Origin of the sequence: Paractinoplanes atraurantiacus (assembly GCF_900215205.1) — a bacterium.
Lineage (GTDB): Bacteria > Actinomycetota > Actinomycetes > Mycobacteriales > Micromonosporaceae > Actinoplanes > Actinoplanes atraurantiacus.
On the sequence record NZ_OBDY01000048.1, the window covers coordinates 1 to 46,611 of the forward strand.

Annotated in this window: 40 protein-coding genes and 1 pseudogene; 21 read left to right on the top strand and 20 right to left on the bottom strand. The window is 70.5% G+C overall.

The window, feature by feature from the left end:
* The 3 genes from CRP55_RS49160 to CRP55_RS49170 form a co-directional block, all read right to left on the bottom strand.
* A partial coding sequence (locus CRP55_RS49160) for a winged helix-turn-helix domain-containing protein (protein WP_245923973.1) occupies positions 1–426 on the bottom strand: 426 nt, incomplete at its 3' end.
* A 137-nt stretch (positions 427–563) separates the two neighbouring features.
* Positions 564–1,130 (bottom strand): hypothetical protein, encoded by a 567-nt coding sequence (locus CRP55_RS49165; RefSeq protein WP_143235504.1) that lies wholly within the window; start codon positions 1,128–1,130, stop codon positions 564–566.
* Between the two features lie 28 nt (positions 1,131–1,158).
* Positions 1,159–1,713, bottom strand: coding sequence for a TetR/AcrR family transcriptional regulator (locus tag CRP55_RS49170; protein ID WP_097329014.1), 555 nt, complete (start codon positions 1,711–1,713; stop codon positions 1,159–1,161).
* A 66-nt stretch (positions 1,714–1,779) separates the two neighbouring features.
* Here CRP55_RS49170 and CRP55_RS49175 point away from each other — a divergent pair, with 66 nt between their 5' ends.
* Positions 1,780–3,180: an MFS transporter gene (locus tag CRP55_RS49175; protein ID WP_097329015.1), complete on the top strand. Its 1,401-nt coding sequence runs from the start codon at positions 1,780–1,782 to the stop codon at positions 3,178–3,180.
* A 251-nt stretch (positions 3,181–3,431) separates the two neighbouring features.
* A complete protein-coding gene (locus CRP55_RS53735; protein WP_179855689.1) occupies positions 3,432–3,974 on the top strand; it encodes a hypothetical protein in 543 nt (180 codons plus the stop codon).
* Positions 3,975–4,053: 79 nt separating this feature from the next.
* Here CRP55_RS53735 and CRP55_RS56610 read toward each other — a convergent pair.
* Positions 4,054–4,233: pseudogene (locus tag CRP55_RS56610) on the bottom strand (transposase); the annotation flags it as partial.
* A gap of 436 nt (positions 4,234–4,669) precedes the next feature.
* Here CRP55_RS56610 and CRP55_RS52630 point away from each other — a divergent pair.
* From CRP55_RS52630 to CRP55_RS49190, 3 genes are read left to right on the top strand one after another with little or no spacing between them, the layout of a single operon-like run.
* Positions 4,670–4,987, top strand: coding sequence for a hypothetical protein (locus tag CRP55_RS52630; protein WP_143235506.1), 318 nt, complete (start codon positions 4,670–4,672; stop codon positions 4,985–4,987).
* Positions 4,984–7,179 carry a bifunctional polysaccharide deacetylase/glycosyltransferase family 2 protein gene (locus CRP55_RS49185; protein WP_218855180.1) on the top strand — a complete coding sequence of 732 codons (2,196 nt, stop codon included), beginning with the start codon at positions 4,984–4,986 and terminating at the stop codon, positions 7,177–7,179. Before CRP55_RS52630 ends, CRP55_RS49185 begins: the two co-directional genes overlap by 4 nt.
* A gap of 29 nt (positions 7,180–7,208) precedes the next feature.
* Entirely contained in the window at positions 7,209–8,519 is a 1,311-nt protein-coding gene (locus CRP55_RS49190; protein ID WP_097329016.1) for a serine/threonine-protein kinase, read from the top strand.
* Positions 8,520–8,553: 34 nt separating this feature from the next.
* Here the strand turns inward: CRP55_RS49190 and CRP55_RS49195 are convergent, their stop codons facing one another.
* Entirely contained in the window at positions 8,554–9,255 is a 702-nt protein-coding gene (locus CRP55_RS49195; RefSeq protein ID WP_097329017.1) for a hypothetical protein, read from the bottom strand.
* 167 nt (positions 9,256–9,422) lie between these two features.
* The gene (locus tag CRP55_RS49200) at positions 9,423–11,213 is read right to left on the bottom strand and encodes a LamG-like jellyroll fold domain-containing protein (protein ID WP_097329018.1); all 1,791 of its coding nucleotides are present in this window, start codon (positions 11,211–11,213) and stop codon (positions 9,423–9,425) included.
* A 108-nt stretch (positions 11,214–11,321) separates the two neighbouring features.
* Between CRP55_RS49200 and CRP55_RS49205 the strand changes: the two genes are divergently transcribed.
* Positions 11,322–11,753: a hypothetical protein gene (locus CRP55_RS49205; RefSeq protein ID WP_097329019.1), complete on the top strand. Its 432-nt coding sequence runs from the start codon at positions 11,322–11,324 to the stop codon at positions 11,751–11,753.
* A 5-nt stretch (positions 11,754–11,758) separates the two neighbouring features.
* Here the strand turns inward: CRP55_RS49205 and CRP55_RS49210 are convergent, their stop codons facing one another.
* A complete protein-coding gene (locus CRP55_RS49210) occupies positions 11,759–13,204 on the bottom strand; it encodes a GntP family permease (protein WP_097329020.1) in 1,446 nt (481 codons plus the stop codon).
* Between the two features lie 59 nt (positions 13,205–13,263).
* On the opposite strand from CRP55_RS49210, the gene CRP55_RS49215 reads away from it, so the two are divergent.
* On the top strand, positions 13,264–14,907 hold the full coding sequence (locus tag CRP55_RS49215; RefSeq protein WP_143235508.1) for an FUSC family protein: 1,644 nt from the start codon (positions 13,264–13,266) through the stop codon (positions 14,905–14,907).
* Here the strand turns inward: CRP55_RS49215 and CRP55_RS49220 are convergent.
* Both CRP55_RS49220 and CRP55_RS53740 read right to left on the bottom strand, forming a co-directional pair.
* Positions 14,904–15,251 carry an EVE domain-containing protein gene (locus tag CRP55_RS49220; RefSeq protein WP_097329022.1) on the bottom strand — a complete coding sequence of 116 codons (348 nt, stop codon included), beginning with the start codon at positions 15,249–15,251 and terminating at the stop codon, positions 14,904–14,906. The two genes, CRP55_RS49215 and CRP55_RS49220, sit on opposite strands and share 4 nt — an antisense overlap.
* Positions 15,251–15,406, bottom strand: a complete 156-nt coding sequence (locus CRP55_RS53740) for a hypothetical protein (RefSeq protein WP_179855690.1) — start codon at positions 15,404–15,406, stop codon at positions 15,251–15,253. The genes CRP55_RS49220 and CRP55_RS53740 overlap by 1 nt, the downstream gene beginning before the upstream one ends.
* Before the next feature lie 143 nt (positions 15,407–15,549).
* On the opposite strand from CRP55_RS53740, the gene CRP55_RS49225 reads away from it, so the two are divergent.
* Both CRP55_RS49225 and CRP55_RS49230 read left to right on the top strand, forming a co-directional pair.
* A complete protein-coding gene (locus CRP55_RS49225) occupies positions 15,550–17,034 on the top strand; it encodes an MFS transporter (RefSeq protein ID WP_097329023.1) in 1,485 nt (494 codons plus the stop codon).
* Entirely contained in the window at positions 17,031–17,630 is a 600-nt protein-coding gene (locus CRP55_RS49230) for a TetR family transcriptional regulator (RefSeq protein WP_097329024.1), read from the top strand. The genes CRP55_RS49225 and CRP55_RS49230 overlap by 4 nt, the downstream gene beginning before the upstream one ends.
* Here CRP55_RS49230 and htpG read toward each other — a convergent pair.
* Entirely contained in the window at positions 17,627–19,456 is a 1,830-nt protein-coding gene (htpG, locus tag CRP55_RS49235; protein WP_097329025.1) for a molecular chaperone HtpG, read from the bottom strand. The genes CRP55_RS49230 and htpG overlap by 4 nt on opposite strands.
* Positions 19,457–19,521: 65 nt before the next feature.
* Positions 19,522–20,805, bottom strand: coding sequence for a citrate synthase (locus CRP55_RS49240; RefSeq protein WP_097329026.1), 1,284 nt, complete (start codon positions 20,803–20,805; stop codon positions 19,522–19,524).
* 163 nt (positions 20,806–20,968) lie between these two features.
* Here CRP55_RS49240 and CRP55_RS49245 point away from each other — a divergent pair, with 163 nt between their 5' ends.
* The 6 genes from CRP55_RS49245 (at position 20,969) to CRP55_RS49270 (ending at position 28,515) form a co-directional block, all read left to right on the top strand.
* Entirely contained in the window at positions 20,969–21,790 is an 822-nt protein-coding gene (locus CRP55_RS49245; RefSeq protein ID WP_097329027.1) for a universal stress protein, read from the top strand.
* A 39-nt stretch (positions 21,791–21,829) separates the two neighbouring features.
* The gene (locus CRP55_RS49250) at positions 21,830–24,121 is read left to right on the top strand and encodes a putative bifunctional diguanylate cyclase/phosphodiesterase (RefSeq protein WP_097329028.1); all 2,292 of its coding nucleotides are present in this window, start codon (positions 21,830–21,832) and stop codon (positions 24,119–24,121) included.
* 209 nt (positions 24,122–24,330) lie between these two features.
* A complete protein-coding gene (locus CRP55_RS49255; protein WP_097329029.1) occupies positions 24,331–25,104 on the top strand; it encodes an exodeoxyribonuclease III in 774 nt (257 codons plus the stop codon).
* Between the two features lie 98 nt (positions 25,105–25,202).
* Positions 25,203–26,906 (top strand): PP2C family protein-serine/threonine phosphatase, encoded by a 1,704-nt coding sequence (locus tag CRP55_RS49260; protein WP_097329030.1) that lies wholly within the window; start codon positions 25,203–25,205, stop codon positions 26,904–26,906.
* Positions 26,903–27,925 carry a cobalamin B12-binding domain-containing protein gene (locus CRP55_RS49265; protein ID WP_097329031.1) on the top strand — a complete coding sequence of 341 codons (1,023 nt, stop codon included), beginning with the start codon at positions 26,903–26,905 and terminating at the stop codon, positions 27,923–27,925. The genes CRP55_RS49260 and CRP55_RS49265 overlap by 4 nt, the downstream gene beginning before the upstream one ends.
* A 347-nt stretch (positions 27,926–28,272) precedes the next feature.
* Positions 28,273–28,515 (top strand): hypothetical protein, encoded by a 243-nt coding sequence (locus tag CRP55_RS49270; protein ID WP_097329032.1) that lies wholly within the window; start codon positions 28,273–28,275, stop codon positions 28,513–28,515.
* Positions 28,516–28,863: 348 nt separating this feature from the next.
* Here the strand turns inward: CRP55_RS49270 and CRP55_RS49275 are convergent, their stop codons facing one another.
* The gene (locus tag CRP55_RS49275; protein WP_143235510.1) at positions 28,864–29,589 is read right to left on the bottom strand and encodes a hypothetical protein; all 726 of its coding nucleotides are present in this window, start codon (positions 29,587–29,589) and stop codon (positions 28,864–28,866) included.
* Positions 29,590–29,627: 38 nt separating this feature from the next.
* Between CRP55_RS49275 and CRP55_RS49280 the strand changes: the two genes are divergently transcribed.
* The 4 genes from CRP55_RS49280 to CRP55_RS49295 all read left to right on the top strand — a co-directional run bounded on the left by CRP55_RS49280 (position 29,628) and on the right by CRP55_RS49295 (position 31,993).
* Positions 29,628–30,422, top strand: a complete 795-nt coding sequence (locus CRP55_RS49280; protein WP_097329034.1) for a transglutaminase-like domain-containing protein — start codon at positions 29,628–29,630, stop codon at positions 30,420–30,422.
* A gap of 66 nt (positions 30,423–30,488) precedes the next feature.
* Positions 30,489–30,836: an ArsR/SmtB family transcription factor gene (locus CRP55_RS49285; RefSeq protein WP_097329035.1), complete on the top strand. Its 348-nt coding sequence runs from the start codon at positions 30,489–30,491 to the stop codon at positions 30,834–30,836.
* A gap of 1 nt (position 30,837) precedes the next feature.
* A complete protein-coding gene (locus CRP55_RS49290) occupies positions 30,838–31,311 on the top strand; it encodes an SRPBCC family protein (RefSeq protein ID WP_097329036.1) in 474 nt (157 codons plus the stop codon).
* A 199-nt stretch (positions 31,312–31,510) separates the two neighbouring features.
* On the top strand, positions 31,511–31,993 hold the full coding sequence (locus CRP55_RS49295; RefSeq protein ID WP_097329037.1) for a GNAT family N-acetyltransferase: 483 nt from the start codon (positions 31,511–31,513) through the stop codon (positions 31,991–31,993).
* 47 nt (positions 31,994–32,040) lie between these two features.
* Here the strand turns inward: CRP55_RS49295 and CRP55_RS55475 are convergent, their stop codons facing one another.
* From CRP55_RS55475 to gsmA, 7 genes are all read right to left on the bottom strand, one after another.
* Entirely contained in the window at positions 32,041–32,649 is a 609-nt protein-coding gene (locus CRP55_RS55475; protein WP_245923975.1) for a LamG-like jellyroll fold domain-containing protein, read from the bottom strand.
* Positions 32,646–32,852 (bottom strand): hypothetical protein, encoded by a 207-nt coding sequence (locus tag CRP55_RS55480; RefSeq protein WP_245923976.1) that lies wholly within the window; start codon positions 32,850–32,852, stop codon positions 32,646–32,648. The genes CRP55_RS55475 and CRP55_RS55480 overlap by 4 nt, the downstream gene beginning before the upstream one ends.
* Positions 32,853–33,448: 596 nt before the next feature.
* Complete coding sequence (locus CRP55_RS49305; protein WP_097329038.1) at positions 33,449–33,829, bottom strand: DUF6401 family natural product biosynthesis protein; 381 nt, start codon at positions 33,827–33,829, stop codon at positions 33,449–33,451.
* Between the two features lie 75 nt (positions 33,830–33,904).
* On the bottom strand, positions 33,905–37,822 hold the full coding sequence (gene hrpA, locus CRP55_RS49310; RefSeq protein WP_097329039.1) for an ATP-dependent RNA helicase HrpA: 3,918 nt from the start codon (positions 37,820–37,822) through the stop codon (positions 33,905–33,907).
* A gap of 43 nt (positions 37,823–37,865) precedes the next feature.
* On the bottom strand, positions 37,866–38,654 hold the full coding sequence (locus CRP55_RS49315) for an aldo/keto reductase (RefSeq protein WP_245923978.1): 789 nt from the start codon (positions 38,652–38,654) through the stop codon (positions 37,866–37,868).
* Positions 38,655–38,697: 43 nt separating this feature from the next.
* Positions 38,698–41,010, bottom strand: coding sequence for an ATP-binding protein (locus CRP55_RS49320; protein WP_245923980.1), 2,313 nt, complete (start codon positions 41,008–41,010; stop codon positions 38,698–38,700).
* Positions 41,011–41,077: 67 nt separating this feature from the next.
* Positions 41,078–42,205: a sporangiospore maturation cell wall hydrolase GsmA gene (gsmA, locus tag CRP55_RS49325; protein WP_097329040.1), complete on the bottom strand. Its 1,128-nt coding sequence runs from the start codon at positions 42,203–42,205 to the stop codon at positions 41,078–41,080.
* Positions 42,206–42,425: 220 nt separating this feature from the next.
* Between gsmA and CRP55_RS49330 the strand changes: the two genes are divergently transcribed.
* Together CRP55_RS49330 and CRP55_RS49335 are read left to right on the top strand one after the other, a co-directional pair.
* Positions 42,426–43,304 (top strand): phosphatase PAP2 family protein, encoded by an 879-nt coding sequence (locus tag CRP55_RS49330; RefSeq protein ID WP_097329041.1) that lies wholly within the window; start codon positions 42,426–42,428, stop codon positions 43,302–43,304.
* Entirely contained in the window at positions 43,301–43,849 is a 549-nt protein-coding gene (locus tag CRP55_RS49335; protein WP_097329042.1) for a YflT domain-containing protein, read from the top strand. Before CRP55_RS49330 ends, CRP55_RS49335 begins: the two co-directional genes overlap by 4 nt.
* Before the next feature lie 2,366 nt (positions 43,850–46,215).
* Here CRP55_RS49335 and CRP55_RS49345 read toward each other — a convergent pair.
* A partial coding sequence (locus CRP55_RS49345; protein WP_143235512.1) for a sigma-70 family RNA polymerase sigma factor occupies positions 46,216–46,611 on the bottom strand: 396 nt, incomplete at its 5' end.

A 46,611-nucleotide genomic window follows, 5' to 3' on the forward strand; every position in this document is an offset into this window, starting at 1 on the left:
CCAATGCGCGATCGCGGCTTCGTCCCGCTCGATCGCGCGGGGAATGGGCAACTGGGCGGTGTAACCGAGCCGGCGCATCGCCTGCCACGCGGTCGTGACCCCGACCTGGATATGGAACATCGCCGCGATCAACGCCACGACCCGCGCCCACGTCCAGCGCTGGTCCTCGCCGTAGCCGGCGGCAGCCGGTCCCAGCTCGAGCCGAGCCTTGAGCCGGGCCAACTGCTCGTCGGACAGCTTCGGGTCCGGCCCGGCCGGACCACGCGACGCCAACGCCTCGGCGCCACCAGCGACCCACGCCCGCCGCCATCGATACGCCGACTTCGCCGACACCTCCAACAGCCCAGCAACCTCGACCGCCGACCTACCCTCAGCGAACAACACCGCCACCCGCTGCCACACTCGTTCCCGCCGCTCTCGTTCCACCTGGTCAACGCCGCCACCGTCGCCGTATCGCAGGTGATCAGCAGACCCGACACCAGCCAACCTGACGATCACCCACAAGCCTCAGTGGATCAGACACAGACCCTCACCCCGAAAGGTGTCTAGCACCGGGGTTGTCTTCAGAGCAGGGCGGCTATCGTCCACTCGCCGGCTATTGCTGCTGAGGCCAGTAAGCCCACTGCCAGGCCGTGGCGCATGGTGGCGGTTGGGCCGGCTATGCGCTGGTAGGCGAGGACTGTCAGCGGGATCAGCGGTAGGCCGCCCAGGAGGCCGAAGAAGAGGGCGCCTGCTGTGCCTGCGGTCAGGCGCCACCACGAAGACTCGTAGGCGACGTCGTCCACCAGGCGGACGTCCACGCGGGTGCCTTTGGTCATCTCGTCGCGGACGAACGCGACCCTTACCTGGTCGGGGGACGCGGTGGTTTCGCCGTCGGGGGTGAAAGGGCCGGCGCAGTCGGTGATCCTGGTGTTGATCTCGGTGTCCAGGACCTCGGTGGCGCAGGCTGTGATGGTCACCGTGCCTTTGGTACCGATGAGGCCCGAGCGGGCCAGGGCTTCCTCGCCGAACTCTCGGACGCCTAGCGCGTTCAGCCACATCCAGCCGAGCGCGGCGGCGGCCAAGAGGGTCCAGAAGACCAATTTTGTACGAAGGTCCCGCGCATCTTTGCCGCCCCGCGTCACGCTCACGGGTCCATTCTGGACTTCGGGGGTGGTGCTAGTCGAACTTTTCGTCGGGGTAGGTGCCGGCCAGCTCGGCTGACCACGGTTGCAGGGGGACGGCGGCGGGGCCGATCACGCGCATGGAGGCGAGGCAGGTCAGGAGCATGCCCTCGCCGAAGAAGGCCCTCGCCTCTTCGGGGGTGCAGCCGGTCAGGGCGCGGATGGTGTCGTAGAGGCGGCCGAAGCCGGTGCGCACGTGGTCGCCGATGGCCGGGTCGTCGCTGGCGGCGAAGCCGTGCAGGAGCATGGCCATCAGCTCGCGGCGGCCCAAGAGCTCGAAGTAGGCGTGGCCGAGGCTGGGCAGGCTGGGGTCGCGGTCGGCGGCGGCGCGGAAGGTGGCGTCGATGAGGTCGACCGTGTGCTGCATGGCGGCCAGGAAGAGCTCCTGCTTCGTGCGGAACAGGCGGATCACGTACGGCTGGGAGACGCCGGCCAGGCGGGCCACCTGATCGGTGGTGGTGCCGGCGTAGCCGCCGCTGCTGAACGCGGTGACGGCGGCCGCGACGAGCTGCTCCTGGCGCTCCTCGGCGGTGAGACGGATGCGAGACATGTTGACAGATTATCAGTCGATAACTACGTTGGTTATCAGTCGATAACAACTTGGGGGACGACAGTCATGACCGCCGTACTGGAAGCACCGGCCGCGCCGCGGCGCGCCGCGAAACCGCTGGCCGCGGTGCTCGCCGCCGTCGGCATCCCGACCTTCATGGTCGCCCTGGACAACCTGGTCGTGAGCACGGCGCTGCCGGTGATCCGGGCCGACCTGGGCGCCTCACTGACCGACCTGCAATGGTTCGTGAACGCGTACACGCTGCCGTTCGCCGCCTTCTTGCTCACCGCGGCCGCCCTCGGCGACCGCATCGGCCGCCGCCGCATGTTCGTGGCCGGCCTGGTCGTCTTCACCCTGGCCTCGGCCGCCGCCGGCCTGGCCTCGTCGCCGTGGCAGCTGACCGCCGCCCGCGCCATCCAGGGCCTGGGCGGGGCCGCCGTCGCCCCACTCGCGCTGACCCTGCTGTCGGCGGCGGTGCCCGACAAGATGCGTACCGCCGCCATCGGCATCTGGGGCGGCATCAGCGGCCTGGGCGTGGCCGTCGGCCCGGTCGTCGGCGGCGCGGTCGTCGAGGGCCTCGACTGGCACTGGATCTTCTGGCTGAACGTCCCCGTGGGGGTGGTCGCCGTGGTCCTGGCCCGCACCGTCCTGAGCGAGTCCCGGGGCGGCGCCCGCCGCCTCGACCCGCTGGGCCTGGTCCTCTCCGCCGCCGGCATGCTGCTGGTCATCTGGGGTGTGGTCGACGGACCCGACCACGGCTGGACCTCCGCCCGCGTCCTGGGCATGCTCATCACCGGCGGCGCGCTGATCGCCGCGTTCCTGTTCTGGCAGACCCGCAACCCGTCACCCATGATGCCGCTGTCGCTGTTCCGCTCCCGCGGCTTCGGCCTGGTCAACCTGGTGACCCTGGCCTTCTCGGCCGGCGCCTTCGGCTCGGTCTTCCTGCTGGCCCAGTTCTTCCAGGTGGTGCAGGGCCTGAGCCCCTTGGACGCCGGCCTGCGCACCCTCCCCTGGACCGCCGCCCCGATGATCGTGGCCCCTCTGGCCGGCATCTTCGGCGACCGCATCGGCCAGCGAAACCTGATCCTGGCCGGGCAGACCTTCCTGGCCGCGGGCATCGGCTGGATGGGTCTGTCCATCGGCACCGACGTCACCTACTCGTCGCTGGTGGCCGCCTTCGCCCTGGCCGGCATCGGTATGGGCCTGACCTTCGCCCCGGTCAGCACGGTGGCCATGGCCAGCGTCACCGAGGACCAGCGAGGCGTCGCCTCAGGCGTCAACAACACCATCCGAGAACTGGGCGTAGCCATCGGCGTGGCCGCCTTGGCCTCGATCTTCAGCTCTTACGGAAGCTACGCCACCCACCAGTCCTTCGTAGACGGCATCAAGCCCGCCGTGATCGTAGGCGCCCTGATCGTCGCCGCCGGCGCCGTGATCGCCCTCTTCCTCCCCCAGCGCAAGCCCTGATCCGCACCCCTTTCGCGAGCCGGACCGCCACCGCGGCCCGGCTCGCCCGATGTACCGCTACTCTTCGAGGCGAGATCTGCGACGTCTTGCGGGAAGTCCATGTGCACGTGCTCGACGACCTGGACGGCCTATCACCGAGAGCGCGGGCTTTCCTGAGACGAAGCGGCGAACGGCACCAGAGGGACGCCGATCGGCTGCCCACCGACTACCTCCAGGTGCCGCACCGGTCGGGCCGCCCGGTCATCGCTCCGATGGAGCTGATCGTCCGCAGGGAGGGTTTCGCCCAGCGCTTCGGCGGTTTGACCTACTCGATACGACACCGCGTACGCTCGAATGCCGACTTGCTCGAAACAGTCCGCCGCTGGGATTTCCTCCTCGACGACTGGATCCGCCACGAGCCAAACGGTTGGTCGTTCGGCTGGGCCGGCCAACACGTGTCCTCCCCCGTGCGCCATCTGGTACACACCGACGGCCGGTTCGGAGTGACCTTCGGCGGCCCGTTCCTGGAGGTCAGCCCATCAATCAACCACATGATCGAGTCTCACGCCCTCCTGGACGAGATGGCCGACTGGCATCCCTTACCCGGCAACGCCTTGGAACCGTGGGCCGCCGGCCGCACCAACGGCAGCCCACTCGAGCGACGCGCCACCCTGCGCCCGATACCCGAGGCATCCGGACCGTGCGACCGTTGGTTCCATTCGGACACCCTGACAGTGCGCCAGTCCCTCCGCTGGACCGAGGACCACCCCCGCCCACCCACCATCGAGGCGTGGACCCGCAACGCCAAGGCATAAGGCCCGCCATAGCACCCAGCCAGCACCGCAAAAAGGGCGCGGTGTCTTGGCTGGCGGTCAGGGGCGTGAGGCGGGCTTCGCGGATGATCGCGGCGCGGTTCGGGAAGATCCCGACGACGCCGGCGCGGCGCCGGATTTCTTTGCCGAGGCGTTCCTGTGTGCCGTTCGAGCGGACCTGTTTCCCCAGTTCGGTGGGGAACGCGGTGAACGCGAGCAGGTCGTCGCGGGCGTCGGGAAAGTGTTCGGCGATCATGCCGAGGACCCAGGTGTATCGGGCGAGAGCTGCGACTTCGACAGCGACTTGATGGCGAACTGCTCGGCCAAGTTTCCACCCGCCGGGTCGAGACGCCCAGCTGAGTTCGCCGTTCTCGGCCCCGCAGACCCCCGTCGACCGCAGCCGGGGAGCCGGGGGTGACCACTCGAGGCATGAAGCGCTCCCCAGCCAGCACGAGTGGGCACCCCCGGCTCCCCGCCGTCCCACCGCAAGAAAGCCCCAAAGTAAGTCGGGTGGGTGACAGCGATCGAAAAACCGTTCACACCGAAACGATCTCCATCGAGAAACCTGGATGATCTAGCACCCCCTCCCCACCTGCACAGCTGCCTGGCCAGGACCACGAACTCCCTGGACAAAAGGGACGATTGCGGGCCTCGATTACAAGGTGCGGCGAATTGACGCGTCTCTTAGCGTCGGAGACGTGGGAGACGAACCCAACATCGGGCGGGCGCCAGTGCAACGGCCGCCTCGAGGGCAGGCCCGGGTCGGCAAGGCCGTGGGCAAGGCGCGCACGCCCGAGAACGCGCCCACCCATTACATTCCGATCGGCTCCCAGGAGCCGCCACCCGTCTTCGTCGACCCCACCGGTGGCCGCCGCCGGTGGATACGGCGTACCGCGTACGGCATCGGGCTTCTCCTGGTCCTTGCTCTGATCGTCGTCTGGCTGAGCCAGCTCGGCGGTTCCGCTCCGCCGCCCGGCCGGACGCCCGGCCCCAGCAGCGCGGCAGCCGCGCGGTGACCGTCTACCGGGCCACGCCCCCTCCGCACGACCCCGCCGAGTCCACCGGCCGGCTTCCTCCGATTCAGCGCAAGCGCCGGATCCGGCGGCGGCGCTTCTTCTCGGGCGGCCTCGGCCTCGTCGTGCTTCTTCTTCTCGCCACCGTCATCCTGGTGTCGGTCTACACCGACGCCGGTTTCAGCCCCGACGGCACCACCCAGAGCACCACCTCCTCCGACGACGTCCCCGACTCGATCAGCGAGGGCGGCCCCGTCATCGACGTGAACGCCGAGGGTGAGGTCCGCACCTACGGCATGCCCGCCAAGACGATCGCGCTGACCTTCGACGACGGGCCCGATCCGCTGTGGACTCCCAAGATCCTCGACGTGCTGAGCCGGCATCATGCCCCGGCCACCTTCTTCGTCGTCGGTTCCCAGGTCGCGCGCCATCCTGATGTCGCCGAGCGGATCACCGCCGAGGGGCATGAGATCGCCGGGCACAGCTTCACCCACCCCGACCTGGCCCGGCTGCCGAACTGGCGGCGGGAGATGGAGAATTCGCAGACGCAGCTGGCCATCGCCTACGCGACCGGGCGCTCCTCCTCCTTGATGCGGCCGCCCTACTCCTCGTTCGCTGACGCCATCTCCGACGAGGACTGGCAGACCGTGCAGGACGTCGGTGCTCAGGGCTATCTGACCGTGCTCGACACCATGGACAGTGAGGACTGGAAGCGGCCCGGCGTCGACGCCATCGTGCGCAACGGCACGCCGAAGGGCACCGGTGGCCAGATCCTGCTCATGCACGACGCCGGCGGGGACCGGTCGCAGACGGTGGCCGCGCTCGACCGGCTCATCCCGGAGATGCAGCGCAAGGGCTTCCGGTTCAGCACGGTCAGCGCCGCCCTGGGCGACGAGGTCAATCCGGCCGCCACCGACGAGGCCGTGTGGCGGGGACGGGCGCTGGTGTGGACGGTGCACTTCGCCGACTTCGTGCTCGACATCCTCTGGGTGCTGCTGATCGTGGCGGGCGGGCTCATCGTCGTACGCACACTGATCCTTTTTCTTTTCGCCTGGCGGCATTCGCGGCATCGGCGCAGCCCGGACTGGTCGTGGGGCCTGCCCGTGTCGGCGCCGGTGACGATCGTCGTGCCCGCCTACAACGAGGAGAAGACGATCGCGCCCGCCGTGCGGTCTCTCGCGGCGTCACGACATCCGAACCTCGAGGTCCTGGTCGTCGACGACGGGTCGACCGACGGGACAGTCGCGGCCGTCGAGGAGCTGGGCCTGCGGAATGTGAGGATTGTCAGAATCCCGAATGGAGGTAAGGCGAACGCGCTGAACGCCGGTGTGGCCCTGTCGCGCAGCGAGCTCGTCGTGATGGTGGACGCGGACACCGTCGTGGAGCCGGAGGCGGTGCACCGGCTCGTCCAGCCGTTCGGCGACCCGATGGTCGGCGCGGTGGCCGGCAACGTGAAGGTCGCCAACCGGGGCAGCCTGATCGGCAAGTGGCAGCACATCGAGTACGTGATCGGGTTCAACCTGGACCGCCGCCTCTACGACACCTTCGGCTGCATCCCGACCATCCCCGGCGCGCTGGGCGCGTTCCGCCGCCGGGCCCTGACCGAGGCCGGCGGCCTGAGCACCGACACGCTGGCCGAGGACACCGACCTGACCATGGCGATCCACCGGGCCGGCTGGCGCGTCGTCTACGAGGAGTCGGCGCGGGCCTACACCGAGGCCCCGGCCAGCATGAAGCAGCTCTGGAAGCAGCGCTACCGCTGGAGTTACGGCACCATGCAGGCGATGTGGAAGCACCGCCACGCGGTCGTCGAGTCCGGCCCGTCGGGACGGTTCGGCCGGCGCGGCCTGCCGTTCATCACCCTGTTCAGCGTGCTGCTGCCGCTGCTCGCCCCGCTGATCGACCTGATGGCGCTGTACGGGCTGCTCTTCCTCGACCGCAAGATCACCATCATCGGGTGGCTCGCGATGCTGGTGGTGCAGGTGCTGACCGCCATCCTGGCGTTCCGGCTCGACCGTGAGCCTCTGCGCCCGCTCTGGACACTGCCGCTGCAGCAGATCGTGTATCGCCAGCTCATGTATCTCGTTCTCCTGGTGTCAGCGCTCGCCGCGGTGACCGGCCGGAGGCTGCGCTGGCAGACGATCCACCGTACGGGCGATCTCAGCTCGGCCCCGAGCCCGGCCCGCGGCGTATAACGTGATCGCCGGTCGGGTAGAGGAGAGCTATGCCTTCCGCGGGAGAGATGTACGGCGGTCGTTATCGTCTCGACGAGAGGATCGCCGCCGGTGGCATGGGCGAGGTCTGGCGGGGCACTGACACGGTGCTCGGCCGGGACGTCGCCGTCAAGACGCTGCACGCGGACCGCGCCAGCGACCCCAACTTCCAGACGCGTTTCCGCAACGAGGCGCGGGCCATGGCCGCCCTGCACCATCCGGGCGTGGCCGACGTGTACGACTTCGGCGAGACCGAGGGCGGCACCGACGCGTTCATCGTGATGGCGCGGGTCGACGGGGAGCCGCTCAACCAGCGGATCGCCGCGCGCGGGCGGCTCAGCGTGGACGAGACTCTGTCGGTGGTGTCGCAGGCCGGCAAGGCGCTCGAGGCCGCGCACCGGGCCGGCATCGTGCACCGCGACGTCAAGCCGGGCAACCTGATCATCAAGCCGGACGGCACGGTCGTGCTGGTCGACTTCGGCGTGGCCCGCCAGGCCGACACGGCGACGATGACGGCGGCCGGCGAGGTCGTGGGCACGGCCATGTACATCGCGCCCGAGCAGGTGTCGAAGGAGCCGATCACCCCGGCCGTCGACGTCTACGCGCTGGGCGTCGTCGCCTATCACTGCCTGGCCGGTCAGCCGCCCTTCCTGGGCGACAACCCGGTCGCCATCGCGATGCAGCATCTCAGCGAGCCGCCACCGCCGTTGCCGGGCGACGTGCCCCCGGCCGTGCAGGCGCTGGTCATGCGGGCGATGGCCAAGCGGCCGCAGGACCGGTTCGCGTCGGCGGCCGCGATGGCCGGCGCCGCCGATCAGATTCTCGCCGGCGTCGACACGACGACGGTCCTGGCCGCGATCGCCACTCCCCCGGCGGCGACCACGGCCGCGCTTCCGGCACAACAAGACCCATCAAGGTCCCGCAGCCGTACGCCGTGGATCGCGGCCGCGGTCGCCGTCCTGGTCCTGGCGGCGGCCGGCGTGGCGCTGGCGCTGACCTGGCCGGACGACGACAAGGAGACCCCGTCGGGCACACAGCCGTCCGCCACTTCGCCGGCCTCCGCCGGCACGGGCAACGCGCCGGTCAAGACCACGACCAGCAAGCCGAGGCCGACCTCGAACCCGACCACCTCGCGTTCGCAGCAGCCGGTGCCCGCAACCACCAAGCCGTCGGCACCGGTGACCACCACGACATCGCCCAGCTCGGACGAGTCGGAACCCTCGGAGCCGGAGACATCGGCCCCGGAGGAGACCACCACCCCACCGGAGACCACCGAGGGCCCCGAGGAGAACGCCAGCACCCCGGCCGACGCCGGACCATGAGAAAAGGGGCCCGAGCGGGCCCCTTTTTCTCTTCTCAGTCCACCTGGACCATGGTCAGTGCCGCCACCTGCTTCTGCAGCTGGGCTACCTGCTCGCTCAGCTCGGCGATCTGCCGGGACAGGTCGTTGAGTGGCTGCTTGCTCGGTGCGTACCGCTGGAAGTCGCTCGCCGCCTGGTTGACGTTTGTGTACGGGTTGCGCATGCGGAAGCCCCAGACACGCTCTTCCACCTTGTTGATCTCGCCCGAGATCCAGGACTTGTCAGAGGAAGTGAGAGCCACGGGAATGTCCTCCAGATGCCAGGAGGCCGTCGAGGCCTCGAGGGATGTCGTGTAAGACGACGAGAAATGCGCGTGGTGGTCGTGCGGGTTGGAGCCGCTGTAGGTCTGCTGCTTCCAGCCGTTGCTCTGCTGCCAGATGCGGCGGTTGAAGATGATGTAGCGCAGCCTCTTCTCGGCGCCGGAGCGGCACCGTTTCAGCAGGAACTGCACCACGGTCTCCATGGTCAGGCCCGGCTCGCGCAGGTCGACGTCGACGTCGATCGCATGCACTTCGTGGATCTTGTCGGCGTCGTGGATCGGCACGTTGCCGACCTCGTCGTCGTTGTGGTCCGACTGCGACGCCTGGTGCGCGCTGTCACCGATCGAGCCGTCGCTTTCCTTGTCGCGGTTGGGCGCGATGGTGTTGAACTCGGACCGCAGCTTGACCAGGCACGGGACCAGAATCCAGTCGGCCATGCGTCAGCTCCTCACGCTGCGTGGATGACGGCGGGCAGAGTAGCAGTACCCGGCACGGAAGGTCATCATTCCGAATAGGGCGCATTGTCGACTGTGCTCGACCCCACAAATTCCGGCAACCGGCCGACCCCTTCGAGTGACCCCCGTGTCACCACCATGGTGCCCTTTCAGCCGATGTGGATCCAGACGTCGTCGAGGGAACCATGGAACTGGTCGTTATTCCGACCTACGCCCTTGCCGCCGACACTGAACGGCTGCGTGGTCACGATGGAGAGTCCCTCGGGCACGGCCGAGGTGGCCTGCACCTGGTCGTCGACGACGACGGCGAGCGTGGGGCCGGTGCGGCGGCACTCGATCGTGTGCCAGTCGTCGTCCATGATCGACTGCCGGCTGCGGGCGGTGTACGAGGCGCCGCCGTCCTTGCCGGTCAGCACGCAGCTGGGCTTGCCGGTCGCGCCGTCCAGCTGGAGCTTGTACTGCCCGCCGGCGCCGGCGATGCCCTTCTGCACCACGTTCTGGGCGGTCTTCGTCGTGCCCGGCCGCACCGTCGCCCCGTACCGGAAAGGCTTGTCCGAAGGGTTGAGATCGGGCGTGTCGGCGGCCTGGAGGACCAGCTTGGGGCAGGTCTCGTCCGCGCAGCCGGGCGGGAACGAGAGGGCCTGGCCCCAGGCGTGCGGGGTCAGGGCGACCTTGCCGCCGTCGCGCATCACGGCCCGCAGCAGGTGACCGTGCCCGGAGCCGTCGTCGAAGGTGCCGTCGGCGATCGTCGTGTCGAAGTTGTACGAGGCCACGGGCCCGGTCGCCGGGCCGCCCTCCTCGCGCGGCGGCGCGCCGGTGAAGGCGGCGTAGCGCTTGCGCGGGGCCGCGTTGACGGTGGTGAAGTCGCCGACCGCGCTGATCGAGCCGAGCGCCTGGCTGGTGGCGATCTGCCGGGTGCCGGCCACGCCGTTGGCCTGCGGCGCCCACTCGAGCAGGTTGCCCTGCGCATCCACCGCGGCCAGCTTGCCCCGGGTCACCGAGCCGTCGGTGCACACGCCGCGGACGCCGTTGTTGCCGGTCGTGCAGGCTTTGTCGAAATGGCCGCCGACGTAGGTGATGCCGTCGAGCACCGCGATGGCCTGGGCGTCACCGTCGAAGACGCGGGTCCAGCGGGTCGCGCCGGCCTTGGTGTAGGCGACGGCCCGGCCGCCCTGGCCGCCCAGTGCGGCGTAGACCCCGTTCGCGTCGGCGGCGAGAGCGAAGACCTGAGAGACCGGCTTGGGTACGAAGGAAGCGTCGGTCACGCCGGTCGCCGGGTCGACCGCGGAGAGCCGGATCGTCGAGCTCACGTTGTTGGTCCGGTGGAACCGGCCACCCACGTAGACGCGGTCGCTGGTGACGGCGAGCGCGTTGACGGTGTCGTCGGCCGCGGGCGCCCACGCGTCGAGCGCCCCGGTGCCGAGCGTGAAGGCGGCCAGGTTGGCGCGGGGCACACCGTCCACCGCGGAGAGCCGGCCGGCCAGGTAGAGGCGGCCGTTGCCGGTGGCCAGGGCGTTCGGCTGGCCGGTGACCGAGTGGCGCATCGTGGTGAGCATGCCGCTGGTGGCGCCGATGCCGGCCACCGCGTCGCGGGCCTCGCCGTTCACCGTGTCGAAGTCGCCGGCCGCGTAGACCACGTCGCCGGCCACGGCCAGCGCGCGGACGTTGGCGTCGGCGCTGGGCCGCCAGTCGAGCAGGGCGCCGGTGCGGGCGTTGAAGGCCGCGAGCCGGGTGCGCGCGACGTTGCGGCCGCCGACGATGGCGGTGGTGAAGTTGCCTCCCACGTAGACGGTGTCACCGCGGTAGACGACCGCGTAGACCGGGCCGTTGAACGAGGGGGCGGCGGAGGGCTCGGAGGTGACGACACCGGCGAGGGCGGCGCCGGCCGCGACTACGACGCCGGCGATCGCCAGGACGGCACTTTTTCGGATGTTGCGCACATTGGTCGTTAACTACGCTTTCCGTACGAGGTTGCGGCGCCGGCCGGGTGGCGCCCGTGACGGCGGCCACTATGCTTCCTGCGTACGGAATCGAAAAGGGAGAATGCCGTGCGTCGAAGCCTGCTGACCGCCGCTCTTGTCGTGACGGCGGCCCTGGCCGCCGGATGCGAGGTCGAGATCGCCCCCGATGCCGTGCGGGCGCCGGTCAGCATCAACCCGACGCCGTCGGAGTCGGCCGGCGTGCCCAAATACGTGTGCACGGCCGTCTACAAGACCCTGACCGACGGCGCGCTCGAGGTGGCGCCGTGGATCGGCAAGTCCAGCGACGAGGCCAAGGCGAAGATCAAGCAGGTCTTCACCGACATGGCGGCGGAGGTCGACGCCGAGGTCGCGCGGACGACGGAGCCCGGCCTCAAGAGCGCGCTGCGGGACATCTCGGGTGACCTGGCCGCCGGGGCGCAGCTGAGCGACCCGGCGGCGTACGTCAATGGCGATTTTCAGACCGTCGGCCAGAAGCTCGACGGGAAGTGCGGCGCCTAGCCTCGTCAAACGAAGATGCTGAGGATCATCACGCAGGCGAAGCCGACCACCGAGATGATCGTCTCCATCACCGACCAGGTCTTGATGGTCTGGCCCACGGTCATCCCGAAATATTCCTTGACCAGCCAGAAGCCGGCGTCGTTGACGTGCGAGAAGAAGAGCGAGCCGCTGCCGATGGCCAGCGCCAGCAGCGCCACCTCGGGCTTGTCGAGCGTCGTGGCCAGCGGGGCCACGATGCCGGCGGCGGTGATCGTCGCGACCGTGGCCGAGCCCGTCGCCACCCGGATGCCGACCGCGACCAGCCAGCCCAGCAGCAGCGCGTTGATGTTGGCGTCCTGAGCGGCGTCGGCCACCACGTTGCCGACGCCGGCGTCGACCAGCACCTGCTTGAAGCCGCCACCGGCGGCCACGATGAGCAGGATGCCGGCGACCGGCGGCAGGGCGCCGCCGACGACGGCCGAGGTCTGCTGCCGGTTGAAGCCGGCCCGCTTGCCCAGCGAGTACATGGCGATCAGGACGCCGACCAGAAGCGCCACGATCGGCTCGCCGATGGTCTCCAGGGCCGACCGCACGCCGTTGCCCTCGTCCAGGGTCAGCTCGGCGATGGCCCGGGCCAGCATGAGCACGATCGGCACCAGGACGGTGAGCACGGCGGGCCAGAAGCCCGGGTTGCGGGTCGGCCGGGGCCCGCCCTTCTCCTCCACGACGTCGCCCAGGTCGTCGCCGGTGGTCGTGGCGGTCGTGGTGCCGCCGGTTCCGCCCGCGGCCGGGGCCGCTCCCACCAGCGCCGGCACCTGCAACGGCACCCGCTTGGCGATGAAGTTGCCGAAGATCGGGCCGGCGACGATCACGGTGGGGATCGCGCAGATGATGCCGAACAGCAGCGTCAGGCCCAGGTCGGCGTTCAGGTTGGCGATGGCGACCAGCGGGCCCGGGTGCGGCGGCACCAGGCCGTGCAGCACCGAGAGGCCGGCCAGCGCCGGGATGCCGATGCGGAGAAGACCGATGTCCGTACGGCGGGCCACGAGCAGCACGATCGGGACCAGCAGCACGACGCCGACCTCGAAGAACAGGGGCAGGCCGATCAGCGCCGCGACCCCGGCCATGGCCCACGGCAGGGCCGAGCCGGAGACGCTGTTGACGATCCGGTTCACGATGCCGTCGGCGCCGCCGGACTCGGCCAGCAGCGCGCCGATCATCGCGCCGAGCGCGATCAGCACACCGACGCTGCCGGTGGTGTTACCGAGCCCGGTGGTGAACGACTTGATGGTGTCACCGGCCGACGCCCCGGCGACGATGCCGAGAACGGCCGAACCGATGATCAGCGCGAGGAACGGATGGAACTTCGCCCAGGCGATGAGCAGGACGACGGCGATGATCCCGAGCACGGCGGCGAGAACCAGCTGACTGGTTCCGGCGTCCGTGATGGCCTCAGCGGCGAGGGGTGTCATTTTCGGGCGGTTACCCAAGGCGAGTGATTTTCAATCTTGGCTGGGTAATGTCGGACCCGGTGAGTCCGGCCACTGTTCCCCATGACCTGCGCGCCGCCGTCCGGGTCCGCCCGGCCGACGCGGCGTGGGCCTTCGCGTTCCGGGCCGGGCTGGCCGTCGCGGTGCCCCTGGTGGTGCTGATCGCTTCCGGTCACACGGCGTGGGCCGGGGTGGCGACCTTCGGGGCTTTCACCGCGCTGTACGGTCGGGACGAACCCTACCGGCGGCGAGCCGTGATCGTCGCGTTCAGCGCGGCCGGGCTGGTCGCCTCCGTGGTGATGGGAACGCTGGCCGCCCTGGCCCCGCATCCCGAGATCGTCGGGGTGGCGGTGATCGCCCTGATCGGCGGGGCGGCGACCCTGCTGTGCAATCGCTACCGGGTCGGCCCGCCGGCCGGACTGATGTTCGCTTTCGCCGCCGCCGTGGCCAGTGCCCTGCCCGCGACGGCCTCGTCGGTGCCCCGCAACGCGGCTCTGACCGCCGCCGCGGCCGCCGTGGCCTGGCTGATCGTCATGTCCGGGGCCCTGGTCGCCCCCGACGCGCCCCGCCGCCTGGCCGTGGCCCGCGCCCTGCGGGCCGCCGCCGCCCTGCACACCGCCCCCGCCGGCCCACCCGGCCTCCAGGCCCGGCAGCAGGCGGCCCTCGCCGTCGACCGAGCCTGGCGCGCCGTCGCGGCCGGTCGCTGGGCCGCCGCCGGCGCCAGCGCCGGCCCGGGCGACGAGTTGCGGGCCGAGGAGATCCTCGTGGCGCACGCGGAGAACGAACTCAGCGGGGTGCACGGGCGCAGCGCAGAGGTGGCCGCCGAGCTGCGGGCGCTCGCCGCGCGGGTCGGGCCGCGCGGCCCCATCCCGCGTCTGCGGGCCACCCCGGCCGAGAACGCCCGGATCGCCGAACGCCGCCTGGGCGCCTCCCTGCTGCGCGACCTGCCCACCCCGGGTCCCGGCACGCCCCGGCGCCCGCTGTGGCCCGCGGCCGCCCGGGTGGCCTTCGGCGCTCTCATCGCGGGCGCCGCCGCCGGCGTGCTCGTGCACGTCACCGGTCTGAGCCATCCGTATTGGGCCGCCGTCTCCGCGGTCGCCGTCCTGCAGACCGCCTCGCTGCGTCTCTCCACGCAGAAGGCCATCCAGCGGGCCGGCGGCACGATAGTCGGCCTGCTCCTCGCCGGCCTGGTCGTCTCCATTCCCGGCGGGCCGTGGATGATGGTCGCCGGCATCGTGCTGCTCCAGGTCGTCGCCGAGTTGCTGGTGATCCGCAACTACGGCCTGGCCATGCTCGCCATCACCCCCCTGGCTCTGCTGGTCGGCGAGCTCGGACACCAGACCCCGCCCCTCGACCTGATCGGCGACCGTCTGGTGCAGACCGTCCTGGGCAGCCTGCTCGGCCTGGCCGCCGCGCTGCTGGTCCGCAACCGCGCGGCCAACCGCTACCTGGCCGAGGCCGTCACCGCGGTCGAGATCGGCACCGACGCCCTGCGCCGCGATCCGGCGGATCCCATGCTCGAGGCGAGGCGGCTCGCGCTGCTGGTCGCCACGCTCCGGGAGGCGTACGACGTGGCCGCCGGCGAGCCGGGTCTCCAGCCCGAGATCACGGCCCGCGTCCTGGAGGCCGAGAAGTCGGCCCGCGACTCCTTGGCCGTCCTGACCCACCCGAACAAAGCCGCTTAAAGGCGCTCGGCGAGGGCCCGCCAGTGGCCGGGTTCCAGCGGGAACGGGTTGCCTCCGGCGGGCATGCGCAGGATCAGGGCGTCGCGGAAGCGGGTGTCGAACCGCAGCTCCGCGCGGGAGATGCCGTGCCAGCGGTCGAAGCGGAGCCCTACGGCGGTTCCGCCCGGGATCTCGTGCGGGTCCGAGACGATCGCGCCCATCGCGACCACACCGCCGGCGGGGCCGCTGTGCCACAGGGCCACCTCGTCGCCGGCGGCGATCCGGTCCCGGTAGCGGCGGATCGTCCAGTCGCCGTCGCCGCAGTGGCCCCGGGCCGGGTTGTGCTGGAAGAGCCAGTGGGCCATCAGGTGAACAGCTCGCGGACGAACACGCCGACGTTGCGGAAGACCTCGGCCAGGCCGTCGCCGATGCCCTGGGCGATGTCCGCGGCGGGGCCCGGATTCGTCCCGATGTAGAAGATCACCAGGATGAGCACGATCCAGCCCAGGGCCTTCTTCATGAGCCCGGCTCCCTTCCCGCACGTCGCTTACATGATCGTGGCATGCCGGCGGGCCAACTTCCCGGAACTTCACCCGCGCGGCGAACAGATAAGGCGTGCCGAGAACTTGACAGTCACTATGAAGTGAGAGCTACTGTCAAAACATGGTTACTTCCACTTCGCGCTGGTACGCGCTGGCCGCGCTGGCGCTGAGCACCCTGGCCGTCGGTCTCGACACCACCGTGCTGAGCGTCGCCCTGCCCACCCTCGCCCGTGATCTGTCCGCCTCCACCGGCGACCTCCAGTGGTTCACCACGGCCTATCTGCTGGTCCTGGCGGCGGCCCTGCTGCCGGCCGGCCTGCTCGGCGACCGGGCCGGCCGCAAACGCATGCTGATCGGCGCGCTCGTGCTGTTCGGCGCCGCCTCCGTGGCCTGCGCCTACGCGCAGAACTCCGGGCAGCTGATCGCCGCCCGGGCCGTGCTCGGCCTCGGCGCGGCCGTCATCATGCCGCTCTCCGGCGCCGTGCTGACCACGCTCTTCGACCGGGAGTCGCGCCCGCGGGCCATGTCGATCTGGGTGACCGCCAGTGCCCTCGGCATCCCCCTCGGCCCGCTGCTCGGCGGCTGGCTGCTCGACAACTTCTGGTGGGGCTCGGTCTTCCTGATCAACGTGCCCGTGGTGGTCGTCGGCGTGGTCGCGCTCGCCCTGTGGATGCCGGAGTCGCGCGGCGAGGGCGGCCGGCTCGACGGGCTCGGCCTGGCGCTGTCCGCGGCCGGGCTGGTCGCGGTGACGTACGGCGTCATCTCGGTCGGCGACCGCGGCTGGTCCGACGGGCGCTCGCTGGGGACGATCGGCGCCGGCGTCGTGCTGCTGGCCAGTTTCGCGCTCTGGCAGCGGCGCGCCTCGAAGCCCCTGGTCGACCTCGGGCTGTTCCGGTCCCGCGCCTTCACCGGCGGCGGTTTGCTGGCCACGATCGCCAGCTTCGCGATGCTCGGGCTGCTGTTCACGCTGCCGCAGTTCTTCGCGGCGGTCGGCGGGCACGACGCGTTCGGCTCCGGCCTGCGCCTGCTCCCGGTGATCGGCGGCCTGATCATCGGCGCCCGGGCGGCCGACAAGCTCCGGTCGCGCCTGTCCGCCCGTACGGTGATCGCGGTCGGTCTCGTCCTGATCTCGGCGGCGTCGTTGCTGGGCGCGCGGACCGAGGTGTCCACCGGCTACGGCACGATCGCCGTCTGGATCACCCTGGCCGGACTCGGGCTCGGCCTGACCATGCCGCCGTCGCTGGACGCCGCTCTCGGCGCCCTCTCCCCCGAGCGCAGCGGCGTCGGCAACGCCGTGCTCCAGGCCATGCGCCAGGTCGGCGGCGCGATCGGGGTGGCCGTGCTGGGCACGGTCGTCAGCGCCGGCTACCGCAGTGGCGTTCCCGCCTCGGTGCGGGACGGGATCGCCACCGCCGTCCGGCTCGGCGACCCCGGCCTGCTCGCGCGGGCGCAGCGGGCCTTCACCCACGGCATGGACATGTCGCTGCTGGTGGCCGGCGCGGTCGCGGCGGCCGGCGTGGTGCTGGCGCTGGTCGTCATGCCGTCCCGCACCGCGGTGCCACCGGCCGAGGTGAGCGAGAAGGCTTTGGCAGAATCGGCCCTATGACCTCATCGCCACCCGGTGTGCCGCTCGGCCTGCGCGAACGGAAGAAAGCCAGGACCCGGGCGGCGATCCGGGAGGCCGCGATGCGCCTGTTCGAGGAGCAGGGCTACGCGGCCACCACGGTCGAGCAGATCGCCGAGGCGGCCGAGGTGTCGCCGAGCACCTTCTTTCGATATTTCCCGACAAAAGAGGACACGATCCTCAGCGACGACTACGACCCGATGGTCGTCGAGGCGATCCGGGCCCAGCCGCCCGACGTGCCAGTGATGCGGGCGATCCTACGGGGCATGCGCGGCGTCTTCGAGAAGCTCTCCGAGCAGGAGTGGGCAAGCGAACGCCGCCGCATGCGCCTGATCGAAACGGTCCCCGAGCTGCGCAATCGTCAGCAGCAACAGACCGTGGCCGCGGTCGGCCTGCTGGCCGACGTCATCGCCGAACGCGAGGGCCGGCCGGCCGACGAGAACGCCCGCGTGGTGGCGGGCGCCCTCGTCGGCATCGTCCTGGCGATCAGTCCTCCCGGAGCCGGCTTCGAGCCGCACGACTTCGACCGGATCGAGCTGGCGCTGACCGCGTTGAAAAACAGCCTGGAAGACTTCTAGACCGTACGGGCCAGACGGTCGGCCAGGAGCTTGGCGAACCGGGCCGGGTCGTCCAGGTCGCCGCCCTCGGCCAGCAGCGCCGTGCCGTAGAGCAGCTCGGCCGTCTCGGGCAGCGCCTCGTCCGACGCGTCTCGCTCGTGAGCCGCCCGCAGACCGCTGACCAGCGGGTGGTTCGGGTTCAGCTCGAGGATCCGCTTGACCCGCGGCCCCTCCTGGCCCATCGCCCGGTACATCTTCTCCAGCGTCGGGGTGATGTCGTCGGCGTCGCTCACCAGGCACGCGGCCGAGGTGGTGAGACGGTGCGACAGGCGTACATCCTTGATCTGCTCTTCCAGGCGCTCCTTGAGGAAGCCGAGCAGCGGCGCGAAGTCACCCTCGGGCTCCGGCGTGTCCTTCTCCGAAGGAAGGTCGACCGACCCGCGGGCGATCGACTGCAGCTTCTTGCCGTCGTAGTCGGGCACCGCCTCGACCCAGATCTCGTCGACCGGGTCGGTCAGGATGAGCACCTCGTAGCCCTGCGCCTGGAACGCCTCCATGTGCGGCGAGTTCTCCACCTGGGAGCGCGATTCGCCGGTCAGGAAGTAGATCTCCTCCTGGCCCTCCTTCATCCGCTCGACATACGCGGCCAGCGTCGTCGGCTCGCTGCCCGCGGTGGAGGAGAAGGTGGCCACGTCCAGAATCGCCTTCTGGTTGTCGTGGTCGTTGAGCAGGCCTTCCTTGACCGCCCGGCCGAACTCGCGCCAGAACGTCGCGTACTTCTCCGGGTTGTTGTTCAGCAGGTCCTTGATGGTCGACAGCACCTTCTTGACCAGCCGGCGGCGGATCATCTGGATGTGCCGGTCCTGCTGGAGGATCTCCCGGGAGATGTTCAGCGACAGGTCGGCCGCGTCGACCACGCCCTTGACGAAGCGCAGGTAGTCGGGGATCAGCTCACGGCTGTCGTCCATGATGAAGACGCGCTTGACGTAGAGCTGCAGGCCGCGGGCCGAGTCGCGCTGGAACAGGTCGTGCGGGGCGCGCGAGGGCAGGAACAGCAGCGCCTCGTACTCGAAGGTGCCCTCGGCCCTCATGTTGATGATCTCGAGCGGCTCGGACCAGTCGTGGCTGATGTGCCGGTAGAACTCGTGGTACTCCTCGTCGGACACCTCGGAGCGCGGCCGCGCCCACAGCGCCTTCATCGAGTTGAGCGTGTCGTCGCCCATCTTGATGGGGAACGAGATGAAGTCCGAGTACTTCTTGACGATCTCCTTGATCTTCCACTCGTCGGTGTAGTCGTAGAGAGCGTCCTCCTCGTCCTTCGGGCGCAGGTGCACGGTGACCGTGGTGCCGACCGGCGCGTCGGGCGCGTCGTCGATGGTGAAGGTGCCCTCGCCGGCCGACTCCCAACGGGTGCCGTGCCCCTCGGTGCCGGCCTTGCGGGTCACCAGGGTGACCTGGTCGGCCACCATGAAGGTCGAATAGAAACCGACGCCGAACTGGCCGATCAGTTCGGGGCTCTCCTTGGCCTCCTTGAGCTTGCGCAGCAACTCGGCCGTGCCCGACTTGGCGATCGTGCCGATCAGGTCGACGACCTCGTCGCGGGTCATGCCGATGCCGTTGTCGCGCACGGTCAGGGTGCGCGCCTCCTTGTCCGCGGCGATCTCGATGTGCAGGTCGGAGGCGTCCGCCTCGAGACCGTCCTGCAGCGTGGCCAGACGCAGCTTGTCCAGCGCGTCCGAGGCGTTCGAGATCAGCTCACGCAGGAAGATGTCCTTGTTCGAATAGATCGAGTGGACCATCAGCTGCAACAACTGCCGAGCTTCGGCTTGAAACTCCAACGTCTCCATGCCCTGATGTTACGAAAACGCCCCGCCGGAGATCCGGCGGGGCGTCGAAGGTTGTTGCGTACGCGTCAGCGCTTGTCGATCGCGACGAACTCGCGCTCGGGCGAGCCCGTGTAGAGCTGGCGCGGGCGGCCGATCTTGTTGGCCGGGTCGTTCATCATCTCGGTCCACTGGGCGATCCAGCCGGGCAGGCGGCCCAGCGCGAACAGCACGGTGAACATCTTCGTCGGGAAGCCCATGGCCTTGTAGATGAGGCCGGTGTAGAAGTCCACGTTCGGGTAGAGCTTGCGCGAGACGAAGTAGTCGTCGCGCAGCGCGATCTCCTCGAGCTGGAAGGCGATCTCCAGCAGCGGGTCGGGCTTGTCGAGCGTGGAGAGCATCTCCTGGGCGGCCTTCTTGACGATGGCGGCACGCGGGTCGTAGTTCTTGTAGACCCGGTGGCCGAAGCCCATGAGCTTGACGCCCTTTTCCTTGTTCTTCACCCGGGTGACGAACGAGTTGACGTCGCCGCCCTCCTTGCGGATCTGCTCGAGCATCTCGAGCACCGCCGCGTTGGCGCCGCCGTGCAGCGGGCCGGAGAGGGCGTTGATGCCGGCCGAGACCGACGCGAACAGGTTGGCCTGTGCCGAGCCGACCAGCCGCACGGTCGACGTGGAGCAGTTCTGCTCGTGGTCGGCGTGCAGGATGAACAGCATGTCCAGGATCTTGGCGATCTTGGGGTCGACGTCGTACTGGACCGTCGGCAGACCGAAGGTCATCCGGAGGAAGTTCTCGACGTAGTCGAGGGAGTTGTCCGGGTACGGCAGCGGGTGGCCGATGGACTTCTTGTACGCGTACGCGGCGATCGTCGGAAGCTTCGCCATCAGGCGGATGCCCGAGATCTCGACCTGCTCGGCGTCGAGCGGGTCGAGCGCGTCCTGGTAGAAGGTGGACAGCGCGGTGACGGCCGAGGAGAGCACGGCCATCGGGTGGGCGTCGCGCGGGAAGCCGGAGAAGAAGGCGCGCATCTCCTCCTGCAGGAGCGTGTGCACCCGGATCTTGTCGCCGAAGTCCTTGAGCTGCTGCGGCGTCGGCAGCTCGTCGTGCATCAGGAGGTACGAGACCTCGAGGAAAGTGGATTTCTCCGCCAGCTGCTCGATCGGGAAGCCGCGGTAGCGGAGGATGCCGGCGTCACCGTCGATGTAGGTGATCGCCGACGTGGTGGAGGCAGTGTTGACGAAACCCTGGTCGAGGGTCACATAGCCGGTCTCTTTGAGGAGAGCACTGACGTCGATGCCACCCGGGCCCTCGACAGCCTCACGTACCGACATCGACAGTTGCCCGCCGGGATGGTCGAGCTTGACATCCGTCATGTATTTCCCTCGCTTCACCGGCAGATGTCCTACGAATTTTGTCGTTTACCGTAAACCCTCAACCTGAATGGGTCATCAGGCGGCTCCCTGCTGAGGGATTGATCACGAAGAGTGGCGCTCCCGCATAGATAATGGTTGGTATCAGAACCCGGAGGTGCACCACATGCGTCGTCCGAGTCCCTCACCCGTCGTCGTAGGAGTCACCGGCACGCCGGCCGGTCTCGCCGCCGTGCGCCTGGCCGCGCGCGAAGCCCTCTCACGCGGCCGCCAACTACGCATCGTCCACGCGTTCACCTGGTCCGATCTCGATGACGACCGAGCCCGCCGAGCCGCTTCCCGGGTGGTCGACGAGGCCATGACCACCGCCCAGCGTTCCACACCCGGGGTGCGCGTGACGGGACAACTCGTCGACGGGCTGCCCGATCGCGTGCTGCTGCGCCTGGGCCGTACCGCCGAGTTGCTGGTCGTCGGCGACGACGACCTGGCCACGACCCCCTGGCTTCCGGAGATGTCGGTGCTGGTCCAGGCGGTCTCCCGGGCCTGGTGCCCGGTCATGGTGGCCCGCGGGCCACGGCCTCCGGCCGGCCCGGTGCTGGTCGCGGTCGACGGGTCCGCTCACTCTCTCGTCGCCCTCCAGCACGCGGCGAGAGAGGGTGTACGCCATCAGGTCGCCGTCCATGTCGCCCACGTCTGCCCCGATCCCGGTGAAGGCGAGCGGCTCGTCGCCAAGGCGGTGGGCTCCGTCCCCGAGCTCGACGACCACGAGGTGCACCTGCTCTCCGGGGCGCCCGGTCCCACTCTCGTGCGCCAGTCCGCACACGCCCGGATGCTCGTGCTCGGGCATCGCGGCTCCGACGGGGCCGGCCTGATCGGCTCGGTGGCCCGCGAGGTGCTGCACCACGCGGCCTGCCCGACCGTCTTCCCGCACGGCCGGCGGGTCCCTCCCCCGCGCAAGCCACTCAAGGGGAACGCTCTGGCGCGGTAACCGCTCAGCCCGGCCGCTTCCGGGCCGAACTGGTCAGTGATGACCGAGAAATGGCGGCTCTTCGGAGTGGCCGGATTGGCGGCGACGGCCGCGTACACGGCGAACCTGGGCTCCGTGGTCAATGCCCTGTGCCTGCTGACGATCGGTGCCGGCACCATCTGGGCGTGCTTCACCGGGCCGCGCCGCTTCGGGGCCGAACCCCGCGTGGCCTGGCGGCTGATGGCCTTCGCCGCCACCAGCTTCCTGCTCGGCGTGCTCATCCGGCCGGCCGTCAACGACCTGGCCCAGCCGCTGCCGCTGCTGGCCGACGCGGCCACCATCCCCGGCTACGTCATGCTGGCCGCCTTCCTGATCATCCTGCTGCGCTGGCGGGTCAGCATCGACCGGCACGCCGTCCTCGATGGTCTGATCTTCTGCCTGGCCGGCGGGCTGGCCGCGGCGCTGCTGCTCGCCGCGCCGGCGGCCGAGATCCAGGACCGCGACGAGATCCAGAACGTGCTGGCCGCGTTCTACCCGCTCTTCGACGTGCTCCTGCTGCTGCTCGTGGTCAACCTGACCTTCACCGCGCGGCAGTGGCCGCCGAGCCTGTTCACCCTGCTCGGCACGATGACCATGCTCTTCGTCGGCGACACCGCCTACGCGATCATCGGCACCACCGGCGAGACGTACGCGTCGCCGCTGCTCGACGTGCCCTTCCTGATCGCGTACGCCCTGCTCGGGGTGACCGCCCTGCATCCGTCGATGGTGCAGCTGAGCCGCCCGGCCCGGCCGCCCGTGCAGGCGTGGTCGGTGCGCCGGGTGGCGGTGCTCGCGCCCGCCTCGATCACGCCGTTCGTGCTGCTCGTGGTCATCACCGACCCGACCCGGGCCGAACGGGTGACGATCGCCCTGGCCGGGGTCCTGTCCACCACGCTGCTGCTGGTGAGGGCTGTCTTCGCCGTACGGGCCCAGGTCGTGGCCCAGCTGCACACCGAGCACCAGGCGCTGCACGACGCGCTCACCGGCCTGCCCAACCGGCTCATGCTCTCCGAGGAGATCGAGCGGCTGCTCGGCCGGGCCACACCGGGCGGCCTGAACCGGGTCTGGGTGTTCGTGCTCGACCTGGACGGCTTCAAATACGTCAACGAGAGCTGGGGCCACGACACCGGCGACCAGCTGGTCATCGAGCTGAGCCGCCGGCTGCGCGCGGCCGCGCCGGCCGCGGTGCCGGTGGCCGCGCTCGGCGGGGACGAGTTCGCGCTGGCCTACCTGGGCGAGCGGGAGGGCGCGCTGCGGCTCTCCGACGAGATCAGCCGCTGCTTCGCCCAGCCGTTCTCGATCCGGGGCATCGACGTCACCATCACCGCCTCGATCGGCGTGGCCTCGGCCGCGCCCGTCGAGTACGGCAGATATCCGCAGGTCACCGAGGCCCTGATGCGTGACGCGGACACCGCCATGTACCGCGCCAAGTCGGAAGGGCCGGGCCACACCACCATCTTCGACGCCGCCATGCACGAGGAGGTCCGCGAGCGCATCGAGATCGAGGTGGCCCTGCGCCGGGCCCTGGAGGTCGGCCAGCTGCACGTCGCGTACCAGCCACTCGTCCGCGTCAAGAACGGGGTGCCGGTCGGCGCCGAGGCGCTGACCCGCTGGGTGCACCCCGAGCGCGGGGCGATCTCCCCGGCCGTCTTCATCCCGATCGCCGAGGACGCCGGGCTGATCGGGACCCTGGGCGACTGGGTACGCCGTGAGGCGCTGCGCCAGCTCGGCCAGTGGCGCCGCGACGGCACCGTCGGCGACGACTTCTACCTGTCCATCAACGTGTCGGCCCGGCAGCTCACCGACCCCGAGCTGCCGCTGATCATCTCGGCCGAGCTGCTCGAGACCGGGGTGCCGGCCCGCTGCGTGGCCCTGGAGATGACCGAGTCGGTGCTGGTCGACCCGGACAGCACCTCGGGCCGGGTGCTGTTCGAGCTGCGCGAGCTCGGCGTCCAGCTGCTGATCGACGACTTCGGCACCGGCTTCTCGTCGCTGTCCTACCTGCGCCGTTTCCCGGTCACCGGAGTGAAGCTCGATCGTTCCTTCATCACTGGGCTCGGGCAGAGCACCGAGGACGACGAGATCGTGCGGGCGGTGACGGCGATGAGCTACGCGCTGGGGCTGACCGTGATCGCCGAGGGGGTGGAGACGCGGTTGCAGCGTGACGTACTGGACGCGATCGGTGTGACCCGCGGCCAGGGCTGGCTCTGGGGCCCGGCCGTGCCGGCCGCCGAGTTCGCCGCGCACTGGCACGTCTCGGGCGCCGCCTCTTTGCACAGTTCTCTCGATTCGCCCAAGACCTCTGGCGGTTGAGGGTTCGTTCGGGCATTATTCGCTGACGAGCGTGGTAACGGGGATCACACTCAGGTCAGGTTTAGCTACAGACTTGGTAACAAAGGAGCGACATGTCGGGCCTCGTGGTCGTGCTTCTCGTGCTCATGGGTGGCCTCGCCGCCGCTCTGATCCTCGCCACGGCCCGCCCCCGCCACACACGCCGGCCGAACATGTAGCACCCTGGGTTGATGCGCTTCGCCACCTGGAACGTCAACTCGGTCAAGGCCCGGCTGCCGCGGCTGCTGGAGTGGCTCGACACCACGAAACCCGACGTCCTGTGCCTGCAGGAGACCAAGGTCGCCGCCGACGGGTTCCCCAGTGACGAGGTCGGCGAGCTCGGGTACGGCGTGGCCGCGTACGGCCAAGGTCGTTGGAACGGTGTTGCGATCCTCTCCCGGGTCGGCCTCGACGACGTGCGCCGGGGATTCCCCGGTGAGCCCGGCTATCCGGACCCGGAGGCGCGGGCGATCGGCGCCGTCTGCGACGGCATCCGCTTCATCTCGGTGTACGTGCCGAACGGGCGCACCCCCGACGACCCGCACTACGAGTACAAGCTGCGGTGGCTGGCCGCGCTGCGTGACGCGCTCGTCCCCGAGGTCGCGGCCGGGCCGGTCGTCGTCACCGGCGACTACAACGTCGCGCCGACCGACGACGACGTGTGGGACCCGGCCGTCTTCATCGGCTCCACCCACGTCACGCCCCCGGAGCGTGCGGCCCTCGCGGCGATCCGTGACGTCGGGCTCACCGACGTGGTGGCCCGGCCGCTCAAGGGCGACCACCCGTTCACCTATTGGGATTACCGCGCCGGGATGTTCCATCAGAACAAGGGCATGCGGATCGACCTCGTCTACGCCTCCCCCGCGGTCGCCGGCCGGGTGACAGATGCGGTGGTGGACCGCGAGGCGCGCAAGGGCAAAGGCCCCTCCGACCACGCGCCGATCGTGGTCGACCTCGGCGACTGACACGGCCGGTCACCCCGGCCGCACCCGGCCGTCCCATCGGAAAGCACGTAGGCTCTGCTGATCAGAGAAACATCCGGCGGGGAGAGACGGGAGGGAACATGACAGCGCATTCGCCGGTCACCACCGGCGACGAGCTCGTCGCAACACCCGCACCGGCCCTGCTTCGCGCCGCGCTCGACGCGGCGAGCGAGGCCGTACTGCTGTGCGGTACCGTCGATGACAAGATCCTGCTGGTCAACACGGCCGCGGCGACCCTGGTGCCCGGCCTGGCCCCCGGCGGTCACGCCGCCTCCGGCCCGCTGCCCGGCCTGGCCCGCGCGGTCGCCTCCGGCGACGACGACTTCACCGACGAATACGCCGGGCGCCACCTCCACGGCCGGCGCCGCGCCCTCGGCGACGACCACTACGGATGGTATCTGCGCGATCGCACCGACGAGGTGGTTCGGGCCGACGCGCTCCAGGCCGAGCGGGCCCGCACGGCGTTCCTGGCCGAGGCCGGCCGGCGCCTGTCGGCCTCGCTCCACCAGGGCCGCTGCCTGCGGATCACCGCCGAGCTGGCGGTGGCCCACCTGGCCGACGCCGCGATCATCGTGCTGCCGGTCAACCGCCGGCACAGCCAGTGGGTGCGGCTCGTCGCCGGCGGCACCGTCCAGGAGGGCCGCCTGCGGGAGAACGTGCTGCCCGGCGTGCCCGGTTTGGTCGAGGTGCTGGGCGGCTTCCCGCCCATCCCCAGCAAGTGGCTCGACGCCGCCCAGGCGCCCGAGTGGCTGCTGCCCGACGGCTTCGGCCCGATCGGCGCGCTGCTCGTCACGCCCCTGCCCGGCAACGCCGAGCCGGCCGGCGCGCTGATCCTGGCCCGCCGCGGCGCCCTGGCCCAGTTCAGCACCGAGGACGAGATGCTGGCCCGCATCTTCGCGGCCCGGGCCGGCGCCGCCATCTCGGCCGCGGGCCTCTACCGCGAGCAGGTCGACACCACCGCGGTGCTCCAGGCCGACCTGCTCCCACCGGAGCTGCCCCAGCCCGACGGCATCGAGCTCGTCGGCTCCTACCAGGCGGCCAAGGACGCGCTGCGCATCGGCGGCGACTTCTACGACGTCTTCGGCCCGACCGAGAAGAGCGCCGACACGGTCATCGCCCTCGGCGACGTCTGCGGCAAGGGCCCCGAGGCGGCCGTGCTCACCGGCAAGGTGCGCCAGACGCTGCGCGCGCTGCGCCTGGTCGAGGCCGCCCCCGGCGACATGCTGCGGGTGCTCAACCAGGCTCTGCTCCAGTCCACCCGCCAGCACCGGTTCGTCACCATGGTGGTGGGCTCGGTCAGCCGGGCCGACCACGGCCGGGTCCACCTGACCCTGGCCACCGGCGGCCATCCGCCGCCCCTGGTGCTGCGCACCGACGGCACGGTCGAGGAGGTGCCGACCAGCGGCACGCTGATCGGGGCGGTGGCGCGCACGGTCGTGCGGCCGGCCGACGTGGAGCTCGCCCCCGGCGAGCTGTGCCTGCTCTACAGCGACGGCCTGACCGAGGCGCGGGGCGGTGCGTCGGGCACCGAGGAGTACGGCGAGGCCCGCCTGCGCGACGCCCTGTCGGAATGCCGGGGCATGCCCGGCGCGGCCACTGTGGAGCGCATCCGCCAGCTCGTCTCCGACTGGGTGCACGGCGGCGCCCGCGACGACATCGCGATGCTGGCCGTACGGGCACCCGACCGCACCCAGCTCAGCCTCCGCACGGGCGCCCGCAACGCGTCACCGTTCGCCATCGACGCGCCGCGGCGAGGTGACCGGCGCGTCAGGCAGCGGACATGACGGTACCCACGTCGTTCCGCTCCGGCCTGGCCGAGGACTACCTCCAGCTGGTCGGCGACAGCGACGAGTACGGCGCGGTCGCCCTGGTCACCGAGCTGCTGGACGCGGGCGTGGCACCGCAGCGCATCATGATCGACCTGATCGCCCGCACCCAGGCCCGCGTCGGCGAGCTGTGGGCGGCCAACGAGTGGTCGGTCGCCCGCGAACACGCGGCCACGGCGATCAGCGAGCGGGCCCTGGCCGCGGTGGCGGCCCGCACCATGGTGCGGCCGAGCCGGGGCAGCATCACGATCGCCTGCGTGGACGGTGAGTGGCACGCCCTGCCGGTGCGCCTGCTGGCCGAGATGCTGCGCCTGGACGGCTGGCGGGTCGACTTCCTCGGCGCCAACGTCCCCGGCCAGCACCTGGTCACCCACCTGCACCAGACAGGTCCCGACGCGGTCGCCCTGAGCTGCATGATCGCCACCCGCCTCCCCCGCGCCCACGCGGCGATCACAGCGTGCCGCGCGGCCGGCGTCCCGGTGATCGCGGGCGGGCGGGGCTTCGGGCCGGGCGGCCGCTACGCCCAGCACCTGGGCGCGGACGCGTGGGCGGCCGGCGCGGAGGAAGCGGTGCAGCGCCTGGCCCGCAACTGGCCGCCGCACTCCCCCGACCCGCAGTTGTCGGCGTTCCTGGGCGACGAGGAATACACGTACGTGGTCCGCCACCGGGGCGACCTGATCGGCACGGCGATGAAAACGCTGGCGCAGACGTATCCCCGCCTGCGCGAATACAACACCCGCCAGCTCGACGCGACCACCGAGGACCTGTCGCACATCGTCGACTTCCTGGCCGCGGCCCTGTACGTCAGCGAGACCCAGATCTTCACCGACTTCATCACGTGGACCTCCGCCGTCCTGGACGCCCGCGGCGTACCGCCGGTGGCCCTGCGCGTGGGTCTGGAGGCGGTCCGCTCCCAGCTGCACGACTACCCCACCGCCGTAGCCGTCCTCAACGCCGGCACCCACCTGGTGAAGTAGTCCCCGCACCTCCTTCCCTCCCCTTCGCCGCGGCCCTTCCCGCTCCCTTCGCCGCGCCTCGGATCCCTCGAATTAATTCGCTCGCGCTGCGGCCGCCGGACGACTAGCGTTCTGCGCATGATCTGATCGCTCCTCCGGCCCGCCCTTCCGGCCGCCAGGGTGCCCGTCCGCGGGCCCGGCGCCGTCGACTGCTGGTGTGTGCCGTTGATCGTGCTCGGTTCCGGGTGTTCCGGTGGTTGTCCGCCGTGGAGACGCCTCAGCGCCGACACCCGGAGCGCGTTCACTTCTCTTCCCACGGCTTCGCACTGCCCGGCCCGGCGTTCGCGCCGGGCCCTGAGGAGGCCCGCATGCCTGCCCAGCCCTTCACCGTCCACGTGGACGCCGACGACCTCGCCGCCAACGACCTGGCGGCCAACCTGTTCGGCCCGTCCACGCCCAGCACCACCGGCCGCCCCGGCACCGCGGCCGGCGCCCAGCACCACGGGGCCCGCGACTCCCGGCAGGACGCCCGCGAACGTTCCGGCCGCTCCCGCTCGGGCCGCGCCGCCGGCGCCGCTTCCGGCCGCTCCTACGCCTTCCGCCGCAGCTAGGCCACCATCGCCGGCGCGCTCACGGTTCCCCGTGGCGCGCCGGCCTTCCTCACCGCGCCGGCCTTCCTCACCGCGCCGGCCTTCCTCACCGCGCCGGCCTTCCTCACCGCGCCGTCCTTCCCCACCGCGCCCGGCCTTCCCCACCTCGGCCGCCCGCCTAACCACGCCGGCCTTTCTTCACCGCGCCGGCCCGCCTCGCCGCACCCACCCCACCTCGCCGCGCCGCGCCCACCCCGCCTCGCCGCACCCACCCCGCCTCGCCGCGCCGCGCCCACCCCGCCTCGCCGCACCCACCCCGCCTCGCTGTGGCCGCCCTTCCTCGCCGCCGACTTTGCGTCGCCAGAGCTTCTACGGGGCGAGCCAGCGGTCCGGTGGCACCTTCGCATAGTCGGCGAGGCTTTCGACGAAGGCCGGGAAGTCCGGATGGGCCGGGCCGATGATCCATTTCGGTGGGTGCACGGGATTGCCGGCCAGCAGGGACGACAGCTCCCGGAACGCCTCCGCCGCCTTCACCTGGCGGCTCCACAGCAGCAGCGGGCCGGGGACTCGTGTGGACAGTCGCTGCCCCAGCGCCGTCACGACGATGTGGCTGGCCATCTCGGTGTCCAGCAGGCACAGTGTCGTCCCGGTGGTCAGGGCCAGCGTCGCGAAGGTCTCCCGCACGGACGGCGACATCAGGAACAGCCGGCTCTGGCCGGTCGTCGCCGGCATGAAGTCGAACCGCAGGTGATCGGGCAGGATGGTGTGGTCGTCGCTGACGCTGAGATAGATGTAGCCCACCGTGACGCGCGGGCCGGGCTCCTCGTCGTCGTAGTCGCGCAGCGGCCCGTCCACCGGGAAGCTCAGCGACAGGTCGAAACTCCGTCCCATCCGGTCGGCCGCGGCCACCTCGAGTTCGATCGCCCGGTCGCCGATGAATCCGTACGTCCCCGGCATCGTCATCGACGTGCCGCTGGGCAGGAGGATGGTCGTCAACCGTGACAGCTCGGGATCGCACAGCTTCGCGACCTCGGCCAGGAAGACGTCGGCGTCGCGCCGATGAACGTAGAACTCGTAGCTGAAGTCGATGCCCATGGATCCCCCCGCGTCGATGCGGATCATACGATCCCGGCATGACGGAGACGATCGATTACGCCACGCCCGGCCCCCTGACGACGATCGACGCCGCCGGGCTTCCTCATGAGCCTGTCGCGCTGTGCCATCTCGTACATGATCTCGTCATCCAGCCCCATGACGCCCAGGGGCTCGGCGTCCCGCAGGAGCGCTTCGCCGAGAATCAGCTGCGCCCCGCCGGCGCCATCGTCGGCGCGCTGCTCGCCCTCGACCCGGCGCCGCTGACCACCGCCCGTCCACCGGAGCGCCGCGTCATCGGCACGTGCCGCCACTTCGCCGTGCTCGCCACCGCCCTGTTGCGCCATCGCGGCATCGAGGCTCGGGCCCGGTGCGGCTTCGCCACGTACTTCCAGCCCGGCCAGGGCCTGGACCACTGGGTCACCGAATATCGGCAGGGCGGCCGCTGGATCCGGATCGACTCCGAGATCCTGGGCGGCACCCTCGTACAGCGGCCCGATGATCTCGCCGAAGGCGAGTTCCTCACCGGTGGCGAGGCCTGGAGCGCTTTTCGCGCGGGCCGCATCGACCCGGCGCGCTTCGGGGTGTACGGCACCGAGAACTGGGGGCCGGCGGAGATCCGCGGCAATGCCGTCCGTGACCTCGCCGCGCTGAACAAGGTCGAGATGTTGCCGTGGGACGAGTGGGGCCGCATGACGGCGTCCTATGAGGGCAGGACCGGTTTGGAGTACGACGCGTTGATGGACACGATCGCAGCGGTCACCGCCGACGGCGATCCGCGTGCGGTGGCCGCCCTCTACCGCGTGGAAGATCTCGCGATCCAGTCTTTCAACTGATTGGTTGACACGCTCCCGAGGCGGGTCTACCGTTACTTTCAACCGATGAGTTGAAAGAAGGTCGACATGGCGGCGGAGGGGCTTTCCAAGGCGTTCGCCGCCCTGGCCGATCCGACCCGGCGCGACATGGTGGCCCGGCTGGCCGGTGGTGACGCCACGGTCGGGCAGCTCGCCGAGCCGTACGAGATGTCCCTGCAAGCCGTCTACAAGCATCTGAAGGTGCTGGAGGAGGCCGGGCTCGTCAGCCGCCCCCCGGGGCCGCAGCCGCGGTCCGTGCGGCTCGAGCGGGACGTCTTCGACGAGATCGGCGGATGGGTCGAGCAGTACCGCCGCCGCACCGAGGCCCGCTACCAGCGCCTGGACGCGGTGCTCGCGGTCATGAACGAGGGAACCGACGAGGAGAAGGGCAAGTGAGATGAACGAGGCACGGATCGAAGCGGACAAGGACCTGCCGATCATCCGGATCACCCGGGACTTCGCGGCCACACCGGAGCAGCTCTTCCGGGCACACACCGACCCCGAGCTGTACGCACAGTGGGTCGGCCCCGACGGGACCAAAGCGCAGATCGACCGGTGGGACGCCACGACCGGCGGGGCCTGGCGCTTCACGGGGTCGGCGGGCGGCCAGGAGTACGGCTTCCACGGCTGCTTCCACGAGGTGAGCCCCACCAGGATCGTCCAGACCTTCACCTACGAGGGCGATCCGGACGGGGTGTCCCTCGAGACACTGACGTTCGAAGACCTGGGCAACGGCCGCACGAGACTGCACGGCCAGTCCCTGGTCGAGAGCTTCGAGGCCCGCGACGCCTGGCTCGAGAGCGGCATGGAGACCGGCGTCAACGACGGCTACGCCAAGCTGGACGCGCTGGTCGCCAAGGGCGCGATCTGACCGGTTCCGGCCGCGCGTTGCTTCGGCCCGCGGCCACCGATAGCGTGCGCGACATGACTTTCCTCTGCTGCTGCGCCGCCGCGGGGCGGACCCGCCGCTCCTGAGCGGCGGGCAGCCTCCACATCGTTGCTCCGCCGCTTCCCGCGTCCCGGGCCGGTCTCACACACCGGCTTCGTCGTCATGGAAACGGAGCATTCGCATGTCCCACCGCATTCGGCCCCTCGGGCCGGCCGATCTGGAAGCCGTCGTCGACCTGTCGCTCCTGGCCTGGGAGCCGGTCTTCGCCTCGTTCGAAAAGGTTCTCGGATCCGCGATCTTCGACCGGCTCTACCGCCCGGACTGGCGCACCGCACAAGCCGCCAGCGTTAGGAAGCACTGCCTCGCCGACGGCGCCGAATCGTTCGTCCTGGCCACGGCCGACGGCGTCCCCGCCGGTTTCGTCGTGCTCCGGCAGGAGCGGGAAGAGTCGCTCGGGATCATCGAGATGATCGCCGTGCACCCGGAGCATCAGCGTCGTGGTCACGGCCGGTCCCTGATGGAGTTCGCGATCCAGCGGCTGACCGATCAGGGGCTGGAGCTCATCAACGTCGGAACCGGCGGCGATCCCGGCCACGCGCCCGCGCGCGCTCTCTACGAGGCGGTCGGGTTCACCGGGCTTCCGCTCGTGAACTACTACAGGTGACCGCGGGGAACAGGGCGGCTCGCGCCGCCCTGTTCGCCGTCAGCGGGTCAGCCCAGTTCGGCGTAAACGTCGTCCAGGCGGCCGTGGTACATGTCGGTCTTGGTGTTGAAGTTGGGCCCGCCGATGCGCAGCGGCAACGGGTTGCTGATGTTGAGGTTGGACGGGATGGTGGTCGTGCCGCGGACCACGTTGTCCACGTAGACCGAGAGGCTGGAACCGCTGCGCTGGCAGAGGATCTTGTGCCACTGGCCGTCGGCGACCGAGGCGGCCGAGCGGGCCACGTAGATGGTGGCGGAGCCGGTGCCCACGACGGCGCACTGCGCCTTGCCGTTGGTGCGGCCGACCTGCATCTTCCACTGGCTGGCGGTGGTGGCCACGCCCTTCTGCATGATGTTGGCGGAGCCGGTGATCTGCGCCTTGGTCAGCTGGATGCGGGCCGACCAGCGGAACATCCGGGTGCCGGGGTTGAGGTCGGCGTCGTCGGGGGCTTCGAGGAGGCCGCGCGGGCAGGTGGTGGCGGTGGTGGCGCAGGCACCGGGGAAGCTGGCGTAGCGGCCGGTGGGCGTCCCGGCGTCGAAGCGGATGACGCCCTGGTCGACGGAGCGCACGGTGAGGGCGGGGCCGCGGCCGGAGGTGTCGGCGATGCGGCCGTTCACGGCACCGGCGTCGAAGGTGTAGCGAGCAACCAGCGCGGGCGCGGCAGTGGTGGCGGCCGGCCGAGCGGCAGCGGCAACAGGAGCAGCGGCAGCGGCAGCGGCACCGGCAACGGCACCGGCGGGAGCGGGCGCCGCGACCGGAAGCGCACCGGAACGAGGAGCCGCGGCGGCGGCCGCAGGCGCGGCAGCCGGAGCAGCGGCACCAGCAGCAGCGGCGGGAGCAGCGGCGGCGGGAGCAGCGGCGGCGGGAGCCGGGGCTGCCAGTGCGCCGGAACGAGCAGCGGCGGGAGCGGCGGCGGCCGGGGCGGTGGTGGCCACCGGGGCGGCGCCGGGGCGGACGGCGGTCGGAGTTGTCACCGCGAGGGGCGGAGGCGTGGTGGCCGCGGGCGCGGGGAGCCCGGGAGCGGCCATCGCGGGCGCCGGGACCGCGAGACCGGCGAGCGCAACGAGGGCATAAGCCATTTTCATACGTATAACTTCACGTATAGGTGGCGAAAGGGCAAAGGACCGCTTTCGGCGTTTCGGCGGGATTCCCCCGCCCGGACGGGCGAGCCCGTCCGGGCGACGGGAGATGCCCGTCCGAGGGATCAGCACCAGCCCGGCCGGGTTACGGCGAGCTGGGCCACAGCAAGGGAGCGCGGCCCACGGAGCAGGAGCGCAGCTCCGAGAAGGCGGTGAAAAGCGGGCCAGGAAGGCACGGGAGCAGGCCAGGAAGGCACGGGAGCAGGCCAGGAAGGCGCGGAAGCAGGCCAGGAAGGCACGGAAGCCGGCCAGGAAGGTTGGTCCGGCCGGCGGGCGGTCAGAGGACCTCGTTCTCCAGGGCCAGGCGGCAGACCGCGACCAGGCGCAGGACGTGCCACTCGGCGGCGAGCCAGTCGGCCGAGCGGACCGGGGCCGTGCCGGGAGACGGCAGGGTGCGGCCCATGCGGCGCGCGCCGGCGGCGATCGAGCGGGCGTACGAGGCCAGGCCGTCGGCGTCGGGGGCCTGGTCGGCGTCGGCCAGGGCGTCGCGGACGCCGGCCGCGTGCTGGTCGATGAGGGCCAGGACGCCGGGATCGGCGAGCGCGGCGACGATCCCGTCGACGCCCACGCGAGCCATCATCTCGTCGAGCGTGCCGGCGGCCGGCGAGGTCGGGACAAGAGCGGAAATCGGGGCGAAGGCCAGGAATTCGTTCGTCATGCGGAAGAACTTATGGCCTCCGGCAACCCCACGACAGGGGGGTAACCGAACGGCACCCGAGCGCTCCCCACGCTGCTACGCAGGCAGTTGATCCATCGCCTTGTAGATCCTTTTGTCCGAAATCGGATAGGCGGTTCCCAACGATTGGGCGAAGAAGTTGATCCTCAGCTCCTCGATCATCCAGCGGATCTCGTTCAATCCCTCGGAAGCCGCCGACGATGACGAGGCGCGCAACTCGCGGTACTCCGACTCGATCTCGTGGATCTGCGCCATCAGCTGCCGGTCGCGGGCCAGGTTGCCGCCGAGGCGGTCCAGCCGGTAGACGATCCCCCGCAGGTAGCGCGGCAGATGATGCATCTGCCGGAACCCCGTCTCGGTGACGAACCCGGCGTGCACGAGCCCCTTGAGCTGCTGCCGGATGTCGGCCAGGGCCGGCAGCAGCGCCGGGTCACGCAGCGATTTCAACCTCTGTTCGACGTCGTACGCCGTCGCGAGCACCGCCTGGACCTGCGTCACCACGTTCGCCACGGCGTCGACCAGGTCCTGCCGCACGGCGTCGCGCAGCGACGCGAACTCGATGGACGACCACACCGGGCCGCCCGCGTCGGCCACCAGCTTGTCGACGGCCGCGCCCGCGCAGTCGTCCAGCAGGTCGGCGATCGAGCGGTACGGGTTCGCCCGTGACAGCTCGAGCTTGGCCCGGTTGTCGAGCCGCCCCTGCAGGTAGCGGGCCGCCGGCGGCAACGTGAGCAGCAGCAGCTTGCGGGTGCCGGCGGTCATCGCCGTCCGCTGCTCGGCCTCGGTCTCGAAGACCTTCACGGCCACGCTGTCGCCCTCGTCGGCCAGCGCCGGATAGACGTTGACCTCGTAGCCGCCGCGGACCTGGGCCACCCGCCGCGGCAGCATGCCGAAGTCGTTGGTGGTGATGCCGCGGCGCTCGATGTCGCCGGCCGCCTTGGAGATCGTCGCCTGGACCTTGGGGGCGAGGCTGCGCCGCAGCACCTCGAGGTCGCGCCCCTCCCCCAGCGTCTTGCCCTGCTCGTCGACGACCCGGAAGTTGACCCGCAGGTGGTCGGGCACCTGGTCGGGGCGCCAGGCGTCGCGCGGCACGATCGTGCCGGTCAGGCGGCGCAGTTCGGTGCCGATCGCGTCGGGCAGCGGGCCGCGGCGGGCCGGCACCCGGTCGAGCACGGCCTCGGCCCAGTCCGGCACCGGCACGAAGTTGGTGCGCAGGGCCTTGGGCAGCGCTCGGATCAGCGCGATCACGACCTCCTTGCGGAAGCCGGGCACCGACCAGCCGAAGTCCTCCGGGTCGAGTTTGTTCAGCAGCGCCAGCGGCACCTCGACGGTGACGCCGTCGGCCGCCGTGTTCGGCTCGAACTCGTACGACAAAGGCAGTTTGACGCCGTTGGCGAGCCAGGCGTCCGGGTACGCGTTGGGGTCGACGGAGTCGCGCCCGGCGTTGACCAGCAGCTCACGGGTGAAGGTGAGCAGGTCGGGCTGGGTGCGGCGGGCGTTTTTCCACCACGCGTCGAAGTGGCGGGCCGAGACCACGTCGGCCGGGATGCGGGCGTCGTAGAGCGCGTAGACCGTCTCGTCGTCGACCGCGATGTCGCGCCGGCGCGCCCTGTTCTCGATCTCCTCGATCTGCTCGAGCAGCCGGGCGTTCTCGGCGAAGAACTTGTGGTGGGTCTCCCAGTCGCCCTCGACCAGCGCGTGCCGGATGAACAGCTCGCGCGAGGCCACCGGGTCGACCTTGGAATATCCGACTTTGCGGCGAGGAACGATCGGCAACCCATAAAGAGTTACTTTTTCGTACGCCATGACGGCGCCCTGTATCTTCTCCCAGTGCGGTTCGCTGTAGCTCCGCTTCACCAGGTGCGGGGCGAGTTTCTCGGCCCATTCGGGCTCGATGCGCGCGTTGACCCGGCCCCACAGACGGCTGGTCTCGACGAGCTCGGCCGACATGACCCATCGCGGCTGTTTCTTGAACAGCGCCGAGCCCGGGAAGATGGCGAACTTGGCCCCGCGGGCGCCGAGGTATTCGCGTTTGTCGGTGTCTTTGAGCCCGATGTGGCTGAGCAGGCCGGACAGCAGCGCGGTGTGCACGTGCTGGCCCTCGGCGACGTCCTCGCGGTCCTCGGACAGGGTCAGTCCGAGGGTACGGGCGACCTGGCGCAGCTGGGCGTAGATGTCCTGCCACTCGCGGACCCGCAGGTAGTTCAGGAATTCCGTACGGCAAAGCCTCCGGAACTGGTTTCCGGAAAGCTCCTGCTGTTTCTCGCGCAGATAGCGCCACAGGTTGAGGTAGCTGAAGAAGTCCGATTCCTTGTCGGTGAACCGGGCGTGTTTCTCGTCGGCCTGCTGCTGCTTGTCGGCCGGGCGCTCGCGCGGGTCCTGGATGGACAGCGCGGCCGCGATGACCATGACCTCGGCCACGCACTCCTGCTTGTCGGCCTCCATGACCATGCGGGCCAGCCGCGGGTCGACCGGAAGCTGGGCGAGCTGGCGGCCGAGCGGGGTCAACCGGCGCTCGTCGAGGGCGCCCAGCTCCTCGAGGAGCTTCACGCCGTCGGTGATGTTGCGGCGGTCCGGCGGGTCGATGAACGGGAACTTGGCCAGGTCGCCCAGGCCCAGGTTGGTCATCTGCAGGATGACGCTGGCCAGGTTGGTCCGCAGGATCTCGGGCTCGGTGAACTCGGGCCGGCCGAGGAAGTCCTCCTCGGAGTAGAGCCGGATGCAGATGCCGTCGGCCACCCGGCCGCAGCGGCCCTTGCGCTGGTTGGCGCTGGCCTGCGAGACCGGCTCGATGGGCAGCCGCTGCACCTTGAGCCGGTTGGAATACCGGCTGATCCGGGCGGTGCCGGGGTCGATGACGTAGCGGATGCCGGGCACGGTCAGCGACGTCTCGGCGACGTTGGTGGCGAGCACGACCCGGCGCTGCGAGTGCCGTTCGAAGACCTTGTGCTGCTCGGCCGCGGAGAGCCGGCCGTAGAGCGGCACGATGTCGGTGTTGCGCAGGTTGCGCTTGGCCAGCGCGTCGGCGGTGTCGCGGATCTCGCGCTCGCCGGAGAGGAAGACCAGGATGTCGCCGTCGCCCTCGCGGCCCAGCTCGTCGACCGCCTCGGCGATGCCGTCGACCTGGTCGATCGGCTCCTCGGTCTCGTCCTCGGTGTCGACCGTGATCAGCGGCCGATAACGGACTTCGACCGGGAACGTCCGGCCGCTTACCTCGATAACCGGAGCCGGTTTGCCAGATTTGTCGGCAAAGTGCGTCGCGAAGCGGGCGGTCTCGATCGTGGCCGACGTGATGATCAGCTTGAGGTCGGGGCGCTTGGGCAGCAGCTCCCGCAGGTAGCCGAGGATGAAGTCGATGTTGAGGCTGCGCTCGTGCGCCTCGTCGATGATCAGCGTGTCGTACCGCCGCAGCATCCGGTCGTTCTGGATCTCGGCCAGCAGGATGCCGTCCGTCATCACCTTGACCATGGTGTCGTCGCTGACCTGGTCGGTGAAGCGCACCTTGTAGCCGACCGTGCTGCCCAGCGGCCGGTCGAGCTCCTCGGCGATCCGCTCGGCCACCGTGCGGGCGGCGATCCGCCGCGGCTGCGTGTGCCCGATCTGCCCGCGCAGGCCGCGGCCCAGCTCCAGGCAGATCTTGGGGATCTGCGTCGTCTTGCCCGAGCCGGTCTCGCCGGCCACCACGACCACCTGGTGGTCGCGGATGGCGGTGGCGATGTCGTCCTTGCGCTGACTGACCGGCAGCGACTCGGGATAGGTGATGGTGGGTACGGAGGCGAGCCTTGACGCCAGGCGGGCGGCGGCCCGGTCGGTGTCGGCCGCGATCTCGGTGAGCACGGCCGTACGCGCCGCCTCGTCCTTGATCTTGCGGGTGCCCTCGAGCCGGCGCGTCAGCCGGCGCTCGTCGTGCGGGAGAAGCTCGGCAATCCGGCTGCGGAGCTCGGCTACGGCCGGTGGGGCAGGTGTTATCGACATGGCGCGACAAGAATAGGCGGATCTCGGCGCAAACGCCTGGTGATTAACGCCCCAGGCCGTCGACGGCGGCCATCTCCTCGGACGTGAGCTCGAAACCGGCGATGTCGGCGTTGCGGGTGATCCGCTCCGGCGTCGACGACTTGGGGATCACGACGATCTCGTGCTGGACGTGCCAGCGCAGCACCACGCGGGCCGTGTCGACGCCGTGAGCGGCCGCGATCCTCGTCAGCACCGGGTCGTTCAGGTTGGTCGTCTTGAACGGCGAGTAGCCCTCGAGGACCACGCCGCGGTCCTTGTGCGCCCGGACGAGCCCGGCGTCGTACAGCGAAGGACCGAACCTGATCTGGTTGACCGCGGGCGTCACCCCGGTCTCGGCGGTGAGCTCGTCGATCTCGTCCGGACCGTAGTTGCTGACGCCGATGGCGCGGGCGAGACCGGCGTCGCGGATCGCGATGAACTCCTTCCACACCTTGACCGAACGGCCCCGGTGCGGCGGCCAGTGGATCAGCCACAGGTCGACCGCGTCCAGGCCCAGCGCGTGCAGGCTGGCCTCGATCGTCCGGCGCTCCTTGCCGGCCCGCTCCGGCGGCAGCTTGGTGGTCACGAAGACCTCGTCGCGCGGCACGCCGGAGTCGGCCAGCGCGCGGCCGACCTCCTCCTCGTTGCCGTACATGGTGGCGGTGTCGAGATGCCGGTAGCCGGCCTCGAGCGCGTCGCGGACGGCCTGGTAGGCCTGGTCGCCGCGGATCTGCCAGGTGCCGAAGCCGAGCAGGGGCATCTCGACCGGGGTGCCGTCGGCGGCCTTGGCAAGCGGCAGGGCAGGAATCGTCATACGACTCATCCTGCCCCGCGATCCGCCGGCCGACACCTACTGATCACTCCGCGGTCGCCGGCGGCCGCTCGGGCACGGGCGCCCGCAGCGGCACCGCGGCCGGGTTGTGGCCCGACGGCACCGAGGACGGCAGCGCCCCCAGCCCGGGCAGCCGGGTGTTCTCCATCGCCGCCCGCTCGGCCAGCGCGCGTTCCAGCGCGGCCCGGGTGGCCGCCTCCTCGTCCGTCTCCGCCTTGCTCATGTCGGAACCCCCTTCTGTCGGTACGGGAATGGTGAAGTGGAACCGGGTGCCTCCGCCCGGGTTGTCGGCGACGCCGATCTCGCCGCCGTGGCGCTCGACGATCCGCTTGCAGATGGCCAGGCCCAGACCGGTGCCGGCGTATCCGGCGGCGCTCTGGGCCCGGTGGAAGCTCTCGAAGATCTGGGGCTTGTCCTCGTCCGGGATGCCGATGCCGCGGTCGGCGATCTCGACACGGGCCCACCGCTCGCCGGCGACCTCGCCGGTCACGTCGACCCGCGGCGTGGTGCCGGGGCGCACGTACTTGAGGGCGTTGCCGACGAGGTTGTCCAGGACGTGCCGCAGCATCGCCGGGTCGGCGCTCACCTCGGGCATCGGCCCCACGTACACGTCCGGCCTCTGCTCGGCCCGCAGATGCTCGACCCGGTCACGGATCACCTCGGCCAGCAGCGCGCCGAGGTCGACCGGGCGGGTGCGCAGCGGCGCGTTGCGCGCGGTGCTGTAGGCCAGCAGTGTGTCGATGAGCCCGCCCATCCGGTCGACCGCCCGCACGATGCGCTGGAGGCTGTCGCGCACGTCCTCCCCGGCGTCCGAGGGCGGCACGTCGGCCAGGTCCTCGATCGCCGCCTCGCAGTGCCCGCGAATCACGGCCAGCGGCGCCTTGAGGTCGTGCGCCACCACCCCGGCGAACACGGCCAGGTCGCTCTCGTAGCGCCGCAGCTCGGTGATGTCGTGGAAGACGGCGACCGCGCCGCGCTGGCCGGCGCTGGTGTGCAGCGGGCGCCCGTCGACGCTGAGCAGGATGCCCTCGGGCCGGCGCGGGTTGCGGATGACCATCTCCACGCCGTCGGACAGCTCGCCCCGCAGCGCGCGCATCAGCGGCAGCTCGTCGAGCGGGAACGGGGTGCGCCCGTCCGGCCGGTAGATGCCGTAGTGCTGCTGCCAGTCGTCCGGCGCCTCCGCGTCGTCCATCCCGCCCAGCAGCTGCCGGGCCGCCGGGTTGTGCAGCAGGAAGGCGCCGTGCTCGTCGACCACGCCGACGCCGTCGCCGATGCTGTTCATGATCGCGCCGAGCAGGCCGGCCTGGCGCCGGCTCTCCGCCTCGGCGTCGCGCAGCTCGGCCGTGCCCTCCTCGACCTTGGCCAGGGCCCGGGCCTGCCCGGTGGCCAGGGTGTGGACGAGCCCGGCCAGGATCAGGCTGACGGCGATGCCGCCGAGCAGCACGCTGAGCGGCAGCGGGCTGGTCGCACCGGGCAGCAGCTTCGCATCGGCCCGGGTGATCAGCGTCCACTGCCGGTCGGCCACCGTGAAGTCGCCGCGCCGCTCCAGGTCGGCGTCGCCGCCGACGGAATAGTCGGCGACCACCGGGCGGTCGCCGTCGCGGTCGGCGGCCAGCAGCGTGGCGTCGAGCTGGCCCTGGCTGACGGTGGCCAGCACGCCGCTGAGGAAGTCCTGGCCGCGCAGGCCCAGCACCATCCAGCCGCGGAAGCTGGGTACCGGGGCGCGGGACCAGACGGGAGCGGCGAACAGGAACGAGTGCTGCTGCTGAGCCGTGGGCAGATTGCGGTCGCGCAGCAGGACGTACGTGTCGGAGACGCTGGGCTGGCCGATCCGGCGGGCGTCCTGAAGGGCCGCGGCGGCCTCCGGCGCGGCCGACACGTCCAGGCCGTTGAGGGCCGGCCCGGCCGAGTTGAGCGTCCGCGTGTAGACCGAGAAGTAGTGCTCGCCGGAGCCGACCGGTTTGAGCTGGAGCCCGTCCGAGCCCCGGTCGCGCCACAGCTTCTGCACCGACGGGATCTCGGCGGTGGTGGCCGGCACGACGAAGGCGAGCGAGGCGGCGCCGATGAGGTCGGCCGAGGACAGCGGGGCGGTCGCCGCGTCGAAGTCGGCCCAGGTCAGGTCGTCGTCGGTGCCGAGGCCGGCCGCGGTCGCCTCGGTCAGGGCGCGGAACCGCTCGGTCTCGGTCTCCACGGCGGCCTGGGCCATGGCGGTGCGCTGGTCCATGACGCGCTCGGCGGTCTCGTCCTGGGCGGTGCGCATGCCCACGTACACCAGCCCGAAGATGACGAGGCCGACCAGCGCGACAATGACGGCCAGCACGAGGCCTCTCTTTTCCACCGCCACAAATGTGAGCTTAAAACGCAAATCACCCCCGTCGGCCGGGTTCGGCCGACGGGGGTGAAGCTCACTTCCAGGTGTCGTACTGGTACAGGTTCCGCTGCGCCATCAGGGTCGTGATCTTGGTGTAGTAGTTCGGGTCGGTGGCGTAGCCGGCCTTCCACACGTTCCAGATGAACTTGTTCGCGTCCTTGGTGTAGGTGAACGCGGGCTTGTAGCGGCTGTTCACCCGCAGGAAGCTGCCGTGGTCGCGGAACGAGTGCGCCATCGAGGCGTACGTCCGGAAACTCGCCACCGTGGTGAAGCAGGAGCCGGCCTTGGTGCACTCCTGGGTGGTGTAGTCGTGGCAGCCGTTGGCCAGCGTGCCGTACCGGCCGGTCTGGCACTTGATGCCGAAGTAGTTCTTGTCGACCGAGGCCAGGCCGCTCTTGCCCCAGCCCGACTCGAGGATCGCCTGGGCGATCGTGACCGACGCCGGGACGCCGTACTCACGCCAGCCGCGCTGGGCGCCCGGCACGGCGGCGGCCAGGAACTGCTCGGGGGTGACGGTGGTGACCACGGGAGTTTTCACAGCGCCGGGACACTGCGCCAGGGTGGCCGTGACGACGTACGCATGCGAGATGTAAGAACCATCGGAGAGCTTGTTCCATTGCGAGGTGGTACGAACCGTGCCGCTCACCGTCGAGCCGACGACGCCGCAGACACCGTTGACCTTGGCGCCGGTCGCGACCGAGCGCTTGACGGGCGCGGTCGTCGACGGGGCCGTCCGGATGTTGACCTTGCCGTCGGAGCTCTTGACGGTGCCGACCTTGTAGGTGGTTTTCACCGGCGTCTTGGTCTTGACCGCTGAAGCCTGCGGCGACGCGGTGGCGCACTTCTTGATGGCCGCGCTTCGGAGGTACGAGTGGGTGACGTAGCCGCCGGTGTTCAGGCGGTCCCACTGGGTCGTGGTGCGGACCGAGCCGCGGACGCTCTGGCCGGTCACCGAGCAGGCGACCGAGACCTTCTGGTTGTCACGCAGCGAGCCGACCACCTTCGCCGCCAGCGACGGGGCGGAACGGACCTTGAGCGTGCTGCGGACGTCGACCGTGGCCGTCACCCCAGCCGCGGAGGCCGTCTGAGGTACGGCGAAAAGGCCGGCCCCCACGGCGAGCGCGAGCATCGGTCCGGCGAGCCGGCGGGTGTACTGCCTCATGAAAAACGTCCCCCTTCGTTCTGCGTCCGTTCGAAGGTGGGGGCGCGGCGTTGCGGGTCCAGAGCGATCCGGGGTGCAGAAACGTTGCCTCGCCGTCCCGCTGTGGCGAAAATGTGCCGCAGGTGACGTTGTGCCGTGTGATGCGGACGCTTGAAAATTCATCCGGCTGGGAAATGCGCGTACCGCCGTTGACCGCGACTCGCAGAAGGGCAGCCTGCCGATGACGGCCCTGGCGTCCCCGTCGTTACCCGAGACCCGCACCCGAGGTGCCGGTCATCTGGTCGCTCCGCTGGCCACATTCGTGCTGGCGGTGGCGGCCCTGTACGCGGTGTGGCGTGTCGCCATCCGCACGTCGCTGGGTCAGCGGGCCGACACGGCGGCGATGAACGGCGCCGACGTGGGTCATCCGAGGGTGGTGGAGGTGCTCGACCGCACCCTGAACGGCACGACGCTGGCCACCCTGGTGCTGGTGTGCCTGTTCGCGGCCGTGTTCGGGGTGCTGCGCAAGAGGGCCGACCTGGCGGTCGGCGCCGCCCTGATGGTGATCGGCGCGAACGCGACGGCCCAGCTGCTGAAGATGTCCCTCTACCGGCCCGACCTGGACGGCACGGACATGCCGAACTCGTTCCCGAGCGGCCACACGGCGGCCGCGGCGTCGGTGGCGTTCGCGGTGATCCTGGTGCTGCCGCAGGCACTGCGGGGCACGATCGCGCTGGTCGGCTTCGCCTACGTGACGGTGATCGCAGTGGCGACGGTGTGGGCCGAGTGGCATCGCCCCAGCGACACGCTGGCCGGCCTGCTGGTCACTCTGGCGTGGGGTGCGGTCGCGGTCTTTGTCGTACGGGTGTGGCGGCTGCGCACGCCAGGGGTGTCGCGCCGCCCGAGCCGCGTGGCGACGCTCCCGCTGATCCTGGCCGGCGCGGTGACGGCGATCGCCGCGGCGTTCGGCATCGCGGCGGAGGCCATGCTCGACGACCTGCCCGGCCGCTTCACATTCTTGTCCGGCTCGGCGGCGATCACCGCCGCCACGGCCGGCGTGTTTCTCGTCTGGGTGTGGCTGACGGCCTCACCGGGCGCCATTCAAGGAGGCACCAAGTGACCACACCGAACACCCCTGACAATTCCGCCGTGCCTCCGGGCCCGTCCGGCGTCCCGTCCTTGCCCGCCCAGAACGTGGCCGCGGCCCCGACCCCGACGGTGGTGGTCGGAACGTTCCCCGAGTACGCGCTGGCCCAGCAGGCAGTGGACCTGCTGTCGGACAACAAGTTCCCGGTGGAGCGCACAGCCATCATCGGCACCGACCTGCGCCTGGTCGAGAACGTGCTGGGCCGCTTGACGGTGGCAAGGGCGGCCTTGGCCGGCGCCGCGTCAGGAGCGTGGTTCGGCTTGTTCATCGGCTTGCTGTTCGGCTTGTTCAGCGACTCGAACTGGTTCGCGGTGATCCTGTCCACGTTGCTGATCGGCGCGGTCTGGGGCGCCATCTTCGGCGCCATAGCCCACGCCGCCACAGGAGGCCGCCGAGACTTCGCCTCCCGCAGCTCCCTACAGGCAGGCCAGTACGCGGTAACAGCCGACGCCGAGGTGGCCGCCCAGGCCCAGCAGCTCCTGGTCCAGCTGAACTGGCGCGCCTCCGGCGCCCAGTAACCACCACCCCACGGAGGGCCCGACCCAACAGCGGTCCGGGCCCTCCGCCGTATCCACACTTCCCCACACCACCCCCACCACCCTTTCGAACCCGAGCCTCTGCCAGCGGGCTCTCCATGCGGCCCTTCTTGCCCTTTCGGTTTGGCTCCCCCGACGCTTTTCTGCGGCCTTCCCCTCACTACTTTCCGCGCAGCTCCCCCATGCTTTACGCGCGGCCTCCCTCCATGCTTTCCGCGCAGCCTTCCCGTCAATACTTTCCGTGCAGCCATCCCCGCGCTTCCGCGCGGCCTTCCCGTCGATACCTTTCCGCCCAACCTTCCCTGCCCGTCACTCCCACCGAGCCCTTTCCCGCCCACCCTTTCCGCCCGAACCGGCGGCGCCCAATTGGAGGACTCCCTTCGACGGAACCAATCCCATTCGCAGAGAAATGTGACACTCCCGCCACCACAAAATAACCATCCGCGCAATCCACCGGCCCGATCAGACGCCAGCCATCAGCCGCTCGCGGCGATCCCGGCATACGTAATCGAGCACGCCCAGCCAGCCAGGCGGCAGCAGCCGAGCAAACTCCATCGGCAGTACCCAGGCGCGAACACAGGCCACACACCCCCGCCACGCCCACGACAACTCGACGAGCCGGCCCTGCAGGCACACCTTCCCGATCGAGACCCGAGCAAGCACAGCCTTTCCGCCCGCATCCAGCTCTGGCGCTGGCGCTCCGCCCACATCCGGTTCAGGCGCTGGCGCCCCACCCACGTCTCGCTCAGGTGCAGCCTCCTCGGAGATGGCCCCTCCAGGCGTGACCCCGCCACCCGCGCCCTGTTCTGGCGTAGCTTCCCCGCCTGCCGCGCTCGGCCCCGGCGCAGCTTCCCCACCTGCCACACCTCGCCTCGGCGCAACTTCCCCACCTACCGCACCTCGCCTCGGCGCAACTTCCCCTGCCGCGCTCTGCCCCGAAACGGCTTCCCCACCTGCGGCGCCCTGCCCGGAAGCGGCTTCCTCGCCTGCCGCGCCCTGCCCCAGCGCAGCTCCCCCGCCTGCGGCGCCGTGCCCCAGCGCAGCTTCCTCACCTGCGGCGCCCTGCCCAGGAGCGGCTTGCTCACCTGCCGCGCCCTGCCCCAGCGCAGCTTCCCCGCCCGCAAACTTGGGGAGCACAACCTGTCCGGGGGCGGCCTCAGGCGGGACCCCCTCAGGCGCGGCCTCCTTCGACGCCAGCTGCTTGGGCGCGGTGTGCCTCGGCATCGAATGTGGTGGCGCGGTCTCCCTGAGGTCGTCCTGCCAAGAAGCCGTCCGTGCGAGTACGGCCGGCGGCGTGGGCGACGCGGCCGTGGCGAGAGGGGCGGTGGCGGCCGGGCGGTTCGGGGCAGGCTCTGTGGTCGTCTGCCTCGTCGGCGCCGGCTGTGGCGGTGGGATCATTTTGCGCTGACGCGCTGCCCGGGCGAAATGAGCCTCGGCCGCTGCCACGCTGCCGAACAGACGCTGCAGCTTCTGCGCGTGTCGTGCCTTCAATCCCCAATAGCGGCGCGTTTCGTGATCGCAGCGGAATTCCGCGGCACTGGGAGAGTAATTCCGCGCCTTGGTGGGGTCGCGCATTTCCGCTACTTCTGCACGGGTGAAGACCTGCAACTGCGCCATAAGCAATTGTCCCGCGAACGGGGTGACTTGCGTCAGTTTACGATCATGCCAACTTCAGCTGATTACTGCGGCGCGCACCGCCGATATCAGATTCAAAGGTTCAGCTCCAGCCCTCGGAGCCAATTCACAGAGATAGCACAGTTACGATGACTTACTGCTTTTGGTGGGCCACGCGGGTCGCGCGCACGAAGCGGCGGCACCGTTGCGGATCGGGCGACCGAACGGTTGCTCTTCCGGGAAATACGCGGCCATCTCGCAGATCGACCACGCCACGCAGGCGGGTCACGCAGACGGGCCGCGCAGACGGACCGCGCAGACGGACCGCGCAGACGGACCGCGCAGACGGACCGCGCAGACGGACCGCGCAGACGGACCGCGCAGACGGGCCGCGAACAATGCTGCGGGCCGCGAGCTGAAGGCCGCAGACAGCATGCCCGAGACGGCGGCCCGAAGATGAGGGCTGAAGCGAGATCTGAGGGCCGAAAGCTGAGGGCCGAACTCCCGAGGGCGAAAGCCTGGAGGCGAAGACCTGGGGCGAAAGCCTGGGCGCGAACGCCTGGGCGCGAACGCCTGGGCGCGAACGCCTGGGCGCGAACGCCTGGGGGCGAACGCCTGGGGCAAGGAGATTTGGGGCGGAGAGCCAAGCAACGGAGACAGTGACGGGCCTCAGGTGGGTGCCTGAGGCCCGGAGACGGCACTGCTTACTCGGCTGGTCATGCGCAAATTTTTGGTCAGAGGCCGGCGCGGAGTTCCTGGCGGAGCTTGGTCAGCGCCTTGGTGAGCAGCCGGGAGACGTGCATCTGGGAGATGCCGACCTGGTCGGCGATCTGCGACTGGGTCAGGTTGCCGTAGAAGCGCAGGGTGAGGATCTTCTGCTCGCGCTCGTCGAGGGTGGCCAGGGCGGGGCCGAGGGCGACGCGGGTCTCGGCGAGTTCGAACTCGGTGTCCTCGCCGCCGAGGGTGTCGCCGAGCTCGGTGGTGCCGTCGGCCGAGATCGGGGTCGACAGGGAGGTGGCGTTGTAGGCGCGGGCGCCTTCGAGGCCTTCCAGGACGTCTTCCTCGGTGACGCCCAGGTGGGCGGCGACGTCGGCGACGGTCGGGGAGCGGCCGAGGCTGTGGGTCAGGGT

Bases quoted from the DNA above. Each gene is read 5' to 3' on its own strand.
- CRP55_RS49170 (WP_097329014.1), bottom strand. From the start codon at position 1,713: ATGTCTCGCATCCGTCTCACCGCCGAGGAGCGCCAGGAGCAGCTCGTC.
- CRP55_RS49175 (WP_097329015.1), top strand. From the start codon at position 1,780: ATGACCGCCGTACTGGAAGCACCGGCCGCGCCGCGGCGCGCCGCGAAA.
- CRP55_RS53735 (WP_179855689.1), top strand. From the start codon at position 3,432: ATGGAGCTGATCGTCCGCAGGGAGGGTTTCGCCCAGCGCTTCGGCGGT.
- CRP55_RS49190 (WP_097329016.1), top strand. From the start codon at position 7,209: ATGCCTTCCGCGGGAGAGATGTACGGCGGTCGTTATCGTCTCGACGAG.
- CRP55_RS49195 (WP_097329017.1), bottom strand. From the start codon at position 9,255: ATGGCCGACTGGATTCTGGTCCCGTGCCTGGTCAAGCTGCGGTCCGAG.
- CRP55_RS49210 (WP_097329020.1), bottom strand. From the start codon at position 13,204: ATGACACCCCTCGCCGCTGAGGCCATCACGGACGCCGGAACCAGTCAG.
- CRP55_RS49220 (WP_097329022.1), bottom strand. From the start codon at position 15,251: ATGGCCCACTGGCTCTTCCAGCACAACCCGGCCCGGGGCCACTGCGGC.
- CRP55_RS53740 (WP_179855690.1), bottom strand. From the start codon at position 15,406: ATGAAGAAGGCCCTGGGCTGGATCGTGCTCATCCTGGTGATCTTCTAC.
- CRP55_RS49225 (WP_097329023.1), top strand. From the start codon at position 15,550: ATGGTTACTTCCACTTCGCGCTGGTACGCGCTGGCCGCGCTGGCGCTG.
- CRP55_RS49230 (WP_097329024.1), top strand. From the start codon at position 17,031: ATGACCTCATCGCCACCCGGTGTGCCGCTCGGCCTGCGCGAACGGAAG.
- htpG (WP_097329025.1), bottom strand. From the start codon at position 19,456: ATGGAGACGTTGGAGTTTCAAGCCGAAGCTCGGCAGTTGTTGCAGCTG.
- CRP55_RS49240 (WP_097329026.1), bottom strand. From the start codon at position 20,805: ATGACGGATGTCAAGCTCGACCATCCCGGCGGGCAACTGTCGATGTCG.
- CRP55_RS49245 (WP_097329027.1), top strand. From the start codon at position 20,969: ATGCGTCGTCCGAGTCCCTCACCCGTCGTCGTAGGAGTCACCGGCACG.
- CRP55_RS49250 (WP_097329028.1), top strand. From the start codon at position 21,830: ATGACCGAGAAATGGCGGCTCTTCGGAGTGGCCGGATTGGCGGCGACG.
- CRP55_RS49255 (WP_097329029.1), top strand. From the start codon at position 24,331: ATGCGCTTCGCCACCTGGAACGTCAACTCGGTCAAGGCCCGGCTGCCG.
- CRP55_RS49260 (WP_097329030.1), top strand. From the start codon at position 25,203: ATGACAGCGCATTCGCCGGTCACCACCGGCGACGAGCTCGTCGCAACA.
- CRP55_RS49265 (WP_097329031.1), top strand. From the start codon at position 26,903: ATGACGGTACCCACGTCGTTCCGCTCCGGCCTGGCCGAGGACTACCTC.
- CRP55_RS49270 (WP_097329032.1), top strand. From the start codon at position 28,273: ATGCCTGCCCAGCCCTTCACCGTCCACGTGGACGCCGACGACCTCGCC.
- CRP55_RS49275 (WP_143235510.1), bottom strand. From the start codon at position 29,589: ATGGGCATCGACTTCAGCTACGAGTTCTACGTTCATCGGCGCGACGCC.
- CRP55_RS49280 (WP_097329034.1), top strand. From the start codon at position 29,628: ATGACGGAGACGATCGATTACGCCACGCCCGGCCCCCTGACGACGATC.
- CRP55_RS49285 (WP_097329035.1), top strand. From the start codon at position 30,489: ATGGCGGCGGAGGGGCTTTCCAAGGCGTTCGCCGCCCTGGCCGATCCG.
- CRP55_RS49290 (WP_097329036.1), top strand. From the start codon at position 30,838: ATGAACGAGGCACGGATCGAAGCGGACAAGGACCTGCCGATCATCCGG.
- CRP55_RS49295 (WP_097329037.1), top strand. From the start codon at position 31,511: ATGTCCCACCGCATTCGGCCCCTCGGGCCGGCCGATCTGGAAGCCGTC.
- CRP55_RS49305 (WP_097329038.1), bottom strand. From the start codon at position 33,829: ATGACGAACGAATTCCTGGCCTTCGCCCCGATTTCCGCTCTTGTCCCG.
- hrpA (WP_097329039.1), bottom strand. From the start codon at position 37,822: ATGTCGATAACACCTGCCCCACCGGCCGTAGCCGAGCTCCGCAGCCGG.
- CRP55_RS49315 (WP_245923978.1), bottom strand. From the start codon at position 38,654: ATGACGATTCCTGCCCTGCCGCTTGCCAAGGCCGCCGACGGCACCCCG.
- gsmA (WP_097329040.1), bottom strand. From the start codon at position 42,205: ATGAGGCAGTACACCCGCCGGCTCGCCGGACCGATGCTCGCGCTCGCC.
- CRP55_RS49330 (WP_097329041.1), top strand. From the start codon at position 42,426: ATGACGGCCCTGGCGTCCCCGTCGTTACCCGAGACCCGCACCCGAGGT.